Source organism: Pelotalea chapellei, from assembly GCF_018531195.1.
Lineage (GTDB): Bacteria > Desulfobacterota > Desulfuromonadia > Geobacterales > Pseudopelobacteraceae > Pelotalea > Pelotalea chapellei.
Genome location: NZ_JAHDYS010000001.1, coordinates 115344 through 172468, shown reverse-complemented (window position 1 = coordinate 172468; position 57125 = coordinate 115344). Strand labels below are relative to the sequence as shown.

Annotated in this window: 56 protein-coding genes, 3 tRNA genes, 1 pseudogene and 1 riboswitch (2 of these 61 cut by a window edge); of the genes and pseudogenes, 28 read left to right on the top strand and 32 right to left on the bottom strand. The window is 49.1% G+C overall.

Annotated features, from left to right (window positions below; translation table 11 throughout):
- The 3 genes from otsB to KJB30_RS00815 form a co-directional block, all read left to right on the top strand.
- Window positions 1-210 carry the 3' portion of a trehalose-phosphatase gene (gene otsB, locus KJB30_RS00825; RefSeq protein WP_214296027.1) on the top strand. Its footprint begins 567 nt before the window's first position, so 210 of the gene's 777 nt are visible here — the last part of the coding sequence; its start codon lies beyond the left edge, outside the window; it ends in the stop codon at window positions 208-210.
- Between the two features lie 75 nt (window positions 211-285).
- Window positions 286-1881, top strand: coding sequence for a TIGR00341 family protein (locus KJB30_RS00820; protein ID WP_214296026.1), 1596 nt, complete (start codon window positions 286-288; stop codon window positions 1879-1881).
- Between the two features lie 32 nt (window positions 1882-1913).
- On the top strand, window positions 1914-3062 hold the full coding sequence (locus KJB30_RS00815) for a Na+/H+ antiporter NhaA (RefSeq protein WP_214296025.1): 1149 nt from the start codon (window positions 1914-1916) through the stop codon (window positions 3060-3062).
- A 39-nt stretch (window positions 3063-3101) separates the two neighbouring features.
- Here the strand turns inward: KJB30_RS00815 and KJB30_RS00810 are convergent, their stop codons facing one another.
- From KJB30_RS00810 to KJB30_RS00795, 4 genes are all read right to left on the bottom strand, one after another.
- Entirely contained in the window at window positions 3102-3332 is a 231-nt protein-coding gene (locus KJB30_RS00810; RefSeq protein ID WP_214296024.1) for a hypothetical protein, read from the bottom strand.
- A gap of 153 nt (window positions 3333-3485) precedes the next feature.
- On the bottom strand, window positions 3486-4109 hold the full coding sequence (locus tag KJB30_RS00805) for a nucleotidyltransferase family protein (RefSeq protein WP_214296023.1): 624 nt from the start codon (window positions 4107-4109) through the stop codon (window positions 3486-3488).
- 15 nt (window positions 4110-4124) lie between these two features.
- A complete protein-coding gene (locus tag KJB30_RS00800) occupies window positions 4125-4349 on the bottom strand; it encodes a hypothetical protein (protein WP_214296022.1) in 225 nt (74 codons plus the stop codon).
- Window positions 4346-4714, bottom strand: coding sequence for a hypothetical protein (locus tag KJB30_RS00795; protein WP_214296021.1), 369 nt, complete (start codon window positions 4712-4714; stop codon window positions 4346-4348). The genes KJB30_RS00800 and KJB30_RS00795 overlap by 4 nt, the downstream gene beginning before the upstream one ends.
- Before the next feature lie 154 nt (window positions 4715-4868).
- On the opposite strand from KJB30_RS00795, the gene KJB30_RS00790 reads away from it, so the two are divergent.
- The gene (locus KJB30_RS00790) at window positions 4869-5204 is read left to right on the top strand and encodes a helix-turn-helix domain-containing protein (RefSeq protein ID WP_214296020.1); all 336 of its coding nucleotides are present in this window, start codon (window positions 4869-4871) and stop codon (window positions 5202-5204) included.
- A gap of 323 nt (window positions 5205-5527) precedes the next feature.
- On the opposite strand, the gene KJB30_RS00785 is transcribed toward KJB30_RS00790, so the two are convergent.
- From KJB30_RS00785 to KJB30_RS00765, 5 genes are all read right to left on the bottom strand, one after another.
- Entirely contained in the window at window positions 5528-6403 is an 876-nt protein-coding gene (locus tag KJB30_RS00785) for a hypothetical protein (RefSeq protein WP_214296019.1), read from the bottom strand.
- The gene (locus tag KJB30_RS00780) at window positions 6400-6918 is read right to left on the bottom strand and encodes a hypothetical protein (RefSeq protein WP_214296018.1); all 519 of its coding nucleotides are present in this window, start codon (window positions 6916-6918) and stop codon (window positions 6400-6402) included. The genes KJB30_RS00785 and KJB30_RS00780 overlap by 4 nt, the downstream gene beginning before the upstream one ends.
- Window positions 6915-7994 carry a ParB/RepB/Spo0J family partition protein gene (locus tag KJB30_RS00775; RefSeq protein ID WP_214296017.1) on the bottom strand — a complete coding sequence of 360 codons (1080 nt, stop codon included), beginning with the start codon at window positions 7992-7994 and terminating at the stop codon, window positions 6915-6917. Before KJB30_RS00775 ends, KJB30_RS00780 begins: the two co-directional genes overlap by 4 nt.
- Before the next feature lie 41 nt (window positions 7995-8035).
- Window positions 8036-8215: a helix-turn-helix transcriptional regulator gene (locus tag KJB30_RS00770; protein WP_214296016.1), complete on the bottom strand. Its 180-nt coding sequence runs from the start codon at window positions 8213-8215 to the stop codon at window positions 8036-8038.
- A 999-nt stretch (window positions 8216-9214) separates the two neighbouring features.
- Window positions 9215-9664 (bottom strand): fibronectin type III domain-containing protein, encoded by a 450-nt coding sequence (locus KJB30_RS00765; protein ID WP_214296015.1) that lies wholly within the window; start codon window positions 9662-9664, stop codon window positions 9215-9217.
- 212 nt (window positions 9665-9876) lie between these two features.
- Here KJB30_RS00765 and KJB30_RS00760 point away from each other — a divergent pair, with 212 nt between their 5' ends.
- From KJB30_RS00760 to KJB30_RS00740, 5 genes are all read left to right on the top strand, one after another.
- Complete coding sequence (locus KJB30_RS00760) at window positions 9877-10725, top strand: GGDEF domain-containing protein (protein ID WP_246545426.1); 849 nt, start codon at window positions 9877-9879, stop codon at window positions 10723-10725.
- 192 nt (window positions 10726-10917) lie between these two features.
- Window positions 10918-11724 carry a substrate-binding domain-containing protein gene (locus tag KJB30_RS00755; RefSeq protein WP_214296013.1) on the top strand — a complete coding sequence of 269 codons (807 nt, stop codon included), beginning with the start codon at window positions 10918-10920 and terminating at the stop codon, window positions 11722-11724.
- Window positions 11711-13810 carry a GGDEF domain-containing protein gene (locus KJB30_RS00750; protein WP_214296012.1) on the top strand — a complete coding sequence of 700 codons (2100 nt, stop codon included), beginning with the start codon at window positions 11711-11713 and terminating at the stop codon, window positions 13808-13810. The genes KJB30_RS00755 and KJB30_RS00750 overlap by 14 nt, the downstream gene beginning before the upstream one ends.
- 309 nt (window positions 13811-14119) lie before the next feature.
- Complete coding sequence (gene lexA, locus KJB30_RS00745) at window positions 14120-14749, top strand: transcriptional repressor LexA (protein WP_214296011.1); 630 nt, start codon at window positions 14120-14122, stop codon at window positions 14747-14749.
- A gap of 4 nt (window positions 14750-14753) precedes the next feature.
- A complete protein-coding gene (locus tag KJB30_RS00740) occupies window positions 14754-14990 on the top strand; it encodes a hypothetical protein (RefSeq protein WP_214296010.1) in 237 nt (78 codons plus the stop codon).
- A 183-nt stretch (window positions 14991-15173) separates the two neighbouring features.
- Here the strand turns inward: KJB30_RS00740 and KJB30_RS00735 are convergent, their stop codons facing one another.
- On the bottom strand, window positions 15174-17099 hold the full coding sequence (locus KJB30_RS00735; protein WP_214296009.1) for a hypothetical protein: 1926 nt from the start codon (window positions 17097-17099) through the stop codon (window positions 15174-15176).
- A 221-nt stretch (window positions 17100-17320) separates the two neighbouring features.
- Window positions 17321-17397: riboswitch (cyclic di-GMP riboswitch) on the bottom strand.
- A gap of 221 nt (window positions 17398-17618) precedes the next feature.
- Between KJB30_RS00735 and dinB the strand changes: the two genes are divergently transcribed.
- The 3 genes from dinB (at window position 17619) to KJB30_RS00720 (ending at window position 22607) form a co-directional block, all read left to right on the top strand.
- Complete coding sequence (dinB, locus tag KJB30_RS00730) at window positions 17619-18851, top strand: DNA polymerase IV (protein ID WP_214296008.1); 1233 nt, start codon at window positions 17619-17621, stop codon at window positions 18849-18851.
- Window positions 18852-18968: 117 nt separating this feature from the next.
- Window positions 18969-20243 (top strand): M16 family metallopeptidase, encoded by a 1275-nt coding sequence (locus tag KJB30_RS00725; RefSeq protein WP_214296007.1) that lies wholly within the window; start codon window positions 18969-18971, stop codon window positions 20241-20243.
- A gap of 201 nt (window positions 20244-20444) precedes the next feature.
- Entirely contained in the window at window positions 20445-22607 is a 2163-nt protein-coding gene (locus KJB30_RS00720; protein WP_214296006.1) for a Tex family protein, read from the top strand.
- A gap of 80 nt (window positions 22608-22687) precedes the next feature.
- Here KJB30_RS00720 and KJB30_RS00715 read toward each other — a convergent pair whose 3' ends face one another.
- On the bottom strand, window positions 22688-23371 hold the full coding sequence (locus KJB30_RS00715; RefSeq protein ID WP_214296005.1) for a spermidine synthase: 684 nt from the start codon (window positions 23369-23371) through the stop codon (window positions 22688-22690).
- A gap of 48 nt (window positions 23372-23419) precedes the next feature.
- Entirely contained in the window at window positions 23420-23902 is a 483-nt protein-coding gene (locus KJB30_RS00710) for a GreA/GreB family elongation factor (protein WP_214296004.1), read from the bottom strand.
- A gap of 119 nt (window positions 23903-24021) precedes the next feature.
- Between KJB30_RS00710 and KJB30_RS00705 the strand changes: the two genes are divergently transcribed.
- Window positions 24022-24303 carry a hydrogenase maturation nickel metallochaperone HypA gene (locus KJB30_RS00705; protein WP_214296003.1) on the top strand — a complete coding sequence of 94 codons (282 nt, stop codon included), beginning with the start codon at window positions 24022-24024 and terminating at the stop codon, window positions 24301-24303.
- A gap of 207 nt (window positions 24304-24510) precedes the next feature.
- Here the strand turns inward: KJB30_RS00705 and rsgA are convergent, their stop codons facing one another.
- The gene (rsgA, locus tag KJB30_RS00700; protein WP_246545404.1) at window positions 24511-25467 is read right to left on the bottom strand and encodes a ribosome small subunit-dependent GTPase A; all 957 of its coding nucleotides are present in this window, start codon (window positions 25465-25467) and stop codon (window positions 24511-24513) included.
- Window positions 25468-25552: 85 nt separating this feature from the next.
- Complete coding sequence (locus KJB30_RS00695; protein WP_214296002.1) at window positions 25553-26011, bottom strand: hypothetical protein; 459 nt, start codon at window positions 26009-26011, stop codon at window positions 25553-25555.
- 306 nt (window positions 26012-26317) lie between these two features.
- On the opposite strand from KJB30_RS00695, the gene KJB30_RS00690 reads away from it, so the two are divergent.
- Genes KJB30_RS00690 through KJB30_RS00680 form a run of 3 tightly spaced genes read left to right on the top strand, consistent with a single transcriptional unit; the run spans window position 26318 to window position 28631 of the window.
- Window positions 26318-27244, top strand: a complete 927-nt coding sequence (locus KJB30_RS00690) for an ABC transporter ATP-binding protein (RefSeq protein ID WP_214296001.1) — start codon at window positions 26318-26320, stop codon at window positions 27242-27244.
- On the top strand, window positions 27241-27999 hold the full coding sequence (locus KJB30_RS00685) for an ABC transporter permease (RefSeq protein ID WP_214296000.1): 759 nt from the start codon (window positions 27241-27243) through the stop codon (window positions 27997-27999). The genes KJB30_RS00690 and KJB30_RS00685 overlap by 4 nt, the downstream gene beginning before the upstream one ends.
- An 11-nt stretch (window positions 28000-28010) precedes the next feature.
- Complete coding sequence (locus tag KJB30_RS00680) at window positions 28011-28631, top strand: YdcF family protein (RefSeq protein WP_214295999.1); 621 nt, start codon at window positions 28011-28013, stop codon at window positions 28629-28631.
- Window positions 28632-28780: 149 nt separating this feature from the next.
- On the opposite strand, the gene KJB30_RS00675 is transcribed toward KJB30_RS00680, so the two are convergent.
- The gene (locus tag KJB30_RS00675; RefSeq protein ID WP_214295998.1) at window positions 28781-29479 is read right to left on the bottom strand and encodes a Crp/Fnr family transcriptional regulator; all 699 of its coding nucleotides are present in this window, start codon (window positions 29477-29479) and stop codon (window positions 28781-28783) included.
- Window positions 29480-29682: 203 nt separating this feature from the next.
- Between KJB30_RS00675 and xrtA the strand changes: the two genes are divergently transcribed.
- The 4 genes from xrtA to prsR all read left to right on the top strand — a co-directional run bounded on the left by xrtA (window position 29683) and on the right by prsR (window position 36173).
- Window positions 29683-31227, top strand: coding sequence for an exosortase A (xrtA, locus tag KJB30_RS17915; protein ID WP_246545403.1), 1545 nt, complete (start codon window positions 29683-29685; stop codon window positions 31225-31227).
- 87 nt (window positions 31228-31314) lie between these two features.
- The gene (locus KJB30_RS00660) at window positions 31315-32601 is read left to right on the top strand and encodes a nucleotide sugar dehydrogenase (protein WP_246545402.1); all 1287 of its coding nucleotides are present in this window, start codon (window positions 31315-31317) and stop codon (window positions 32599-32601) included.
- Between the two features lie 62 nt (window positions 32602-32663).
- Window positions 32664-34718: an XrtA/PEP-CTERM system histidine kinase PrsK gene (gene prsK / locus KJB30_RS00655; RefSeq protein ID WP_214295996.1), complete on the top strand. Its 2055-nt coding sequence runs from the start codon at window positions 32664-32666 to the stop codon at window positions 34716-34718.
- A gap of 60 nt (window positions 34719-34778) precedes the next feature.
- Window positions 34779-36173, top strand: a complete 1395-nt coding sequence (gene prsR / locus KJB30_RS00650) for a PEP-CTERM-box response regulator transcription factor (protein WP_214295995.1) — start codon at window positions 34779-34781, stop codon at window positions 36171-36173.
- A 488-nt stretch (window positions 36174-36661) separates the two neighbouring features.
- On the opposite strand, the gene KJB30_RS00645 is transcribed toward prsR, so the two are convergent.
- From KJB30_RS00645 to yhbY, 14 genes are all read right to left on the bottom strand, one after another.
- Window positions 36662-36737: transfer RNA gene (locus KJB30_RS00645), tRNA-Val, on the bottom strand.
- Between the two features lie 8 nt (window positions 36738-36745).
- Window positions 36746-36822, bottom strand: a tRNA-Asp gene (locus KJB30_RS00640).
- Between the two features lie 25 nt (window positions 36823-36847).
- Window positions 36848-37156, bottom strand: a complete 309-nt coding sequence (locus KJB30_RS00635) for an HU family DNA-binding protein (protein ID WP_367618906.1) — start codon at window positions 37154-37156, stop codon at window positions 36848-36850.
- Between the two features lie 152 nt (window positions 37157-37308).
- On the bottom strand, window positions 37309-38565 hold the full coding sequence (gene clpX / locus KJB30_RS00630; RefSeq protein ID WP_214295993.1) for an ATP-dependent Clp protease ATP-binding subunit ClpX: 1257 nt from the start codon (window positions 38563-38565) through the stop codon (window positions 37309-37311).
- Window positions 38562-39161 (bottom strand): ATP-dependent Clp endopeptidase proteolytic subunit ClpP, encoded by a 600-nt coding sequence (clpP, locus tag KJB30_RS00625; protein WP_214295992.1) that lies wholly within the window; start codon window positions 39159-39161, stop codon window positions 38562-38564. Before clpP ends, clpX begins: the two co-directional genes overlap by 4 nt.
- Before the next feature lie 19 nt (window positions 39162-39180).
- The gene (gene tig / locus KJB30_RS00620; protein ID WP_214295991.1) at window positions 39181-40497 is read right to left on the bottom strand and encodes a trigger factor; all 1317 of its coding nucleotides are present in this window, start codon (window positions 40495-40497) and stop codon (window positions 39181-39183) included.
- Between the two features lie 66 nt (window positions 40498-40563).
- Window positions 40564-40648: transfer RNA gene (locus KJB30_RS00615), tRNA-Leu, on the bottom strand.
- 160 nt (window positions 40649-40808) lie between these two features.
- A complete protein-coding gene (locus KJB30_RS00610) occupies window positions 40809-41156 on the bottom strand; it encodes a translation initiation factor (RefSeq protein ID WP_214295990.1) in 348 nt (115 codons plus the stop codon).
- A 1-nt stretch (window position 41157) separates the two neighbouring features.
- Entirely contained in the window at window positions 41158-41979 is an 822-nt protein-coding gene (locus tag KJB30_RS00605) for an NAD+ synthase (RefSeq protein ID WP_214295989.1), read from the bottom strand.
- A complete protein-coding gene (locus KJB30_RS00600) occupies window positions 41979-42830 on the bottom strand; it encodes a nitrilase-related carbon-nitrogen hydrolase (RefSeq protein WP_214295988.1) in 852 nt (283 codons plus the stop codon). The genes KJB30_RS00605 and KJB30_RS00600 overlap by 1 nt, the downstream gene beginning before the upstream one ends.
- A gap of 44 nt (window positions 42831-42874) precedes the next feature.
- A complete protein-coding gene (locus KJB30_RS00595; protein ID WP_214295987.1) occupies window positions 42875-43297 on the bottom strand; it encodes a YraN family protein in 423 nt (140 codons plus the stop codon).
- A complete protein-coding gene (locus KJB30_RS00590) occupies window positions 43294-45033 on the bottom strand; it encodes an aldehyde ferredoxin oxidoreductase family protein (protein ID WP_214295986.1) in 1740 nt (579 codons plus the stop codon). The genes KJB30_RS00595 and KJB30_RS00590 overlap by 4 nt, the downstream gene beginning before the upstream one ends.
- Before the next feature lie 27 nt (window positions 45034-45060).
- Window positions 45061-45711, bottom strand: coding sequence for an HAD family hydrolase (locus KJB30_RS00585; RefSeq protein ID WP_214295985.1), 651 nt, complete (start codon window positions 45709-45711; stop codon window positions 45061-45063).
- Window positions 45708-46028 carry a ribosome assembly RNA-binding protein YhbY gene (yhbY, locus tag KJB30_RS00580; RefSeq protein ID WP_214295984.1) on the bottom strand — a complete coding sequence of 107 codons (321 nt, stop codon included), beginning with the start codon at window positions 46026-46028 and terminating at the stop codon, window positions 45708-45710. The genes KJB30_RS00585 and yhbY overlap by 4 nt, the downstream gene beginning before the upstream one ends.
- Before the next feature lie 238 nt (window positions 46029-46266).
- On the opposite strand from yhbY, the gene shc reads away from it, so the two are divergent.
- The 5 genes and pseudogenes from shc (at window position 46267) to KJB30_RS00555 (ending at window position 53450) form a co-directional block, all read left to right on the top strand.
- Complete coding sequence (gene shc / locus KJB30_RS00575; RefSeq protein WP_214295983.1) at window positions 46267-48318, top strand: squalene--hopene cyclase; 2052 nt, start codon at window positions 46267-46269, stop codon at window positions 48316-48318.
- 112 nt (window positions 48319-48430) lie between these two features.
- Window positions 48431-49423, top strand: a complete 993-nt coding sequence (gene hpnA / locus KJB30_RS00570; protein ID WP_214295982.1) for a hopanoid-associated sugar epimerase — start codon at window positions 48431-48433, stop codon at window positions 49421-49423.
- A 315-nt stretch (window positions 49424-49738) separates the two neighbouring features.
- Window positions 49739-51613, top strand: a pseudogene (gene dxs, locus KJB30_RS00565) (1-deoxy-D-xylulose-5-phosphate synthase); the annotation flags it as partial.
- Window positions 51614-51720: 107 nt separating this feature from the next.
- Window positions 51721-52719 carry an adenosyl-hopene transferase HpnH gene (hpnH, locus tag KJB30_RS00560; protein WP_214295980.1) on the top strand — a complete coding sequence of 333 codons (999 nt, stop codon included), beginning with the start codon at window positions 51721-51723 and terminating at the stop codon, window positions 52717-52719.
- 155 nt (window positions 52720-52874) lie between these two features.
- Window positions 52875-53450 carry an HDIG domain-containing metalloprotein gene (locus tag KJB30_RS00555; protein ID WP_214295979.1) on the top strand — a complete coding sequence of 192 codons (576 nt, stop codon included), beginning with the start codon at window positions 52875-52877 and terminating at the stop codon, window positions 53448-53450.
- Window positions 53451-53844: 394 nt separating this feature from the next.
- Here the strand turns inward: KJB30_RS00555 and KJB30_RS00550 are convergent, their stop codons facing one another.
- Complete coding sequence (locus tag KJB30_RS00550) at window positions 53845-54405, bottom strand: PEP-CTERM sorting domain-containing protein (protein ID WP_214295978.1); 561 nt, start codon at window positions 54403-54405, stop codon at window positions 53845-53847.
- Between the two features lie 110 nt (window positions 54406-54515).
- Here KJB30_RS00550 and KJB30_RS18325 point away from each other — a divergent pair, with 110 nt between their 5' ends.
- From KJB30_RS18325 to KJB30_RS00535, 3 genes are all read left to right on the top strand, one after another.
- Complete coding sequence (locus KJB30_RS18325; RefSeq protein WP_214295977.1) at window positions 54516-54755, top strand: PhzF family phenazine biosynthesis protein; 240 nt, start codon at window positions 54516-54518, stop codon at window positions 54753-54755.
- 37 nt (window positions 54756-54792) lie between these two features.
- Window positions 54793-55080 (top strand): DUF2277 domain-containing protein, encoded by a 288-nt coding sequence (locus KJB30_RS00540; protein ID WP_214295976.1) that lies wholly within the window; start codon window positions 54793-54795, stop codon window positions 55078-55080.
- A gap of 278 nt (window positions 55081-55358) precedes the next feature.
- Entirely contained in the window at window positions 55359-55844 is a 486-nt protein-coding gene (locus KJB30_RS00535) for a VOC family protein (protein ID WP_214295975.1), read from the top strand.
- Window positions 55845-56018: 174 nt separating this feature from the next.
- On the opposite strand, the gene hypE is transcribed toward KJB30_RS00535, so the two are convergent.
- Window positions 56019-57029 (bottom strand): hydrogenase expression/formation protein HypE, encoded by a 1011-nt coding sequence (hypE, locus tag KJB30_RS00530; RefSeq protein WP_214295974.1) that lies wholly within the window; start codon window positions 57027-57029, stop codon window positions 56019-56021.
- 79 nt (window positions 57030-57108) lie between these two features.
- Window positions 57109-57125: the end of a hydrogenase formation protein HypD gene (hypD, locus tag KJB30_RS00525; RefSeq protein WP_214295973.1), read on the bottom strand. The gene runs 1075 nt beyond the window's last position; the window shows 17 of its 1092 coding nt (coding positions 1076-1092); its start codon lies beyond the right edge, outside the window; its stop codon occupies window positions 57109-57111.

Sequence of the window (57125 nt, the reverse complement as noted above, 5' to 3'; positions counted from 1 at the left end):
CTGTCGACCATGAAGCAGGGAAATTTCGAGAAGGCGCTCTTTGTCGGAGACGATGAAACTGATGAGGATGTATTCCGCCTGAGAAACCAATGCATTTTCGGTATCAGGGTAGGAGAGAAAGAATCGAGTTTCGCCCGGTATTTTCTCTCCTCCCAGCTAGGAGTGGTGGATCTTCTGGATGAAGTGATTCGTACGCTCGAGCCGATGTGATTTAAGGTCCCTGGAAATCTGCTGAAGCCGCCAAAGCAGCAATGAATGTGTTGTATGCATGCAGCAGGAGGGAAAATGAACATTGCACTCATAAAGTATCAGCTTAAGAAACTTGCCAGCTATCTGGCGGTTAAAAACGAGGAAATCAACCACAGGGCAGTCATCAGAACGGTGGCTGCAAATGCCGAACGCTCCTGGGTGTATTTCTGCATGCTCACCCTGGCAAGTATAATCGCGCTGCTGGGTCTGCTGACCAATAGCGTTGCTGTGGTGATCGGGGCGATGCTGATTTCACCGTTGATGGGACCGATCATCTCATCGAGCCTGGCGTTCACGATTGGTGACCTGAATCTAGCGCGTCGAGCCTTCAAGATGATCGGAATCAGCGTAACCTTGACGATTCTGGTCTGCACCCTTATCACGTTCTTTTCGCCTTTAAAGGAGCCTACTGCGGAGATATTGGCACGGGTGAGGCCCAATGTATTCGATCTCTTCGTGGCTATGCTCTCCGGTATTGTCGGTGCGATTGCACTCTGTACAAAAAGAAGTTACCTGATAACCTCTTCCGGCGTCGCAATCGCCACCGCGGTCATTCCTCCGCTCAGTGTCGTTGGCTATGGCCTCGGCACGGGCCAAGTCATGCTTGCCCTGGGAGGATTTCTCCTTTTTTTCACCAACTTCGTCGCTATCGTCCTGACATCGGACCTTGTTTTTTTTGTGCTGGGATTCAGAACCAGTCATACGGAAACATCTCAACACTCACCCCGCAAGCGGCTTCTGATTATTACCTGTCTGCTGATGTTGATATCGATACCACTCGTGTACACGCTGATCGTGGATCTGAGGAAGGTGAAGGAGAAAAAGCGTATCGAGCGGGTGCTGAAAGAATATCTGAACAAGGATCTCGTCTCGCGCATGACCGGCTATGATTATGTTCAGCAAGGGAATAAACTTTTGGTAACCGCTTCGGTCAATACGGTGAAATTCATTGAACTAACATCCGAATCCAGTATCGAGAAAGAGCTGTCAGAGGCTTTCTCCCGTCCGGTCGATGTTCGTCTCGAGCAACTGATCGTCGCATCGGAAAAGGCGCTGAATCAGCAGCAAGTGCCCGAGTCCAAAGCGGTGGGGTCATCGGCAGGCAAGCAGCCTGACACGGCTGTACAGGTGAAAGGAAAAGTCGATCAGATGGTGATGAACGCCGAACGTGAACTTGGCGACGCTGTTGCCCCGTTCCCTCTGGTTGGCACAACCCTCACCTTCGCCGGCGCCGCACAGACAGTGCATATTTCTGTCATCATCAAAAGGGACTATCTGGTGAGTCAGGATGAGAATCTGCTGCTGACGCGGTTGCTGGAACGCTCCCTGGGCATGCCCGTAATTCTTTCTGTGGAGACGACAGCACTATTCCCACCGCTGTCATTTGACGGGGCAGGCGGACTGACCCCCTCCAGCAGAGAAGTTCTCGAAATCATCAGCAAAGTTCCGGAAGAAAACCGTAGGTTCCGTTTCGTCATAATCGGTCCACCAAAGGAGATTCCCGGGAAACTGCAACATCTAAAACAATACCTTGTTCAGAAGCTGGGAGTTCCTGCCGACGCCATCCTCATTCGTTCCGAAAAGGGTTCGGAAAGCATTCGGTTGCGCATGGAACGACCCTCCTCCGGATAAATTACTCTTACCATCAATTTTTTAGGTGATGTATGGCAAAGCCAATTAATCTTTTAAGAGAATTTTCAATCCCTTTAATTAGCGGCATTGTGGTGGCGCTCATCTGGTCCAATTTTGTCCCGGAGAGCTATTATCATTTTGATCACGATCCATTGATCGGCCCTCTCAGTTTCCACTTTCTAACCAATGACATTTTCATGGTGCTTTTCTTCGGGATTGCGGCTGCTGAGATCACCCAGAGCTGCCTCCCGGGAGGAGAGCTGCATCCTTTACGAAAAGCGGTCAATCCACTGTTTGCAACCATTGGCGGCGTTGTTGGGCCGGTAATGGTTTACTTTGGGTTGAACGCCCTGATCGGCAATCCCGCACTGAACCGGGGATGGGGAATTCCCACTGCAACTGACATTGCCCTGGCCTGGCTTGTAGCCCGCATTGTTTTCGGTGATCGTCACCCTGCTATCTCTTTCTTGCTGTTGCTGGCTATTGCCGACGATGCCATTGGTCTGGCCATCATTGCAATTTTCTATCCGGACCCAAGCCAACCAGCGCAGCCTGTATGGCTTTTAGCTACGTTGCTGGGCATGGCCGTTACCTACGGTTTCAGACGCTTCAACGTGAAAAGCTATTGGCCATATCTGCTCGTGGGTGGCACTCTGAGCTGGGTCGGCTTATTCAACGCGCACTTGCATCCTGCACTGGCGCTGGTTTTTATAGTCCCCTTTTTTCCCCATGCCAATAAAGAGAATTTGCACATTTTTGAAGAGGATTCCAGGGACAGGTCCACTATGCACCAATTCGAGGAGGATTGGAAAGTGGTGGTCGACTTTGGCCTTTTCATGTTCGGACTAGCCAACGCAGGGGTAAGGTTCAGTTCAATCGGTCAGGCTACCTGGCTGGTGTTGTGGGCACTGGTGATTGGCAAAACCTGCGGCATTTTTCTGATGGGACGGCTCAGTGTGAGACTGGGATATCCTTTGCCGAAAAGGGTCGGCAACAAGGAGTTGGCTTTGGTTGGGCTGATCGCCGGAATCGGCCTGACAGTTGCTTTATTTGTTGCGGGTGAGGCTTTCACTGAACAGGTTACTCAAGGCGCTGCCAAAATGGGGGCATTGCTAAGTGCAGGTTGTGCTTTTATAGCCATAATTGCAGGCAGGTTATTAAAAGTGAAACGGATCAAGTAGCCGTTGCTTCCACCGCACCTGGATTACACCATCATGAGATCAGTCCAGAACGATTTTTCCAGGCGCTTTGCTCAAAATGTCATTGATGGTAGCCGCTCTTACCTCATTGGCTTCCACATCACGAAGCAGTTTTCCCAGGTGCTCTTCCTCAGGCTGTTTTTCCAGTTCTGCCTTGATACGTTCGACCATCCGGATGCACCAATTTCTTTCAGATTTCAGCATCATAAAAACGCTCATATGCCAACGCCGTTCGCTCATTTCAATCATCATTTCTTCTCCTCAACATGCAGCCGACATAGCATTTATACCATCCATCAATCTCATGGAAATGCATTCCCTGCTAGTTCCGCAGACCTCGCATGCCGATAAAGGACAAGAAAACGATTTTCTCTCACGGGTCTTTGGTTTCCTATATATTCGACGCTATGCTCCTCTGATTAAGCCAAGGCGTTGTACGATATTGTCGTGTAACAACTGCTCATCGATCGAGAGCGGAGCTGTGTTCATCCTTGCAAAATATCCGGACTTGGCCACTACGATACTCGAAAACCTTTCCACACCCGTAAGGTTTACCACTCTTACCTCCACTGAAAATCCTCTACTGTTGACAATTACGTCTTGCAGTTCAACGAATGTTTTGTCTGCCTTTTTCACCGTTTCCAACACTGGCGCCACCAATTCCATCGATGTATTCAGGACCAGTCGATGGCGGGACGGGGAGTGAGACTTCTCCCCACAGAATCTTACGCCGGCAGCGGCTTCATAAGCATAAAGGCTGCACGGCCCTGAGACGATAACGTTGTCTGAAAGTGACAATTTATAAAGCCTCATGAGGATGTCGGTCAATAAATGTGGTGCATGGCCAACACGTAATGCCCAGTTCATTCGCTGATGCCGGACCAGTGCCTTTGCAAGCGACGTTGCCCGCTGCTTGTTCCCCATAAAACGTGCTTGTTCCCACGCAATAAATGCGGCCAGCATGTCGATGTACTGCCTGCATGCATCTTCGTCTAGTTCAATGCGACGATCTATATCTGTATTAGACATTTCAATCTCAAAGGTTTATTTCTTTGTGAAGCTTAGTCCGTGAAGTTTTAAAACCATAATGAGAGTAGTACGAAACGTTTCACCAACGCCTAGCGCATCAGCATTCGTCAGCATAAGTTTCATCTGCTTTTTCGCATCCTTAACGCAGATACGTTTCATCGCATCATATTGGCTCAAGGGAGATCTTAATCGACCAAATAAAAATATTCCCAAATTATCAAGCAAAATTTTATCATTCATTGCAGATCATCCTGCTTTATTTTCTGTATCTTCACTGTTCTGTTGGTCAATATTGTTTTAAGAGTTGCAGGTCCATATTTTATCCCCGTCCGACGGTGAACAATCTCTAAACCTATCTCCATTCTGAAATCAATCAATTTATCGAATAAGCAATCTAAAGTTGCTGAGTATTTATCTTGTGAGCCTTTTTTCGACATAAGTAGTGTAACAACAGCAGCTAAAGAACAACTTATGTCCGGCTCATCTTCAGTGTCAAGGGCCATTAGCTCTTGGTCAAGGTAGTCAAGCCACTCATCCGAAAGTATTGATGGTAGGCATGCCTCAGCCCCAAGATTTAAAACTTCCTTTTTAAATTTGGTAATCATTTGGTTCCCTCGATCATACAAGCTAGCTCCCTTGTATTAAACTCAATAGGCTGAATAGAGATTGTATAACTTAGCTTATTGACTGTTTGCTGGTCAATAAAATTTAGCCTATAGACTATGTTTGTACTCTGTTTTTTTGCTTAAAGTGCAAGACATGGATCAGAGAGATTTTCAACTTAATGTGGGCAGGCAAGTTCGACTTCACCGGAAGGCGCAGGGGCTATCGCAGGAGAGACTTGCAGAGCTGGCTGAGGTGCACCCGACGTTTATAAGCAACATAGAGCGAGGCAAAGTTAGTGCATCAGCATTCAGTCTCTATAAAATCGCGCAAGCTCTGCAGGTGAGCTTTGTTGATGTAATTCCTTCTGCACCTGGGTTCGAAGTTGCCCCAGATTATGACACTGTCGACATCATTAGCAGAATCAAGAAACTCGAAAATCCGCAACGTAGCCTTTATTTGGCTGCAATCAAGGGCATGCTTCCAAAATGAATGATAACCAATTGGTCGATTTACAGCGGAATGTTTCGAACATGTTTATGAGAGCTACCCGGAGAGGAATTTGGGCGTTTATACGGTGGCACTATAAAACGCAGGTATCGTCAATTCATCTCTGATGTGTGCCTATGACTTACCTTCCGCAACCATCTTTTGCGTACTTGCACAGGCCAATCACTATGGGATAAATGAATGAGAGCTCGAAAAAATTGAGTAGCTCCGAAGAGAATATGGGTTTCGATCCTCCTGGAGTAAATAAACATTATAGAATCGCCAGAGGATATATTGACAATGTTTATTTAATGCAGCTTTCTGATTTAATATTTGCCTTTTTTCAACCGAACTCCTTGCACCGCATTTTTAATTCTTTCTTCGGTCCATTCATACTGCTGTATTAGTATTGAGTATAATAATTTTTCTTTTGCAACATGTTCCGCAGATGGATACCATTTCGGAATAGTTGAAAGGTCTTCAATCATATCATCGATATTAGCCTGATGCCGTAGTCGTGCCATTGCAAATTTCTCCTCCTCTGTCAATTGATCAGGTTCCAGTTTCACCTTTTTGGGCACCCATGCCAGTGCTTCTGCTTGACCCTTCTGCAGCAGCACCCGTAGGCGTTCCGCCTGATAAATCAATCCCTGTACCTTGCATGCCATACTCAAAGCTTTTCCTTTGCTTTGGCTGATCATTTTGGTGCCATTGGAGAGTTTGTATATATGAAGTTTCTTCTTTTTTAACTTAATGTGTTGAAAACCCTGAACCTCTTCGTAATCATGTACATAGGGAGGCAGTTTTAGGCCGTATGCTTCCGGAAAATCTTCTTGTAGAAATCCCATAACTACTGGATCTGCAAGTTCTGGAGGGTCAAACAAGCTATGCAGTTCGATTCCATAGGCTGAACACCACCGTCGGGGGGTAATGCCTCGAGCCTTCATCGGTCCAAGAAGGTGTTGAGCATTTTTTTCAAGCCAGTATTTATGGTCGTGGGTCGTTGGACCACGCTTTCCACCGCGACCTCTCTCAGCTGAGATCATAGCCTGATAAACAACTCCATATGACTTTGTATCAATCAAGGCAGCGAGTAATCGCAGGGAGTATCCGACTTGCCGGCATTGATACGCTAGATTACCAACTTCTATGGAATGCTGCCTTATGGGATGTGTTGCAGATTTTACGGTGTCATCGATCATAGTTTCCTCCAAACTGGTTCGATTTTTCCCACCATATTCCGTAATGCATTAGGTTTGAAACGTTCCAAGGTGCCGGGGAGAATGTTCAGCCAAGTCGTGCGAATGGGTGTCAGATAGGTGATTGCTGTCGTCTTTCCCTTGCTATTAATGATTCTGCACTTAGTGGCCATGAAGCCTTTGCCCAGCATTCCCCATACAACGCATCTATCATTAAACGACTTTAAGATAGTAAAAATAAGATGGCTAAAATTTTCGGCGTCAACCTGAAGACCCAATACATCAGGGTCTCTATTGCAGCACTCCCGAAGAACCTCAACCAAGGCACTGTACCTGAACCAGATAATTCCATCGCGCATCGAGATAGCCCCCCAGCGGCCTTTTGTCAGTTTGTTGACTTGCCCAAGCATGGCTACCCTGAACGAATTCCTGTCGACCCAAGGGGGAACAGGTCCGGGTTTCCTGGAGGACAGATCTATTTGCCCTTTGGTGGTAGCTGAATTAGGTATATTTTTCATTTCGAAATCCTTTCACAGGCCAGAGAAGTCGACCTTATTAAGGCCAACAAACGATCCTCCTGATCGGCGGATTCATCGGCATTATCGGAGATGGTAAGAGGAATAGGTTTTGCGGGATCTGCTATACTGAATGTTTCAAGGCCAGGATCGGCTGTGCTTCGGAATTCCGAAGTAACATATGTTATTGGAATATCTATTTTTTGGGTGTCTTCGTCGATCTGATCACAATCCTTTAGTAGGGTTGTAGTTTCTTCAGGAGGGTAATATTCGCTAGGAAGGATTGCTTTGTTGAATGACGCAGTATGATTACTGATGCTTGAATCTTCAAAATTGCAAAGCTTGTTCACCACATTTTCAAACTTTTCTATTGTTTCTCTTAATGTATTTAATTCTGCATGATTCATGATCTTTAGTTCAATTTTTTCAATATCTTTAATTATGCAATCCAAACGTTTGGTTATAGAAATAATTCCCGACTTTGGTCTTGGATTTCTTTTCTTGGACTTACCGTCAAGCTCTCTCACATATTTTTTAAATTGGCTGCGCATTGCTCTATGGTTTGGTGCATTTGCAATCTGCAAAAGACGGTAATGCATAAACCGTTTGCTCTTTTTGCATTCCGACTTAATGTCTTCGGGAAGAGTATTTAGTTTGATTATTTCAGAAATTGTCGAAATTGATTTTCCTAAAATATTTGCAAGATACTCATGGCTGTGTCCAAATTTTTCCTTCAGCGATGAAAGTGCCTCTGCTTTTTCGACTGGCAGAAGATCTTCTCTTTGCAAATTTGCTATAAGCGGCAATTCAGGTTTCGGATCTGCTATATACCTGCCCCTAATTAGTTCTTCCCCTAGATCTTTCATAGCCCGACAACGTCTCTCACCTGACACGATCACCAAGTTATCGTTATTGATTGTAAAAAGTATTGCATCGAACATTTGATTGTTTTTGATTGAATCCTTCAACTGCTTATGAGCTTCTAAACAAAAAAACTTCCTCGGCTGTTCTTCGCTGGGAATCAATTCAGAAAGCTTCAGGTCGTAAAATTCTCCATCCTTAAAATCTGTTTTTTCCATGTCTTTCTCCTTTTCCAGAAAATTTGTTGCGATGCAGAAAATTATTTTGTTTTTGTTCGCATGGAGAGCCAGTTTTCAACCGCTTCATGTGTCCAACGTGGTGATTTGCCGATATAATAGGTGGGTTTTAAGTCTGCTTTTTTGATCAGGTCATAGAGATTTGACCTCCCGATTTGAAGAAATTCTCGCAAGCTTTTTACGGTGTAGAGATGATGGTTCATTGTTTGGCTCCTTCTGGTTCTGGTATTTTATTACGTCCTATTAGAGGTATCAGGGCACTGTCCGTGTTTATGGTCATGCATAGGATAAGGAAGGGGTTTGGGTCTTTAGGGCGGAGGATAGTGTTAGCAGCAAAGCAGAAGATGAGGTAATAAGCGGGACCGATTATTTGTGCCGGAGATTCTCAAGGTCATGGAAAACTGTACCGATCAGCAGGAAACTGACTGACAAGAGCTGCTCAGCAAAAAGCCGCGGCAAGGATATTGTGGTTAGTGTGGTTCTTTACGATCAGGGGATACGTACAACGGCGGGGGCGATAAATGGTGGGCCAGAAAAATATAATCAACCTGAAAAAACAGATTTAGGTTTTTTTGTAATTGCTTTTTTAATTCGATAAGGGTGATGAGTAGATACGCATCATTTGCGTGATAATTAAACATTATAGAATCACAGAGGATATACGGAACAATGTTTAATTATACGCACCTGTTTCCACAATAGAGGACACTAAGATTTTTCTAGGTCAGGCCATTTTTAAGCGCCGCTGCTCGAACTGTTCAGGAGACAGGAGAATAACTGCAGGAGGCGATTCTTTATCGTGTAGAAATAACACCAAGTATTTTGATACGATGAAATGGCGCATATGAAGGTATGTCTATGCGACATGGGCATAGAATATAAGCTATACTCTGGCACATACTCGAGTAATGGACGGTGCTATTTCAGTCGACATCTCAGTGGTATAAATTTTAGGGGCACTTAATGGGGCAGTGTCACTTTGTCTGGATGTAAAATAAAAATAATTACAGCTAGTTATGGCTTTAGTTTGGTTGAAGTCGCAGACCATAAAAAACAGCCACCTTTCTGGTGGCTGTTTTTATTTGAGTCACCTAGTTCTACTTCGTTAATTCTGCTTTTGAAATCCTTCCGTTTGAAATCCTTCCTGTTTTCTCAGCTATTATTGAACAGCAGCTGGCCCTTTTATTTAGCGTCTCAACTCATTAATGCTTTCTTGACTTCCCGGAAATTTCTATCGATTCCGGACTTTCGGTGGTGGAATTGGCTGCGGTAACCACAAAGAAATAGGTGGTGTTGATTGAGAGCCCGGTAACAGTATGGAACGTAGTGGTAATTCTTTTAATCTTTTTTGGACTTTTTTTAGTCACTCCCGGCTTTGTACCGTAATATAGGTTGTACCATTTTGCTCCGGGAACTGAATTCCATTCAAGTGTAATTTGTCCTTTGGCTGCATGTTTTTCAGCTTGTTTATTCTCTTTTTCAATGGATGTGGCAGGTGATACAGAACTTATCAACGCGGCTGAGGCTGCTGTTGGCATAGTTGATGATCCAGTCGATGCATATAAATGTTCGTCGAACGGTATTTTGTTGATTCCGCTGCATCCTGCAATCAATATTGAAAATGTTGCTGAGACAAAGGGTAATTTTTTCATGACCACTCCTGATATTTCTCAAGGTTATGGTATCTAGGCCGAAAGTCAATTTTGAAGGATATGGGTGCAGATGTTGGTCATGGTTTGTCCTGCAGCTCAACGGCATTTGTCTTCTTGTTAAGCTTTATTTTTGTTGAAAAAATACTTATTGAAATACTATTATATTAAGTTTTCAATTACACGATGTAAATCTGGAAGGTTCGCCTGTGTTGATGCTCGAATCACTTATAATTCGATATTTCCGCTATCTTGATCAACAAGGGAAGATAGTTAATACCCTTTTGGGTCTAGTGTGTTCCTTGCTGCTTGGTGTCTTGGATTTTCTAACCCCAATGGAATACTCTTTTTCATTTTTATACTTGCTGCCTATTTCGTTTACGACATGGTTCGCAGGCAAAAGACCAGGATTGGTTATATCAATAATCTGTACCGCGTTCTGGTCAGAATATCGTTATCAAGGAGCTTCAGGTGCCGCGGCATGGAATATTTTGTCCACGCTGGGCATTTTTTGTGTTGTAGCCATAATGCTTTTTAGGATTCGCCAATTATGGGAAGCCGAAAGTACTCTTTCCCGTACTGATCCGCTTACAGGAGTCATGAATCTGCGAGCGTTCATGGAGATTGTTGAGTATGAACTAATGAGGCTTAAGCGAGAGAAGAGCCCTTTCTCTATTGCCTACATAGATCTGGATAACTTTAAGCAGATAAACGATAGTTACGGCCATAGAAAGGGGGATGAGCTTTTAAACGAAGTGGTAAGATGTCTGGCATCGAACCTTCGAAAGACTGATGCTGTTGCCAGAATTGGGGGAGATGAATTTACTATCTTTTTCCCTGCCACGGATCAAAAAGCGGTTAAGGTGGTTACGCAGAAAGTTCGAGAGGAGCTTAAAATGCTATCAAGTAACACATTAGCCACAACTATCAGCATGGGGGTTGTAACTTGCATTGATGGCGCATGCAACCTAGATGAAGTTATTTCTATTGCGGACAGTCTCATGTATGAAGTGAAGAAGGCTGGGAAGAATAATGTGCAGTATGCCGAACATACAGGAGCATGAACAAAAACGAGTTGGATCTCTTTTACGCTTTTTAAATTTAATCTTCAGTCTTTTATCTAAATACTCCCTCCATATAACCCTCCTTTTTGTGGTACTTTATTAAAAAAATTATATATTTTACTTTAAAAATCTTTTATTGGATTGATTTTTATAATATATTCCTACCTCAAGTATAAACGTAACGAGGTTAGGATGAAAAAGTTGATAGCAGTTTTTTTCCTGATGTGTTCCGTGGTAGCTGAAGCGAAAGCAGCGGATAAATTCATATTGGCAGGATCAGGTTCCAATATAGCAGCCACGCAACTGCTTGTTAATGCATTCAAAAAACTGCACCCCGAGACTACCTTTGCTCCCCTGACTAACATTGGCAGTACCGGAGCAGCGCAGGCGGTGGCTGATGGAGCAATTACCGTCGGGCTGCTGTCCCGTCCGTTAAGAGAGAGTGAGAAAAACCTAAATCTGGTTGTTGTTCCCTATGCCCGCACGCCACTTGTAATTGGGACCCATTCGAATGTTGTTGATGATGATATTACCTTTGCCGAACTCGTTAACATTTACCGTGGTATCAAAACTACCTGGAAAAATGGCCGAACTATTGTGGTTCTTAACCGGGAGCCAGGCGAAAGTTCCATCGATCTGTTGGAAGAGAAAGTTCCCGGTTTCAGAGAAGTCTACTCTGATAGCATTAAGACACATCGCTGGACAGTGATAATGAAGGATGACCAAATGAACAGGAGAATAACGGAAACTCTTGATGCAATTGGAATCTCCGATATGGGAACCATTGTTACTGAAAAATTGAACATCAAGCCGCTCAAACTGAATGGAATCACTCCCACCCCAGCCCATGTAAAAAACGGAAAATATCCATTGTATAAAACTCTTGCTTTTACCTATCGCCAAGATCAATTCACGCCGCAAGTCAAGGCTTTTATAGAATTTGCATGTTCTTCTGCTGGTCATGAAGTGCTGGAAAAAAATGGTTATGCCTCCTTCTAAAAATCTAACCGTACATCAAACGTCAGAAACTCATTTTCAATTGGGTCAATCTCTGGCAAAACGACTCCTTCCGCTCGTGGTGATCATCGCCTGCCTGATGGGATTCATATTCCCCGTTACTGTATATGTTCTTGACTACCGCAGTCTTACGAAGGAGGCACATTCCTATTCCAAAAGGATCGCCCATGAGCTGGAGGAAATCGCTATTGATTCTCCTACACTCTGGAAGTATCAGATTTATCGTTTTGCCCACCTCACTCAGCAGGTTGTGGTTGATAAGGATATTTCTTTAATTAAAATTTGTGACGAAACTAATAGCGAGGTGGTCAGCTACCGCTACGAAAGTTCTGAAGCAGCAGCCGCATGGAACCGATGGGCACCCCATGGAGCTGCTTCCGTTATCTATAACAATAAGGTTATAGGAACAGTCAGAGTGGGGCTATCCCAAAAGCATCTGCTCATCAAAACTGCTCTGACAGCAGTTGTCTCAGGTTTTCTTGGTCTCCTGCTCGCTTTCTTAGCCTACACGTTCCCAACCAGAATAGTGCGCAGAATGGACCAAGAGGTTCAAACGTTGATTGATGATCTTGAAAATTCCTTTAACGAAAGTGGGCAGTTACGTATTGCAGCTCAAGAATCTGAAAAACGATTTCTGGAATTGGTACAGGGGTTGGACGCGATCATTTGGGAGGGAGATCCTGTTAGCGGTCGCTACTGTTTTGTCAGTCATCAGGCTGAAAGATTGCTTGGTCTTCCGGTTGAAAGCTGGTGTTTGGCAGATAATTTTTTTATAGATCAGGTACATCCGGTGGATCGGGAGAGGGTCGCAGGGGCCTATCATACGGCAATTTCACAGGAGGTTCCGGGGCAGATAGAATATCGCCGGTTTGGAAAGGACGGCACTGTTGTCTGGCTGCGCGATACATTCCGCATTGTACCCAATGGAAGAGAAGAAAAAAAACGTTGGTGGGGCGTGATTGTTGACATTACTCCTCGAGTAAAAGCTGAGGAAGCACTGATGGCAGCTAATGAAAAGCTATCCAGTACGGTAAGGGAATTAAGACGCAGCAATCGGGAGATCTCAGTCCTGCGTGAAATGGGGAATCTATTTCAGCTCTGCAACAGCCTGGATGAAGCTTGTGAAGTTATTGCTGCCACCTCGGAAAAACTCTTTCCCGCCGCATCCGGCGCTCTGTTCCTGTTTAATGAATCTGATAATCTTCTAAAGAAGATTATCAGCTGGGGCAATCTTTTCAATGAACATCATTCTCCAGTTTTTTTAGCGGATAACTGTCTCGCCTTGCGCAGCGGAAAGGTACGGGTAACGTCACCGGTTACCGGTTCCAGGTGCTGTGAAGACATGAGTGAGATTCGCTCTGGTGCATGTGTCTGCATTCCGCTGGTAGCGCAGGGGAATATCCTGGGAGTGTACAGGCATTACTATGAAAAGCAGATAGATCATGCAGATGCTAAACCTAATCAACAGCTTTTATTGGCGATGACTGAACATATGGCCCTGGCTGTTGCCAACATGCAGTTGTTGGAGACACTTCACGTGCAGGCTCTTCATGACCCGCTGACCTCGCTTTTCAACCGGCGTTACGCTGATGAGGCGATGGTGCGCGAGATTGCCCATGCAGAACGGAAAAAATATTCACTGGGTATCATGATGATCGATATCGACAATTTTAAAAAGTTCAATGATACCTATGGGCACGATGCCGGTGACCTGTTATTGGTGAAGGCTGGCAATGTCATGACCGCATTTTTTCGTGAATATGACAGGGTCTGCCGTTATGGCGGAGAAGAGTTTGTCTGCATCATACCCGACATGAATTTCGAGACCATCTTTCACCGCGCAGAGCAGTTGCGGCAACTGATCAAGGATATTCGCATTAGCCATTTCGGAACTCCTCTGGGAGAAGTTACCATATCAGTTGGAATAGCAATGTATCCGCAACATGGCAGGACTAAGTCAAAGCTCCTCAAATCTGCTGATGCGGCCCTCTATCTTGCCAAGGATGCAGGGCGCGACCGGGTAATGGCTGAGGGATATGAAGAGGGCCAGGTCACTATCTGGAATTAAACAACTTGAAAGATAGGTGAGTATCTAAAAGGGTGCGTTCATCATAGGCGCACCCATTTTAATTGAATTTCTTGTCTTATTCTGCATATTTTCACTTTTAAAAGTCATAGGCTCACGAACTAGTGATAAAGGAAACGTCCGGTGGGGCAGTTTAAGCTTGTCTGAACAAGCATCAATCCCGGTGCGGTTTCCTCAGCCAGAGCCTTTGGGTGACCGAAACATCCTTGGGTCGTGAGGAAGAGAAGCAGATGACTTTGTCGGACCCACAAACAGTTTGACACACAGTTACAGGTTGGATATGGTAGTCATATGACTACCATAAAAGTTGGCCTCCAGCATGATCTGACCCCACGCCAGCAGCAGGTGCTGCAATTCGTAACCTCCCATCTGGATAATCAAGGTTACCCTCCCACATTGCGTGAGATCGCAGCCCATCTCGGTGTCAGTGGACCTTTGCCGGTTTCCAAACATCTTGATGCCCTGGAAAAGAAGGGCTATATCAAGCGGGACAAAGTCAGTCGCGGCATAGGACTCACAACCTCGCTCAGTCGTTCTGTTTCCCTCCCCATTGCCGGTACCGTGCGTGCCGGACATCTTTCCCCCGCTATTGAAGATATTCAGGGATACTTCTCGGTTGATCATCTGGCTGTGAAAGGAAATGACTGTTTCTTCTTGCGGGTGAGTGGCGATTCCATGATCGGGGCAGGCATATTCGACGGCGATCTTGCCCTGGTCCGTCCCCAGCAAACTGCTGACAACAAGGACACTGTTGTCGCCATGGTGGAGGGAGAAGCAACCTTGAAGTGGTTTTATCACGAGCAGGATCACATCCGCCTGCAACCTGCCAATCCCAATATGTCTGCCATCATCATCAGACCGGGTGATGGTGAGGTAAGCATCGTGGGCAAGGTGATCGGCGTCTATCGCCGGTTGGGTTAAGTCCATGCGGGTAAGGGAATCGATACGGGTGGCAGTGGTATTCGGTCCGGGGCGCAGCATCAGACCGGTCTGGTTCGACTGGGGCAACCGCAAGCACGCCGTGCTGGAAACCACCTACTTCTGGACAGACACCAAGGGGAGCGTCAGAAGGTTACACTTCGCGGTGCGCGATGAAAGTGGCCTGTATGAATTGGCGTATGATACGGCTGAGCAGACCTGGGAGTTAACTGGAGTGGAATGATTTGATACAGGTTGAGGTTATTTGATGTTTTTTGCTGCAAGATAAGCGATTCGAAGAATTGAGTGCCGAAGACGTTTATTTTCCATCATCAGAAGAGGTGATCACCGAGGTCATACCAGGCAGTAAACTAAAAAAGCCACCCTCAAAGGGGTGGCTTTTTTATAGTTTTACATCGGCTTCCTGTTAATCATCGTCATGATCATCACTCTTTTCAGGACGGTAGATGACATTGCGATAGACAGTGCTGACGTTGCCTGACTCATCTCTGGCGGTGACGGCAATGGTGTACCGTTTGGCTCTGTAGAAAGTGAGACGCTGCTTGAATACGCCATTGACGACTGTGGGACTGTAGCTCCTGCCGTCCATGGTGATTCGGACCCTCACGTTGCTCGAGGCATCAATGATCGTACCCTTGAGGGTCAGGGATGAATTTCTGGTGGTGATATCCTGAGCCGGACTGGTGACCGCAAGGGTGAATTTGCTGCTGCTGTTTTCGTAGGTAACGGTACGTTTGGCGCTGGAAGTGTTGCCGGCCTGGTCGGTAGCGGTGATGTCGATGGTGTTGACGCCGGCTATCAGGTTGACGGTTGCGCTGTATGTGTTGCCGGTGATGGCGGCTGATTGGGGGCTGCCGTTATTGGTGCTTACTGTCACTGTTGAGGTTTCGCTGACCGTGCCGGTTACGGTAATGAACGACTGGATAGTGTTACTGTTATCAGCCGGTGCGGAAACCGCGAGTATCGGCGCATTTAGATCGTAGGTTATTGTTCGGGTATCAACCTGCTGGTTGGCGGCGTTGTCGGTAGCGATGGTTGTAATAGTGTTGGCTCCGGCCACCAGAGTCAGAGCATGACTGAATGAACCATCAGGATTCAGGATTACGGGTTGGCCGTTGACTGTGACGGATTTGATGCCGCCTGCGTCGCTGGCGTTCCCGCTGATGTTGAGGGTCACTTTATTGGTGTAGGAATTATTTGCCAGTGAGGAGATCGTCAACGTTGGCAAAGTAGTGTCAGCAACCGGAGGGATTGTTACAACTACGCTAGCGCTCTTGACTGCCGAGACGTTGCCCGCCGCATCTTTGGCCCAGGCATAGAAGGTGTTGTTGCCTGCGATAGCGGTTACGCTGGCCGGTGCGGCTGCTGCCCAGCTAGCTGCGGAAGCTGCCGGAGGAGTTGCGCTGGGGGTAATCAGGTATCCGGTGACAGCGACATTGTCAGTTGCGGAGAAGGAGCTGACCGGCACGGACAGGGCGGTGGCGGTTGCCGGGAGTGCAAAGGTTACCACGGGTGCAATAGTATCGGCAGGCGGAGCTATGGTGACAACTACGCTAGCGCTCTTCACTGCCGAGACGTTGCCCGCCGCATCTTTGGCCCAGGCATAGAAGGTGTTGTTGCCTGCGATAGCAGTTACGCTGGCCGGTGCGGTGGCTGTCCAGCCGGCGGCGGAAGCTGCAGGAATGGTCGCGACCTTGTTGATCAGGTAGCCGGTGACTGCGACGTTATCAGTGGCGGAAAATGTGCTGACCGGTACTGTCAGGGCTGTCGCTGTGGCCGGGAGTGCGAAGGTCACAACAGGTGCAGCTGTGTCAGCTGCAGAGGCAACGGTTATGGAAACACTGACAGATTTTTCCCCGTGAACATCACCTGTCCCGGTTCCATTCTGGTTGCCAAAGTAGGCAATTTTCCATGCATATGTTCCGGGAGTTGTCGGTGCCGGCGCAGTAAGAACTGCCGGATATACGGCCGAGCCCCCCATGCCGCTCTGACTGCCATTGGAGCGGGCGATTTCAGCTCCGTCCTGGTTATAAAGACGTACGCCGATCCATCCGGACCGGGCGCCTGAAGAGGTCAGTGTTATTGTCACCGCTTCTCCGGGGGAATAAGAGGTGGTTTTGTCTTTGGTAGCTGTCAAAGTCCCGCTGTGCTGGTGGCAACCGGCGCAGGTAGCGGCGACAGGGGCTGAGTGGCAATTTGTGCACCCCCTGGCTGAAAAATAAGTTGACTGAGCGATAGCATTTGATCCCAGTAATTGAAATGCTACCAAGGGAGTTGCTATCAGTGTCAATGCCAGGAAGAACTGCATAGACGCTTTACCTACATTCTTCATAATCTCTCCTTTTTGTGTGTTTAACGACCGTTTCTCAATTGCTTGCCATCGAGTGCATGAAAGTGAATTGTTTCAGTTTCTCAATGTGTCCTCCACGTGCTGGTTTGGGGAGCGAATTAAAATCGGGATGTCTGACAGCACAACCCGTTTTGATTGAATGGTTTTCATGGTCGTTTTTTAGACACAAAAAAGCCGGGGCCTGAGTATCGTCTGTGCGATATTTCGGCGACCCGGCTGTCTCAGAGAGACCCAATAGGCTTTCCGTCCTACCCTCGCGGATAGTTTAGTATTGTCGTGTATCTTTATGATGAGTTTTGTTGATCGATTTAGTTAACAATATATATTCCAATAAAAAAAAACAATAAAAAAAGTTGGTAATAATCCATCACTCATTAATTATTAAAAGCGAATGTCATTGCCGCAACTGCTAATTCATTTGCAGTAGATTTCTCTTAAGTCAGACCGACTCCTGGGTAATATTTCTCTCCACGAGCTTCGTCTATAGGCTATAATCCCCCCATGCAACGAGTCATTTTCCACATCGACATGAACGCCTTTTTTGCTTCAGTGGAGCAGTCGGCAAACCCTGCTCTGCGTGGAAAACCGATTGCAGTGGTCGGCTCTGGCGGACGTACTATTGTTACGACCAGTTCCTATGAAGCTCGGGCATTTGGCGTTAAGACCGGCATGGCTGTATGGGAGGCCAAGCGGTGTTGCCCCGAGCTGATCGTGGTGGTGGGAGACAACCGCAAGTACACCCATACCTCGAGTGAGATCATGAGCATTATCCGCGATTATTCCCCGGTGGTTGAAGTCTTCAGCATCGATGAAGCCTGGGTGGATGTGACCGGTTCCATCAATCTCTTCGAATCTGCCGAAAACATCGCCTATCTGATCAAGGCGCGCATAAAACACCGCTTCGACATCACCTGTTCCATCGGAATTGCTCCCAACAAGCTGCTGGCCAAGCTCGCCTCGGATTTGCAGAAGCCAGACGGCCTGACCATCATCAAACCTGAGGATGTCTCGCGGATCATGGAGCGCATGCCGGTCGGCAGTTTGTGCGGGATCGGGAAGAAGACAGTCAGGGAGTTGAAGGTGATGGGAATCAATACCTGTGGTGAGCTGGCGCGTTGCGATCAGGGGCGCTTGACAAGGAAATTCGGCATCGTTGGGGCGCGGTTGAAGCAGATGGGGGAGGGGAAAGATGATGTTCCGGTCATTCCCTTTGGCGAGGAAGATGAGGTCAAATCAGTGGGGCACAGCAGCACGCTGGAACGTGACATTGATGATCCTCAGGAGATCAGACGTTTCCTGCTGCAGCTTAGTGAAAAGGTAGGCAGTCGGGCGCGGCGCTACAATGTCTCAGGCAAAACGGTCGCGGTATATGTTCGCTATGCCGATTTTTTCACAAGTTTCAGTAAGCAGACCACGCTGAGGAGCTACATCAACTTAAGCGACGAAATCTACAAAGCGGCATTGGCTCTTCTGGAAGGCGTAGAACTGGAACAGCCGGTCCGGCTTTTGGGGGTAAAGTTAACCAACCTGAAGAGCCAGGCGGAGCAGTTGCCGCTGTTCGAGGATGACCGCAAGAAACTGTTTGCCACCCAGGCGATGGACAAGCTGAATGCAAAATTCGGGAACAGGGCAGTTACCTTTGGGAGTCTGTTGCCGGGCAAGGAGAAAGCAGGAAATCACGTGATCCCACCCAGCTGGCGTCCCGATGGGATCAAAAATGTGGATGTGGAATAAGATGAACAGCGGAACGATAGAGCCGAATAGTGCATGTAAGGACCTGTGGGTATATACTTTTATTCAAAGACTTTGTAAAAAGAAGAGCCTTACATACCAGCTTAAGAGGATTCCATTATGACAAAAGATGCAAGCCTGCCAACAGCCCTGATGACAACTCTTCCCAATGGTTTGCGGGTGGTAACCCAGAAGATTTCTGCGATGCAGAGTGCCGCGATAGGAATACGCATCGACAGCAGTACCAGAAATGAGGCTGACGATTGCGGCGGAGCGTCCCATTTCATTGAACACCTGCTCTTCAAGGGTACAGAAAAACGCACAGCGGATCGGATCATGGAAGATTTCAATGCACTGGGGGCCAGGGCAAATGCCTATACCAGTCAGGAGGAAGTTTTTTACTATGCTACCTCGCTTGCCTCCACGATTCCGGCGACATTTGAAATTCTTGCGGACATGTTTGTTAATTCGACCCTTCCTGAGGAGGAAGTTGAAAAAGAACGCGGAGTTGTTCTGCAGGAAATTTCCATGAACCACGATAATCCGACCCGTTTTGTGTACCATCAGTTTCACAAGGGGTTCTGGAAAGACCACCCGATTGGAAAACCAATTCTCGGTACAGCCGTATCCATAACCTCGATCCCACGCGATCGCCTGATGCAGCACAAAAAGGAAAATTATCTCGCTAAAGCAACCATTGTCTCAGCGGCCGGCAATGTGGAACATGATGAAATAGTTGCTTTGGCCGACCGGCTGTTAAGCGGGCTGGGGACAGGTGAGCTTCCCCGCATTGCCCCCGGTTCCACCTGGAGTAATGCCTTGGCAGAAAATATCCATTACCAGCGACCCATGGAACAGACCCAGTTTTACATGGGTTATACGATTCCTCCCGCAGGCAGTGAACAACGTCATCTGCTAACCATATTAAATCAGATACTGGGCGGCGGTATGAGTTCCCGATTGTTTCGGGAAGTCCGGGAGCGGCGCAGTCTGGCATATTCGGTGTATTCTCAGGCAGCCTCCTACAGCGATACTGCCGGTCTGCTGATCTATGCAGGCACCAGTGCTGATCGTGCCCAGGAGGCCATCGACGTGTGCCATGGCGAAGTGAGACGCTTTTGCAACGAGATGATCGACGCCGACACGATCAATGCTGCCAAGGAGCAGATCCGCTGCAAGCGACTAATGGCCCTTGATGATTGCGAAACACAAGTGCGCAGATTGTCCAACACTACTTCTCTATTCGGTGCCCCGGAGCAGGTAGCAGATTCTTTGGAGGCTGTTGCTGCGGTAACTGCCGATGAAATCATTGCCATGGCTAAAAGCCTCTTTTCCGATGCGGTGCCGCGTGTTGAATCCATTGGTCCTGGAGATGGCCCGGGCCTGCCCAATTAAAATTTCCTGCCGTTTAAAAATAAGACGGAGCGGACACCTGAAAAGGTATCCGCTCTTTTTATTTGGGAATGGCTTTTACATCAGCTTTCGTTTTCCATGTTTCACTCTCAATACGAAATCTTTTCTAATTCGCCAGCTATTTGCCATTAAGAGAGCCCTGTAGTACCATGCTGGCCTCAAATTACCCAGACAGGAGATACAATGAAGCTCAGCGACATCAATGCAAAAACAATAATCCAGTACATCATAGAGGCGAGCGGGCTAAAAGCTTTTCAGGTTGAGAATACGGTCGAACTTCTCCAGGAAGGAAGCACCGTGCCTTTCATTGCCCGCTACCGCAAGGAGAGCACTGGCGAGCTGGATGAAGTGCAGATCCGAGATATTGAGGAGCAGTTGGCCTATTTTTCAGAATTGGAGGAGCGCAAAGCCACCATTCTCAAATCCATAGACGAGCAGGGCAAGTTGACTCCGGAACTGAAACAGCGCATAGAGGCTTCACGCCAGAAGACCGAGGTCGAGGATCTTTATCTTCCCTTCAAGCCAAAACGCCGTACTAAGGCCACGATTGCCCGGGAGCGGGGACTTGAGCCGTTGGCAGATATCCTGATTGCACAGGAACTGAAACATGGCTTTGTTGAGGAGGCGGCACTGTCCTTTGTTGATCCGGCCAAAGAGGTGCCTGATGCTACGACAGCTCTGGAAGGGGCAGGGCATATTCTTGCCGAACGGCTTTCCGATGACGCCGATGCCCGAGCAATGGTGCGGCGACTGACAGCCGAGCAGGGGATCATGATGTCGAGGGTGGCGGGTGACCAGAAGGATCAAGTCACCAAGTTTGAGATGTATTACGATTTTCAGGAACCACTCAAGGCCATTCCCTCACACCGCATGCTTGCAATGCGCAGAGGAGAAAAGGAGGAAGTGCTGTATCTTTCCATTGGCGCCCCAGTGGATCAGATTCTGGCAGGGTTAAAAACACGCCTGGTCACACAGGAGAGTATTTTCAAGCCATTACTGGAGAAGGTTGTAGAGGATGCCTACAAGCGTCTGATCGCTCCCTCGATTGAGGTAGAGCTGCGTCTTGATAGCAAGGAAAAGGCGGATGAAGCTGCGATAATTGTTTTTGCCCGTAATCTGCGTGACCTGCTGCTGGCACCACCAGCGGGAGGCAAGCGGGTACTCGGTATTGATCCGGGCTTTCGCACCGGCTCCAAGCTCGCGGCGGTAGATGCAACAGGTCGGTTTCAGGAACATGTCACTATTTATCCCCATATTGGTGAAACCCGTGTACCGCAGGCGCGACAGGACCTGCTGCGCATGGTGGAAACTCACAAACCTGAGATGATTGCAATCGGCAACGGCACTGCCGGGCGTGAGATGGAAATTTTCGTCAAAGAAACATTGTCTGGGGCAGGGCTCAATCTGCCGGTGATATCGGTCAGCGAGGCAGGGGCCAGTGTCTATTCAGCCTCAGAGATTGCGCGGGAGGAGTTCCCCGATCTGGATCTCACCGTACGCGGAGCCGTCTCCATTGCCCGCCGCTTGCAGGACCCACTGGGAGAGTTGGTCAAGATCGATCCCAAAAGCATCGGCGTGGGCCAGTACCAGCATGATGTTAATCAAGGCATGCTCAAAAAAGCTCTGGACGGCGTTGTGGAGTCCTGCGTGAACTATGTGGGAGTTGATCTCAATACCGCATCCTGGGCGCTGCTTTCCTACGTTTCGGGCGTTGGGCCGGCTCTGGCCAAAGCCATCACCAAATATCGCGATGAAAATGGCCGGTTCGAATCACGCAAGGCGCTGCTCAAGGTGCCTCGCTTCGGGGCCAAGGCTTTCGAGCAGGCGGCTGGATTTTTGCGAATCAGGGATGGTAAATACCCGCTGGACAACACCGCGGTACATCCCGAACGTTACCCGCTGGTTGAGGCCATGGCCGCTGATCTCAAGGTGAGTCTGGCCCAGCTGACCATGGATGCGACCTTGGTTTCAAGTATCAATCCCAGGAACTACGTGAATGAGAAAGTAGGTCTGCCGACATTGAACGACATACTGGAAGAATTAAAAAAACCGGGCCGTGATCCGCGCAGCCAGTTCGAAGCTGTTGCCTTCAGGGATGATGTTCGTGAAATTACGGATCTGCGAGAGGGGATGATTCTGCAGGGGATCGTTACCAATGTTACTGCGTTTGGGGCTTTTGTGGATGTCGGAGTCCACCAGGATGGCCTGGTGCACATCAGCCACCTGGCCAACCGCTATGTGAAGGATCCCAATGATGCCGTCAAAACCGGACAGGTGGTCAAGGTCAAGGTGCTCTCGGCAGATGCCCAGCGCAAGAGGATTGCGCTCTCGATCAAGGAGGCGTGAAGGGGGGATTGGGGACCGGGGACCGGAGAAGCTGAGACGGGGGAAGAAGGAGAGTCCAAGCTTTGGACCTCTCGGTCTCTTTATCGTTTAATGCTCTCTGCAAGAAAAACCACATGACGCAAGCCGCCTTTACCAGGGCGGCTTGTGGTCACCTTGAAACCGGCTTCCTGCAGGCGTTTATCAAAACTTTCATCGTATTGTTCACCCCATACAGCCAGTACTCCTCCAGGTTTGAGGGCTGTTCGCATGGCTTGGATGGCTCTGCTGCCGTAGAGCGGGTCGTTGCGCTTATCGGTCTTGGCGTGGGGACCGCGATAGAGGTCGAGTACGATGGCGTCGAACAGGTCTTCTCCGTTGCTTGCTGCGCTTCTGCGGATGCGTTCAGCCACATCGATGATTTCCACATGTACTCGCGGGTCTGCAGCGGCGCCACCGGTTAATGACAGTAGTGGCCCCAAGCACCAGGCGTGAACCACGGGGTTCAGTTCGGCTACAACGACACTGGCTGAAGAGGGCAGGGCATCAAGCACCGCTCGTAGTGTAAATCCCATGCCCAATCCGCCCACCATGACTCGGGGGGCTTCACGATTTATCAGACCTTTGCAGCCGAGCTGACCGAGCATGATCTCGGAGCGGTTGGCCAGGCTGTTCATCAGGACCTGTGTACCGATCATGATCAAAAAATCCCGCTCGCCCCGTTGACGCAGTTCAAGTGCGCCTTCGTCGGTGGGGATGCTTTCGATAATTTTCCAGGGAAGCGCCATGTTGCCTGCCTTTCATGCTTGTGAAGTTGATCCTTAATTTAAAGCCAGTCAGCAGACTTCAATGATTTCAAACTCTTTACGACTGGCACCGCTGCCTATTTCCACTGTTTCGCCGATTGTCCTGCCAATCAAGGCACTGCCTATGGGGGAACCGGGTGTGATTACAATAATTTCCCGGTTGCCATCGCTGACTTTCATGCCACCTTCAAGGGGGCCGATAAATACCAGTCTGGTAGCACCATCCTCTGCTTCCATGCTTACAAGTGCCGTCAGGCGAATGGGGGTGTCATCCTGGAATGTCTGCAGCTCGAGAAGTTTGTAGGTATCCAGCGCCTCTTTGATTTCCTGGGCACGATTGGCTTGTCCCTGGGCTACATAAGAGGCTTCAAGGCTGAGGGTGTCGTACTTGTTGTCAGGGATGTTCTCTTCATGGATTGAAGCTTCGTGGGCTGTTTTGGCGGCATTATGCAGAAGTGCCAGATCAGTTTCGAGTTGTTCAATAATCAGTTTGAATATGAATGGTTTGTTCATGGATCTCTTTGTGCTTTTTAAAAATGACAGGAACTTGACCAAGGTCAAAACAGGCACGGTCAGAAAGGAGTATGGTGCACCCTTAACAACAACTTGTTTTGGCTATCAAGGAGATATCAATGTGTGATTGTGGATCATCCCGGACATCCGGGGTAGGACCGTTTGCGACCGGCAGGGAACTGGTCGAATTTGTCTTGGGCGCTCATGGTGGTTCAGTGGCGACGGCAGATCTTCCCAATGGAGGCTTGAAGCATGCTTGCCAAGGATGCGGTACTTCTTTTGTGTTGAAGACTTTTGTCCAGCAGTGTCCATCCTGTGGTGGCGTTCATGCAGTTTCGCCGCCCCGGGCTAACGACCCGACAGCAATTCAATATGCCGGTGGCGATTTCAAGCTGGATTAGAGAAAAGGTCTTTTAACTGCTCTCTCGCTCGCTTCGCTTAAGACGCCAAGGCGCGGAGAAAACCGACTTCTCAATATCCCTTTTTTTAAAGAAGTGCTTCTCTTAGCGTCTTTGCGGCTTCGCGTGATAAAAAGTTTTTGACTGCCTTTCGCTCGCTTTGCTTAAGACCAAGGCGCGAAGCAAGCCGACTTCTCTAGGCTGGATAATTTACTGGTTTTTCCAGCCTTTGCTGCGGAACTCGGCCTGTTCTTTTTCTACTTCAGTTAGAATTTCCAGGTAGGTTGCGTATCTTTCAGCGTGGATAATTCCTTGGTTAACTTGTTCAGCAACGGCGCAGCCTGGTTCGGAGCGGTGACGGCAATTGCGGAACCGGCAGGAAATTCCGTCATGCTCTTCAAAACCGGGAAAAAAGATTGCCAGATCCTCCTCCGAGATCTCCACCAGACCAAAATCACGGAAGCCAGGGGTGTCAACAAGTTCACCACCGCCTGAGAGAGCATGCAGAGTGGAAACGGTGGTGGTATGACGTCCCAGCCCCTTGTAATCACTGAGTGCTCCTACTTTTAAACCTATTTCGGGACAGAGCACGTTCAGTAAAGAACTTTTGCCGACACCTGTGGTGCCCACGAAGGCGCCGCGATGCCCCACACCCAGGAAATGCTGCACCTCCTCAAGACCGCTTTTGTGGGCAGCACTGACTGGAAAGATCGGTACAGATCCTGTATAGGTGTTTTTAACTTTGCCCAAAAGATCAGCGGTTTCAGCAAGATCACACTTGTTGACCACCAAAAATGGTTGCAAAGCGGCAACTCGGGCGGCGACAATTGCCCTGTCTATGAAACCGGAAGGGGGGTCGGGAGCCACTACTATTCCCAGCACATCCAGATTGGCCGCCACCAAATGAATACCACCCCTGGCGTCCCTGCGGCGCAATTCGGTCTTGCGCGGCATCTGTTTCAAAACCTCGCCCGCGACCACAACATCATCTCCAACAACATGGCCGGAATTTCTTTTGACCCGCACCATGCGCCGCTCACCATTTTCGAACAGCACCTCGACCGCAACTCCATGGTGGGCTACTATAAGGCCGAGCCGGGCATGACCGGTCTCACTGGTATCGAGTGGCGCGCAGGTGCGGCCGGTCTTGTTGCGTTGGAACTTCAATGGATTCCCCAATGGTGCGCACGAAAATGCCTGCCACAGATACACGGATCGTGATGGCAGGCATTTTGCCGTTCTGAAAAAACTTTTATTGGCAGCGCAGAAGTTTCATTCCATCCTGAAAAAGGACCTGCATTTTGTTGGGCGGGATAAGCTGCTTTACCACACCCAGGCCGAATGAAGAATGATTGACAAGGCTGTTCATCCGGAATTTTCCATCCATGGTATAGGCAACAGCCCGCTCTGATTCCATATTTGGCCGCAATGCTGCCCACTCGTCGCGGTCAGCTTCGCCCGGATCTTTGCGGGAGGTGCGGGTAGAAGTACCGGACGATTTGGAGGACGAACCGGTGGAAGCTTTTTTGGGAGCTTTGGCTGCTTTGGGCGCTGGGGGAGGGTAATAACCATGTGCACCACCGCAGGTATTGCACTCCACACGTACAACCTTTTCTTCAACCATGGCTACGATTCTGTGATTGAGAACTTCCTTGCAACGAGTGCAACGGGCATCAATGATGTCTCCTGCCGATAACTTCTTGGTATTCATGTGTATCCTGTCTTGTGTGTTGAATTTCGTTCCTGTTTAATAAAGAACGATGGGATCTGGTTGACAGCAGGTTAAACTGAAACCTGCCACTGATAAGTTTTCAAAATGAACCAAAGGATGGTCGATGCTGATGGAGGACTCCTCAGAGACAATGTAATACACTATACCCGAACTGGTTCAGGAATTAAAGTATTCAATCTCCTCCATTGATTTCTATGCTCAGCCGTTGAGTCTTACAGACAGAATTAGGTTCCCGTGGAGTAGTGGTGCGTTCATTTTTTTGAGGATCTATGTTATAAGTCCACTATGACAGCTGCCATTCTTACAAATAATCTCACAAAACAGTACGGCACATTGACGGCACTGGGGAATCTCGACCTTCAGGTACGACAGGGTTCAATCTTTGGCTTGCTGGGTCCCAACGGCGCTGGAAAGACTACCTTGATTCGTATCCTGACCACGCTGATGCGTCAAAGCAGTGGTGAGGCCTTTATCGAAGGTAACGATACTCGTAGCCGTGGACGAGATATCCGTTGCCTGATTGGTGTTGTTCCCCAGGAGAATAGCCTGGACAGATATCTAACGGCACGGGAAAATCTGGAACTCCATGCACGCCTTCATAAAATGGATGCGGCACGTTACCGGCAACGGATTGATGAATTGATGGAGCTGATGGGATTGGCTGGCCGGCAACATGATTTTCCGGATACTTTTTCCGGAGGAATGCAGCGCAGGCTGGTGGTGGCCCGTGCGCTTGTGCACCAGCCGAGAGTCCTTTTTCTTGACGAGCCCACAACAGGTCTTGATCCGCAATCGCGCCGCTCGGTCTGGGAATACATTCGTTCCATTGCAGGCAGTATGACTATTTTTCTTACAACTCATTACCTGGAGGAAGCTGAACTGCTGTGCGATCGAATCGCAATCATGGACCATGGACGGCTTATTGCACAGGGAACGACCCAGGAATTGAAGGCTAGACTTTCAGGTGATACGCTTTATGAAATAGAATTTGATGGAGAGACAGAGCGCTATGCAGCCTTGCTTAAAAATATGGCCTGCATACGAAGCATCACTGTTAAGGGTGCTGTCGTGAATGTGGGGCTTGAGCATTGGGAGTGTCTTTCCGAGGTTGTGTCTGCCCTGAACGGTGCACCTGTGCGGCGCATTTCCCTGCGAGAACGAACGCTGGAAGAGGTATTCATCAGCCTGACAGGAGCGGGGGTGCGCCAATGAAGCTGCAAGGAGCTTTGGCCATATGGCGACGGGACATGCTGGTACTGCGGCGCAGTGTGCTATCGGAAATGGTTGCGGTGGTAGCGTATCCACTGACTATCTACCTCGCATTTGGCATTGGTATGAAAAGCTATATCGGACTGGTGGAGGGGGTACCATATAGTCTTTTTATTGCGCCGGGACTGATCACCATGACCGCCGTCAATGCTGCCTACAGCGAAAGCGTCTGGAGTCTCTGGTTTCATCGCCGCGTGCAATTTACCATTGAATCCTACCGCGTGACGCCGGTGAGTGTGTCCGAAATAGTAGTGGCAAAAATCTTTTCAGGCTTTACCCATGGCCTCGTAAAAGCACTGACTGTAGCGCTGGTCATTTTCGCGATCACACCTTTTCGTTTCGCTCCCGAGCATTTGCTAGGCTACCTGGCCTTTTTGATTCCGGGTTCAGCCTTTTTCTCCTGCGCCGGAGTCATTTGCGGCACCATTATGGACAAGCCAGAAACCATTGGTAAGGTGGAAGCTGTCTTCATCATGCCGCTTATCTTTATGTCCGGTCTGTTTTTTCCGCTCTCTTCTTATCCCGAGAAAGTGATTCCATGGATCCGCGCCCTGCCTACCACGGCACTTTTCGAAGGTGCGCGTCAGGCTCTGGTGAAGGGAAGCTTTAGTGCAATGTTTGTTCTGCAAATAGCTGGTATGGCCTTGATCACTTTTGTCGCTGCAGTCTGGATCTTCCGACTGAAAATGTCGGACTGACTCTTGCCTAGATGATACGTAAAATTCCCCTCGTGCTGTTGGTTCTGTTCCTTCTGGCAGTCCTTGCCCTCGGTCTTTATCCGGATACTCTTCGCCGAATGCTCACTCGTCACGATACTCCTGTCCTTTCCGACGCCATTATTCTTCTGGCGGGGTCAATGAAAGAGCGGGTTCCAACTGCGGCAAGATTGTATCTTAGTGGTTATGCCCCAAAAGTGTTTGTATCAGATGACGGGGTCTTCAGCAGTTGGTCAGCGGAGTATAATCGTAATCTATATCAGGTGGAGTGGGCCGAAGAGGAACTGGTAAAACTCGGTGTCCCCCGGCAGGCAATTATCAAGCTTTCTTACCTTGGGAGCGGTACCATTTATGAATCCATGGCGACCAAGGAGGAAATATCTCGGCAAGGGTTGCGGAAGATCATTGTTGTGACCTCGGACTATCACACCTGTCGAGCTGCATGGACTTTCCGTCATACACTTCAAGGTTGTCTCTCGGAAGTGCGTACTTTTCCGGCTCGATCATACACTGTGGGGAGGGCAGGGCTGTTTGTGGAGGTTATGAAAGTTGGCTATTACCAATTGCGGTTTGGGCTGTTGGGGCTTGATCCTAAAGCTCATACACATTTTTGACCTTTCTGCCCGCTTCGCTTTTGCCCTAAGTTTTGACGCTTTTGTTTTTGTAATTAGCTCCTTATTTTAAAATCTTTGGTTGGAAACTATCAAGTAAAGCAAGAAGTTCAAATGGTCTTTGTACTATTTTTGATTGGGAACACTGTCCACTAACGCATCTGTTTCAGTTTTAAGTAGAATTGCTTTGTAAGCAGTATCGATCTATTCGACGTTATTTCAATAACACCTTCTTTCTCGAACCGCTTCAGCATTCTGGTAATTGTTTCTCGCGTAACAGAAGTGTAGTTTGCCAGTTGCTGGTGGGTCAATTTTACGTTAATTATCACTCCCCCGTCGTCCATTATACCGTTGAGTTCCTGAAGTCGATCCAGTACCGCCATCAGGCGTTGCTCGGCACTGTCAAATCCGAGTATCTTGATCATTGCCCACGCTTCACGCAATCGGCCGCAGAGCAGGGTGATGATCTTGCGGTTGATGAGCTCGTTGCTCAAAAGATGGCGCTCAAAGTCCTCCTTGGAAAGCAGTCCGATGACCGCATCTTCATGTGCAATGATCGTTGCAGGAGCGGTTTTTCCGTCCAACAAGGCCATTTCACCGAAGAAGTCATTCTTGCGGTGGATGGTAATAATCTGTTCACGTCCCTCCTCGGTCATCTTTACAACCCGGACTTTGCCGGAATAGACCAGATACATATAATGGGAGGTTTCTTCTTCCTGGAGAACGATCTGATCTTTTGTAAAAGATTTTTTCCTGATTAACTGCTCGACCTGCACTGTCTCATCATTGCTCAGGGATGAGAAAAAGGGAACGTGTCTGATAATGCTTTCATCATGTATATGTTGCCGCATGATTGCCTGCCCTCCCTGCCATTTGGCTGAAAAAATCCGTGAAATATTAGCATGGTTTTTATGAGAAAATGTATGCGAACATTGCATTACAAGGGAAAAACTGTATAATATGCAACTCTTAATTTAAATGTGTTTACACCAATTGATTATGGAAGCAAGGGCTATGCCCCCGTTCCGTCACCATGTCAGCAGCAAGGGTCCCCATGACTATCGTTGAATCTCTGAAAAAACACCGATTGCAACTTCTGGTAATCATTCCACTGCTAGTCAGCCTGTACTGGAAGATAGTGCCGGCCATGGTTCGAGACTGGGCCAGGGATGAAAATTATTCCCATGGTTTTCTAGTGCCGCTGATAGCTGGTTATTTTGTGTATCAGCGTTGGCCTGACGTGAAGGAACGACTGGCACGGCCCGATTGGGCGGGGCTGGTTGTGGTCGTTCTAGGACTGCTTCAACTGCTGCTGGGATGGCTTTCCGCTGAATATTTCACCATGCGTTCATCCCTGATCGTGCTGTTGGCCGGCATGGTGCTATACTTCTTCGGCAGACAGATTCTGAAATTGATGGCCCTTCCCCTGGGCTATCTGTTCTTCATGGTGCCCATTCCCTACATCATTTACGACCTGGCTGCGTTCCCCTTGAAAATGTTCGTTACCAGAGTTTCGGTGGGTGCGCTTCATCTGCTAGGTGTTATTGTGCAGCGCGAAGGTAATATCATTATCTTTCCTTCCATTACCCTGGAAGTGGCTGATGCCTGTTCCGGCATACGTTCCTTGCTTTCACTGCTTGCTTTGGCTGTTGCTTATGCTTATTTCATTCCAATTAATACGAAACGCCGCTGGATTCTAATTGCTTCGGCAGTGCCGATTGCCGTTGCCACTAATGCCTTGCGGGTAATAGCAACTGGCATACTGGCCCAATGGTGGGGAGCGAAGGCAGCGGAAGGTTTCTTTCACGAGTTTGCAGGCATGGCTGTATTTGCTCTGGCAATGGTTTTGATGGTTGGGGTGGGAGCTTTGGTGAAAAGTGGATATCGTGGATCTTGCACCGGAGACCGGGACGCCTGGAAGGAGGAAAGACAGGAGCTTGCTGCTGGAGAACAGGGCAGCAAATCTTTTCTTTCTTTCAAACGTGTCACCCTCCTTTATACCTTGCTCTTTGCAGCAGCGTTGTTCATAAACCTGCGCACGAATATTTCCGTGCCTACTAACAGACCGTTCAGTCAGTTTCCGGAGCAGATTGGTTCCTGGCAGATGTCTGCTCAACAGCAATTTGATTCCGGAACCCTCAAGGTACTAAAGGCGACTGATTATTTTTCACGCCAATACAAGGGGGCAACTGGTTCGGATGTCAGTTTGTACGTCGGGTTTCATGACGGCGGTCCCGAGAGCGGCGGAATACATTCACCGCGTCACTGCCTGCCCGGAAGCGGTTGGCATGAGGTGTACACCCGGTCCGGTACCCTGGACACGCCCAGCGGGGTGGTGGATATCGTCAGGGCTGTCTATCAAAAAGGTGAAACCAAAGAGATGTTCCTATACTGGTTTCAGATGATGGACGACACAATCACTGATGAGTATTCACTTAAATTGACAGAGATTAAAAACTCCATCCTGTATCGCCGTAAAGACCAGGCATTCATTCGTTTCTCAGTTTCAGTCGAGCAGGATGAACCGCGGGCGACAGCAAATCTTGAAGCATTCGTACGTGATGTTATGCCGGTATTGAGAGAGTTTTTGCCAAAATAAACAATCCCGATGTTCGGGAAAGCCCACATTTGCGGGACATTTTCGTATGACTACCATTCTTATTCCCCAAACCAAAAGGAGTACACATTGAGCACGGAACGCACTATATCAGTAGTCGGTCTTGGCTATGTCGGATTGCCGGTAGCAGTAGCTTTTGGCAAAGTACGCAAGACCATTGGTTTCGATATCAATAAAGAGCGTATTCGAGAGTTGACCGAGGGACACGACCGGACTGGTGAAGTAGAACCGGCTGACCTTAAAGCTGCTGATATTTTTTTTACGGATCAGATCGAGGGGCTGAAGCAGGCTGATTTTCACATTGTGGCTGTGCCGACACCGGTGGATGATGCCAACCAACCTGACCTGACCCTGATGTACCGCGCTTCGGAGACTGTGGGAAAAGCGCTCAAAAAGGGCGACATTGTTGTATATGAATCCACCGTGTATCCCGGTGTGACTGAAGAGGAGTGCGTGCCCATACTGGAGAGGGTTTCAGGTTTGGCATGCGGCCAGGATTTCACTGTTGGGTATAGCCCTGAACGGATTAATCCAGGGGATAAGGAACATACGTTCACAAAGATCAAAAAAGTGGTTTCCGGACAAGATGCTGCTACTCTTGAGGCCGTTGCAAAAGTGTATGAGTCGGTGGTTACAGCTGGGGTGCATCGAGCTGCTTCCATCAAAGTGGCAGAAGCTGCCAAAGTTATTGAGAACACTCAGCGCGATCTGAACATTGCGCTGATGAACGAACTGGCCCTGATTTTTGATCGCATGGGCATTGATACCAATGATGTGCTGGATGCTGCCGGAACAAAGTGGAATTTCCTCAAGTTCAGGCCCGGCCTTGTTGGTGGACATTGTATTGGAGTTGATCCGTATTACCTGACACATAAGGCGGAGAAAATCGGCTACATACCTCAGGTGATCCTTGCGGGGCGACGCATTAACGATGGCATGGGCAAGTTTATCGCATTGCGCGCAGTTAAAGAGATGATCCACGCAGGCCATAGCGTGCTGGGCAGCAGGGTTACTGTGCTGGGACTGACCTTCAAGGAAGATTGTCCGGATCTGCGCAACTCTAGAGTTATCGACATAATACGTGAACTTGAAGATTATGGTGTTACTGTGCAGGTCTGCGACCCTCTCGCCGATCCTGTTGAGGCACTGCATGAATACGGCGTTAAGCTGGTACCCGTGGAAAATCTGCTGCCGGCATCGGCAGTGGTGGCCGCGGTGGCCCACCAGCAGTACCGCACTATGTCAGCTGGTGACCTGACCGGTCTGATGGTTGAAAATCCTGTGCTGGTAGATGTGAAGGGGATGTATGATCTTCCGGCATTGCTTGCGGCCGGCATACGGGTGTGGAGACTCTAGCAACTCGAAGGGCTTGCCACTTTCCTCGATCAGGGTTGTCACTCACCCCAACGGTATCATAAATGCTTTTAAATGTAGTTCCCCTTATAGCCGTTCTGGCACTTTTCACCATAGCCGTTCTTGTGTTTTTGCGGGATCGCTCACTTGCATGTGCCTATCTTGGCACCGCTTTGCTGGTGACAGCTCTGATTGAACTTTTTGACCTGTTTGCACTCGGTCTTGTGCCAGGTGGAATGGTCTGGAAGAACTGGTCATTGCTGGGCGAAGCCCTGTTGCCGCCAGCATGGCTTCTTGCAAGTCTGACATATGCACGCCAGCAGGGGCCATGGCGGATCGGCAAGCTGTTGTGGTGCGGAATCTCGCTGACCTGCCTGTTCCTCGTAGCTATATTTTCTCTTCCTCTTAATGAATTCATCTATGCGCCTGATTTCCCTCAGGAACAGTTGCTGTTTCTCAACACTCCAGGATTTTACTTTTATATCGGGATCACTATCTGTCTGGTTATAGCCTTGGTCAACCTGGAGACTACCCTGGCCAATGCTTCGCCCGAAGCGCTTTGGAAGGTGAAGTTTGATGTGATCGGGCTCGGAACGATGCTTGCGGTGCAGGTTTTCTATTACAGTCAGGCCCTGCTCTACCGGACACTGAACATGAACTTTACGCTGCTCCGCTCGTGTTTGTTCATTCTTGCAGCTGCAATGATTTGGTATTCGCACATCTTCAGGCGGGGAAAGGTACGTATCCAGGTCTCTCGCCAAACAGCCTATAAATCTGTTGTACTGCTGGCGGTAGGCGGCTACCTGGTGATGATTGGAGCACTGGGTGAGGGGATGAAGTATTTTGGCGTTCATTTCCCAAGCACCGTTGCTATCACCTTTGCCTTTCTGGGAGGAATTGTAATACTGGTTTTGCTCCTTTCTGAACGGGTGCGGCGTGAGGTGAAGGTTGTATTGCACAAGAATTTCTACCAGAACAAGTATGACTACCGTACTGAATGGCTTCGCTTTACTGAGCAGTTGTCCTCTTCCAGTTCAGGTGAACAGTTGTTGCAGCGCATTCTATCAGCCTATTGCGAGATCTTCGGGATTTCGGGGGCAGCCATGTTCCTCAAAGATGAAAATCAAGGGGGCTACTGTATGGCAGCAGCCTGTGAGATGGAGCCAATTCATGATGTCATCCTCCCAGAGAACAGTCTGATAAAATTTATGGAAGAGCGTGCCTGGGTCGTAAGTGTTAAGGAAAAAAATCCGGAAATTATGGCCGAGAATAGTGCTTTTTTTGATGCCAACACCATTTCCATGGTGATTCCTCTTTTTGATGGTGAACTTGTTGAAGGATTTATTGTGCTCGGCAAGGTGATCAAGCCGGATGAAACCTTTATCTATGAGGATTACGACCTGATGAAGACAATCGCGCGGCAAGCTTCGCTGGCCATCCTTCATCAGCGACTTTCCGAGCAGATAACTCAGGCACGTGAAGTAGAGGCTATCGGAAAGGTGGCGACTTTTGTTGTCCATGATCTGAAAAATCTGGCCTCCAATATTTCACTGATTGTTGAAAATGCCTCCCGACACCTTCATAATCCCGATTTTCAGCAAGACATGTTGGCTTCTCTGGGCAACACAGCAAGTAAGATGCAGAGTCTGATCGCGCACCTAAAAAATTTGGGGGAGCGGGAACTATTAAATCTGCAGACAGTTGATCTCCTGGAAATGGTAAAGCGTACCGCTACCATGCTGGGCAAAGCAGAAATCGATATTGTCGGCGTATCAGTGCAATGCCGTGTTGATGAGGCTGAAATACAGAAGGTGGTCATGAATCTGCTGATTAATGGATTTGAGGCATCAGGAACTGAAGAGCGGTTGCAGGTAGAGATCGGTAGGAAGGGCATGCCCTTTCTCAAAATCACCGATCACGGCTGTGGAATGTCGCCCCAATTTATACGCACTGAGCTTTTTAAACCTTTCAGTACCACCAAGCAGCAAGGGTTGGGAATCGGGCTCTACCAGTGCCGGCAGATAATTGAAGCTCATAATGGCAAGATTGAAGTAAGTAGCTTGGAAGGGCAGGGAAGCGTTTTTACGGTATGGCTGCCAGGAGTGAATGAAATAGAGTAGTCGTGAATCACAGTTATTACCGTTGACGAAAAACAGGCTTTGAAATATTGGGAGCAACTTATGGACAAGATTCTAATCATTGATGATAGTCAGGACATTCGCCAGCAGCTGAAATGGGGGTTGGCTGATGTTTATTCGGTTGTTTTGGCAGAGAGTGTCAACGAAGGGATAAGCCTTTTTAAAAAGCACCAGCCAGTTGTCGTGATTCTTGATTTGGGACTGCCGCCTCATGAACACAGCTCGGTAGAAGGTTTTCGTTGTCTTTCTGAGCTGACGGATCTTAATCCTCATGTCAAAGTGATCATGCTGACCGGCAACAGTGAACGTGAAAATGCACTGAAAGCTATAGATATGGGGGCGTATGATTTTTATGCAAAACCCCCGGTCATCAGCGAACTCAAAGTAATCATTGCTCGTGCTGTTCATCTTGCGAATATCGAGGAACAGAACCGCATCCTGCAGAAATCCCTTCAGGCAAACCCGGGAGGAATGGGAGGGATAATAGGGCAGTGTCAGGAGATGCTGACTGTTTTCAGCACTATCAGGAAGGTGGCTGTTTCCGATGTGCCTGTGTTTATAACTGGTGAAAGTGGTACCGGCAAAGAATTAGTTGCTCGAGCGATTCACGATACCAGTCTTCGTAAGAAACAGCCTTTCATTCCGATCAATTGTGGTGCCATACCGGAGAACCTTCTGGAGTCAGAGTTTTTCGGCCATGAGAAGGGAGCCTTTACTGGCGCACATTCCACAGTGCAGGGCAAACTACAATTTGCTCACAAAGGCACGCTGTTCCTGGACGAGATCGGTGAACTGCCGGTCAATCTGCAAGTAAAACTGCTCCGTTTCCTTCAGGAAGGCATCATTCAGCGAGTGGGGGGACGTGAAGATATTGCTGTAGATACCCGTACGGTATGTGCCACTAATATCGATGTTTCTAAAGCAATCAGTGAGGGAAAATTTCGCGAGGATCTTTTTTACCGGGTAAGTGTGATCTCTCTGCATCTGCCCCCATTGCGGGAACGAGGCGATGATATCCTGCTCTTGGCACATTACTTTCTCAGGCTGTTCAGCGAGGAGTACAAGAAACGTGTGCGCCGCTTCAGCGCATCCGCGGTAGCCTATCTCAAATCATATTCCTGGCCTGGAAATGTACGGGAGTTGCGTAATCGTATGCAGCGCGCAATTATCATGTGCGAAGGATCTACTATTACCCCTGCTGACCTGGGCTCCGACCAGGAATCGGAAGAGCTGCCACAGCAAATACCATCTGGAATCTATTCTCTGCGTGAAGCACGCAGTCGTGTTGAGATTGAGATGATTGAGGCTGCTATTGAGCGAAATGCAGACAACATACAAAAAGCAGCAGAAGAATTAGGAGTCAGCCGGCCGACATTTTATGATCTGATGAAAAAGCATGGACTCAGGAAAGATTGGCCTGGGGTTATAGTTGAATAATCTATTTATTAATTAATTTTAAATATATCTTGACACACTACATTATGTCACCTATAAGGGCACCATTAAAAAATATAGACCTAAAGGGATCCGAAATAATTGTTTTAATATCATTTCGGAATCCCATGCTGACCAATAATAATGCTAATAATCCATAGAGGAGGTCCTCATGAATTTCCGCTGTGATATAGAGAAAGAGGAATTCGAGTACTGTCTCACCGGAACCAGCATCCTGGATCTGCTGCTTAGGCTATCCAAAGATCACCCAGAGAGGTATGAGGATCTACCTCAGCACTTTATACAGCTTTTATGCAATAATTGTTCAATAGATCTTCCTTGACAGAAGAAAACTGTTAGACAGAAAAAGGAGAGAGCCTAAGGCTTCCTCCTTTTTTGTTTAACCGGTCTAAACAGGCGAAAGTGAGCAGTGCGATGCAGAGTACAAAACAAAAAAGACCTGACCCCTCAGAGGTCAAGTCTTTGTTGTTTGGTGGGCGAAGACGGGATCGAACCGCCGACATCCAGCTTGTAAGGCTGGCGCTCTCGCAGCTGAGCTATTCGCCCGTATTTAATGGCGGGGTTGACGGGGCTCGAACCCGCGACTTCCAGCGTGACAGGCTGGCACTCTAACCGACTGAGCTACAACCCCGCAATACATGCATACGGTTAGATTACTATTTTTTTGTTGCGTTGACGGTGTCTTTCAGTGTTTTACCGGGTTTGAATTTAGGCACGGTCGCTGCGGGAATGTTGATCTTTTTGCCTGTCTGAGGGTTCTGCCCTTTGCGTGCAGCACGTGTTGCTGTACAGAAGGTGCCGAAGCCGACCAAGCTCAGTTTATCGCCCTTTTGGAGAGCTGAAGTTACAGAAGCAATAAAGGCCGACACAGCTTTTTCTGCTTCTACCTTTTTCAGCCCGGACTGCTCTGCTACTGCGCTAATCAGTTCCGCTTTTGTCACAGTACACCTCCTGAAATTTTGTATGTTTACAAGGCGACAAAGTGTTTACCAGATTTATCAGAAGGCTGTCAAGAAAAAATTCTCGCAAACGTACAATTCATGGGCTGTTAGAGGCTTTTTACTGTTTAATTTGTTGTTCTTAAGCCAAAATTTAGAAAATAACGATTCGCGCCATATTATGCGGCATCGCTTATTTGTTGTTCATAAACAACAATCGGTTTTTCTTTGTGATAAATGACATCTTCACTAATTACAACTTCCTTTACACTTGGTTGTGAAGGGACTTCGTACATGATGTCAAGCATTGAATTTTCAAGTATAGAGCGAAGTCCACGAGCACCAGTATTGCGTTTAAGTGCCTCTTTCGCAATTGCGACTAGTGAGCCGTCTGTGAAGCGCAGGCGAACATTTTCCAGGTCGAACAACTTCTGATACTGTTTGACCAGGGAGTTTTTCGGTTCCTTGAGGATCTGTACCATGGCATCTTCATCAAGTTCAGTGAGAGTAGCCAACATGGGCAACCTGCCAATGAATTCCGGGATGTAGCCATATTTTAATAGGTCGTCCGGAGTAACATTATTCAGCAATTCTCCCAGTTTCTTTTCAGAACGTTTTTTAACGTCCGCACCAAAGCCAAGGCTTTTCATGCCAACGCGCTGCTGGATTACACTGTCCAGCCCTGCGAAAGCTCCCCCGCAGATAAAAAGAATGTTGGTGGTATCCACCTTCATGAATTCTTGCTGAGGATGTTTTCTACCTCCTTTGGGAGGAATGCTAGCCACGGTTCCTTCAATTATCTTTAGAAGGGCCTGTTGGACACCTTCACCTGAGACGTCTCGAGTTAATGAAGGTGATTCACTCTTGCGGGCAATCTTGTCGATTTCATCGATGTAGATGATGCCTTTTTGAGCCCGTTCCACATCGTAATCTGCTGCTTGCAGCAGGCTCAGAATAATGTTCTCTACATCCTCGCCTACATAGCCGGCCTCAGTCAGATTAGTAGCATCCACCATGGCAAAAGGAACTTTGAGGATGCGAGCCAGAGTCTGGGCCAACAGTGTTTTTCCCGAACCGGTTGGCCCCAAAAGGAGGATGTTGCTTTTTTGCATCTCTACATCGCCTGGTTTCAGGACTGATTCAATGCGTTTGTAATGATTGTAGACTGCCACCGAGAGCACTTTTTTGGCCCTGTCCTGGCCGATAACATATTCGTCCAGAACATCCTTGATTTCTCGCGGCTTCGGCAGTTTTTTTAGATCGGGTCCAAGTGTTTCTTCCATCTTCATTTCTTCTGCAATGATATCATTACAGAGTTCGATGCACTCATCACAAATGTAGACTGCTGGCCCTGCGATCAGTTTTTTTACCTCATCCTGGCTCTTGCCGCAGAATGAGCAAGTCAAGTTTTCCTGAGTGGTATCCCGTCGGCTCATGGTGTCCCTCCGGTACCTGTTTTCCTGGTAACAATAGCGTCTATTAAACCATATTCCTTAGCATCTTCGGCGGAAAGAAAATAATCACGTTCTGTGTCAGCCGCGATCTTTTCCACATTCTGTCCTGTCATTTCAGACAAGATGGCATTTAATTCATCTTTCATGCGCAGAATCTCTTTTGCATGTATATGAATATCTGTAGCCTGGCCCTGGAAACCGCCCAATGGCTGATGAATCATAATACGGGAGTGGGTGAGGCTGAAACGTTTTCCCTTTTCGCCGGCAGCCAGCAGAAAAGCTCCCATAGACGCAGCCTGTCCGACGCAGATGGTAGAGACTGGTGCTTTGATGTAGCGCATTGTATCAAAAATTGCCATGCCGGAAGTAACAACTCCTCCAGGCGAATTTATATAAAGATGAATATCCTTGTCTGGATCCTCCGCCTCAAGAAACAACAGCTGGGCAATGATAAGATTGGCTACTTGATCATCAATACCACCGCCCAGGAAAATAATCCTTTCCTTGAGCAAACGTGAATATATGTCAAAGGCGCGTTCTCCGCGGCCGGTTTGCTCTACTACAATGGGTATGTACATGATGCCCTTTCCTTGCGTGCTACTCCTGCTCAGACTTCCGTTCGATAGAATCAACCTCAGTGACGACAGCTTTTTCAAGCAGGAGGCTGATGGCTTTGTCTTCCTTGATTTCAGAAATCAGGTTGTTTTTATTACTGCGGTTGGTACCGTAGTATTCCTTAATGCGACCGAGCATATCTGCGTTTCCACCGGAGATCTGCTCGTAGCGCTGCTCCAGGTCTTCATCAGTCACGCTGATATTTTCCTTTTCAACCAAAGCCATCAACAGGAGCCCGCCTTTAACTTTGTTCTCTGCAGATTCACGGAAACGCTGACGGAAACCCTCATCGTCTAAGCCCATCATTTCAATGGACATATGCTGACTCTTGAGTCGATTTTTTAAGTTCTCCAGCATGTGGTCGAGCTGGCGCTTGACCATTGATTGAGGGACTTCCAAGGGATTCTTTTCGATCAGGGCTTGGATAACGCGCTCTTTCTGCTCGTTTTCAATACGCTCCATTTCCTGTTTCTGGTGGTACTCGGACATTTTCTCACGAAGTTCCTTCATTGTACCGTATTCGCCAAACTGTTGGGCGAATTCGTCATTGAGCTCAGGCAATTCTTTGCGTTTAATATCTTTAATAGTTACTTTAAAAACCCCATCTTTGCCTGCTGCTTCGGAAGTACGGTAACCTTCGGGTAAGGTTACGGTAATATCCTTTGTTTCGCCGTATTTCATGCCGACCAGCTGCTCTTCAAAACCGGGCATCAACTTATTGGCCCCTACTTCGATTTCAGCATTCTCTTCGTTGGAGGTTTCCTCGGGGAAGCCTTCAACAGAGAACATGTAATCGATGGTTACTTTGTGTCCGTTTTCCACGGCAGCGCTTTCATCAACCGGCACGAGCTGTGCCATGTTTTCCTGCATGCGCTTAAGTTCGCCCTCAATGTTTTCCGGGTTGAACTTGTACTTTTCTCTGGTTACTTCCAGGCCGGTGTAGTCAGTGATCTGTACTTCCGGCATAACTTCTACAAGGGCACTGTATTTGAAAGGTGAGCCTGGCTCAAGTATATCGCTCTCAATAGTAGGGGAATCGATCGGTTCAATTTTATGTTCATCAAGTGCTTTAAAGAGAGTCTGCTCGTAAAAACGCCGCATGACCTGGTCACGCATTGCGTCGCTATAGGTGCGTTTGACAAGTTGCATGGGAGCTTTGCCGGGACGGAATCCCTGGAGCTTGGCTTTTTTCTGGATATTGGCGTAGGTTTTTTCGATTTCAGCATCCACCTGCTCGGAGGGGATTTCTATGAAAACTTTCTTAGTAACCGGATTGATTGCTTCAACAGTAACCTGCATGGAAGTGGCCTTTCGATTTAAAGTATAATGCTGATTCGGGTATATGTAAAAAAAGGAAGGATAATGTGGTGCGAGAGAGGAGACTTGAACTCCTATACCTTACGGTGCCAGATCCTAAGTCTGGTGCGTCTGCCAATTCCGCCACTCTCGCAAATGTAAAAACTTTCTGTGAAACACCTACTGAAGCTTTTTCTTAAAGCAGGGACAATCAAAGTTCAAATCAATATCACGCCGCAGGTCGTTTCGTCAACAATTATACTGCAATATTTTTAACCTGGTGCGTATACGTGGGGCAACAGATGCTGACGGTGTCACCCGCCACTCAATTTTACACGGAAACCGCGTTGCTGAAGTTCCTGCAGCAGGGTTTCACGATGGTCTCCCTGGATCTCGATAATACCATCTTTAATTGTACCGCCGCATCCGCAGCGCTTTTTTAGCGCTCCGGCCAAATCTTTCAGTTCATCCACTCCGAGAGGAAGTCCGGTAATCACAATAACAATACCGCCTCCACGCCCTTTGGTTTGTCGTTGCAGCCTGACTGTTCCGTCGGTTGGGTTATTCCTATTGATTGTGGTCTGCTTCTGGCTGGTTTTTTGGTCAGTCGATATGCGGCCTGTCTCTGATGAGTAGACAAGCGTTGCGTTGCTGTTTTTCATGTTATTTTCCCCAATCGCGGGAATAGCGGAAATCTCGATCAATGGTACGGTTGGAAACTTTGGCAATCACCGGCAGCCGCCGTTTGAAGTGTGAATTTTGTATCTTCCCATAAACAGTATCGACAAATTCCGGATTGAATCCAGCCTTGATCAGTTCATCCCTGCTCAGACGCTGGTCTACCATGCGGCCTAACAGTTCATCCACCTGATTATAGGTGAAGCCCAGTTCTTCTTCATCGGTCTGACCGGCCCACAGGTCTGCAGAGGGCTTTTTTTCTATGACGGCAGAGGGGACGCCCATTTCTGCGGAAAGTTGCCAGACCTGGGTTTTGTACAGGTCACCGATTGGATTCAAGGCGCTAGCCATGTCGCCGTATAAGGTCCCATACCCCAAGAGGAGTTCGGTCTTGTTGCTGGTTCCGAGCACCAGAGCCGAAAGCAAGGCAGAGTGATCGAAAAGTATGGTCATCCGTTCCCTGGCCATTTTGTTGCCCCGTCTCATGTTATCGGCACTGGGGAAATTATCGAAGTAGGCGTCCACCATCGGTGTGATCGGGATAACCGTGAAATCGATGCCACAGGCTTCTGCAACCAGGCGGGCATGTACCTCGCTTTCCGGATTACTGCTCTTGTAGGGCATACAGATCGCATGCACGTTCTTCGGGCCCAAGGCCTCGGCAGCAATAAACGCCACCAGTGCCGAGTCAATTCCGCCTGACAGGCCCAAGACCGCTTTCCTGATTCCAACCTTGTGCACCTCATCGCGCACAAATCCAACCAGTATCTGCCGAAGTAATGTCGTGTTTGCAGTTAATCCAGCCATCACTGGCTCCTTTCGCGTTCGATGCGCTTAAGTTCCTGTACTGTCACAAACAAATTCTCATCACGCAGCATGGGAGAAAATATCCTCTCTCTACGCAAGGCACCTTCATCCACCGTTATGGTCACATTGTCTTCAACCATCAGGCCGGCGCGCACCACTGATTCTCCCGCTGGAGAGATGTACTCGGAACCGCCCCAGAAGTTGATGCCATCTTCGTAGCCGACCCGATTGCAGTAAAAGACCCGACAGTTGAGGAACATGGCGGTGGTGGTGGTAAGTTTTTGCCAGGCTGTGGCTGAACCGAGAGATTCTCCCTCAATGCCCCGACTGGGACTGCTGGAAAGACAAAGCAGGGTTGCGGCGCCGTCCATGGCCAGAATGTAGGAAGAAGAGAGGTGCCACATGTCCTCGCAGATCAACATACCCATGCGGCCGAATTTCGTATCGAACGCCCGGAACCGTTCACCGCGAGCCAGATAGCGCTGCTCGTCAAACAGGCCATAGGTGGGGAGATATACCTTGCGGTGCAGGTGTTTGATATTGCCATCTTCCAGGTAGAGAGCGGAGTTGAAGAAGCGGTAGTCATCGGTCACCTCGACAAAACCGAAGGCGATGGAAATCTGGCTGGACAGCTCCGTCAGCCGCAGAATTTCAGGTGAATCGAGCCGCAGCGCCACTTCGGGCACCAGGTCTTTCAGGAAATAACCGGTCAATGCAAGCTCGGGGAAAATGACCAGCTCAGCCTTTTGGATAATCGCCTGTTGTATGCGCTCTTCGATCAGTGCAAGGTTGTCGGCGACGCAACCGAGTTTGGGTTTTATCTGGGCAAGAACAGCCGTAAAATCGGGCATGGTTGCTCCTTTTGTTTGGAATAAAAGAGCTGCAAGGACAGTAATTAAAAAGCCAGCTCAAAAGCGTTGGTGATATGTTCAACTTTATGCAGACCATCAGCCGACAAAAGAATGGCGATCACGTCAAAGCGGGCATTGCAGTCATGCAGCCGTTTTTTTGTAAGCCAGGTCAGTGCGGCTTTGGATATCTGGCGCTGCTTGAAAGCATTGACTGCAAGTTGCGGAACTCCATAGGAAAGGTCTCGACGAGTTTTGACCTCCACGAACAGCAGACAGCCGGTCCCAGCTTCCCTGGCGATTATGTCCACCTCTCCCCCCTTGCAGCGAAAATTTCGCTCAAGGATCCCATGCCCGCGGGCGATCAGGAAGTTGGCGGCTATTTCTTCCCCCAGAATGCCGACACTCTTGTTAGTTGTCGGTGCTGGATCAACATCAGTTTTATTCTTCTGCCACGGAAGCCATTTCATGGCAGATGATTCAGAAAATCGTTATCTTCGAAGCAGCCATCGCTGTTCAGGCCGCGGATCCGGTAATACTTATCCAGCTCCTCATTGAAGCGTTCCCTGTTGATCGGGTGGACGTCAATGCCGTCACCACTGCTGCCTTCTTCGCTGAAGAACCGTTCAGGCAGGATGTCGGCCGTGCGGGAAAACCCGTTGGCGCAGTTATAGAATCGTTCGGTCAGACAAATGTTTCTGCCGATCTCCTTCAGCCGCTGAGGCGAGTAATGAATGCCGGTGGTGGCGGTCAGCAGTTCTGCATATTCTTCAAGGCTTGCGCCGAGGAAAGAGAACTTGCAGGCCACGAGCGAATCCACTGCAGCGTTGCTGTCTTCGGCTATGGTGATGATGCGTGCTTTTCCGGAAAAGGAGAAACGGTCGGTGGGTACCGGTTTGCGCAGGATTTCGTGGGAAATGGGGTAGGCACGCAGATGGCAGCCGCCGCGGTTACTGGTGCAGTAGGCCAAGGCCATGCCGTAGGCACCCCGTGGATCATATGCCGGCAGTTCCAGGGATTTGACGGTCATAGAGAGCTCACCATGCCCCAATTGCTCCGCCATACGTCGAGAACCGAGCGCCAGCAGTTCTCCATGGCCTCTAGCCAGGGCCATTTCTTCCAGCAGGCCCGGTATCTCATCAGCAGTTGGAAAACTGCCCCGAATTTCACCCCAGGCCGAGAGAGTGGCTGCTGCTGAAATGGTATCCATTCCCAGGATGTTGCAGAGTTGATTAGACCGGATGATGGCGGTTAAATCATGTACCCGGTTCAAGCCGCCGAAGTGTGAGACGGTTTCATACTCAGGGAGATGGGTCCCGTCGGGCGCAGATTTTTTGCACTGGATCGGGCAGCCGTAGCAGCCTTCCTTTTTTGCCTGGCAGGCCTCTTTTATGGCTGGACCTGAGTAATTGGCGGAATGCTCGAAGAAGGTTGTACGAAAATTGTCCGTGGGTGCCATGCGGCGCTGGGCCAGCAGGTCCACCAGCACAGGTGTACCGAATTCGGCAATGCCCAGGGGACCAAAGATAATCGGGGAGGCCTTGAAGAGACGCATCACATCCTGGCGGGCTTTATTCAAGAGCTGCGGATCTGCAATCGCTGTCTGACGATCACCGTTTACTACAACGGCCTTCAGATTTTTTGCCCCCATCACTGCGCCAAGTCCGCCGCGGCCCACGGAATTACCTTCACCCATCATGATGTTTGCAAACAGGACGCCGTTTTCGCCGGCTGGACCGATGGCAGCCACACTGCCGCGCTCTTTGAGAGAGGCTACAGTAGTGGGGATATCGCTGCCCCATAAATGGGAGGCAGGCAGGAACTCAATCAGATCCGGCGTGATTGACAGGGCCACTGGTTCCGGGCTTCTGCCGGTGATGAATAGCACATCCACGCCGGTTGCCTTTAATCGCCAGGCAAAACGACCTCCTGCAGAACAATCATAGATGGTGCCGGTGAGCGGTGAACGGGAGACAACCGCCAGTCGTGCTGAAGTGGGGGCTGGTGTTCCACACAGCGGGCCAACGGCAAAAATCAGCGGCATGGCGGGATCTAGTGGGTCGATCCGGAAGTAGTCGCGCATCAGGCGCACTCCCAGACCTCGGCCGCCCAAATACTCTTCCAACAGTTGTGGGGGGATTTCCTCGCGTTCTGCGGTGTGCTCCGTGAGGTTAATACGGAGTATGTTTCCGGTCCAGCCTGTCATTGTTTTGTATTCCATGCCAATGGGAGATTAAAAGCTGGCTAAAACGATGTCAGCCACATCACGGGAGGATGCTGCCATATGGTCTGCCTGCAGCAGTTCATCAGGTCCACCGTAACCCCACGTGCAGCCGATAGTGGCAATTCCTGCCTGTCTGCCGGCCAGAATATCGTTGATGCTGTCTCCCACCATGAGCGTTTCGTCTGGGGTGACACCCATGTCCTGAATGACCCGCATCAGCGGAAGTGGCGAAGGTTTTCGCTCAGGATATGTATCGCCTCCGCTAATGGAGCGAAAATATCTCTTAATATCAAGGGCCTCAAGAATCAGGCGGCTGAGCGATTCATTCTTGTTGGAGACAATGGCCAGTGGAATGGCCAGCTCATCCAGTTGATCGAGTACCTCGCGGATACCGGGGTAAAGCTTGCTCTTGTCTGCGATGTGAGCGGTGTTGAACGCTTCGAAAAACTGCAGCCCTTGCTTGATCTCTGCTTCACAATCGGTTTGTAAAGCTTGCTGTACCAGGTTACGTGAACCTTTACCGATCATTCGGCGCACCTCAGTCGTGGCCAGTGCCGCCATGCCAAACTGGCTCCGAGTATAGTTGACCGCATCAGTGAGGTCATCAAGGGAGTCGACCAGAGTGCCATCCAGGTCAAAGAGTACGGCACCCACGGTCATGACTGTTTGCCTTTGGTGGAAGTATCGTTTTTAGGCAACGTAATTACCGGAGTCGTAGCAGGACGATACAGCAGGAATGTTTTGCCCACAACCTGGGCTACCTCAGCATTGCAGGCCTCGGCCAGCATGGTTGATGCTTCGTGTTTGTCCAGCATGCAGCTTTCCAGAAGCTTCACCTTGACCAATTCATGAAAATCAAGGGCAGCAACGGTTTCTGCAACCAGTGCCTCCTCGATTTCCTTTTTGCCTATCAGGATCAGCGGCTTGAGACTGTGGCCGAGAGCCCGCAGGTGACGCTTCTGTTTTCCTGTTAACATTGTTATACCTCTCTCCTTGAAACAGATTTCATAAGCGACTATGTATAACATAGCAGTTCTTGCAGGCAAAGCTCAATTGTGGATGTGAAAAGCCATGAAGGCCGGCTTCTGGTGCAGTGTTCTGGCATTTTGGTATGGGAAAGTAATATACATTTTATATTTTTCATGCTATCAACGATCATTTGTAAGTCATGCAATCACAGTGCCGTCGCGATGCGACTCTTCAGGAGCTTTGTGAATGAATCCAGGTAAATACCAAATTTCCACATCTTTAACGTCCTTTAATATAGAGACGGCAGCACCGGTCCTCGATATATCCCCGAAAGCATCATCCAAAGTGCATCACCTGCCGCCTTCCATTTGGAAAAGGATGGTTGGTGAGGCCAATAATCCTTTGGACCAAGCTATTGAACGTAGCCGGGATTTCTTTTTTCGCGAACAGTTGCCTGGTGGCTACTGGTGGGCGGAGCTCGAATCCAACGTCACCATCACCGCCGAATACATCATGCTCTTTCACTTTTTGGGCATGGTTGACAAGGTGCGCGAACGCAAGCTGGCCAACTATATTCTGAGTAAGCAGACTGCCGAGGGTTTCTGGACGCTCTGGTACAATGGTCCCGGGGATCTCTCAACCACCATCGAGGCGTATTTTGCCCTGAAGCTGGCCGGGTATCCTGCTGAACATGAGGCAATGGTCAAAGCCAGGGAATTCATCCTTGCCAATGGTGGCATCCTCAAAAGCAGGGTATTTACCAAGATCTTCCTGGCTATGTTCGGTGAGTTTTCCTGGCTTGGCGTGCCGTCAATGCCGGTTGAACTCATGCTTCTGCCCGATTGGGCTTATCTGAATGTCTATGAGTTTTCGAGCTGGGCGCGCGCTACCATTATTCCACTCTCACTGGTGATGGCTGAACGCCCGGTCTGCAAAGTGCCTCCCTGGGCACGAGTTCAGGAACTCTACCTTCGTCCGCCACGTCCAATCGATTACACCTTTACAAAGGAAGATGGCATTTTCACCCTGAAAAACTTTTTCATCGGTGTCGATCATCTTCTCAAGGTATATGAATCTAGCCCGATTCGACCATTCAAGAAAAAAGCAATCGCGACCACCGAGCAGTGGATTCTGGAACATCAGGAATCGACCGGCGACTGGGGCGGGATTCAACCGGCCATGCTCAACTCGATCCTGGCGCTGCACTGTCTGGGCTATGCCAATGATCATCCTGCCATTGCCAAGGGGTTGGAAGCGCTGGCCAACTTCTGCATCGAGGATGAAGAGAGCATCGTGCTGCAATCGTGTGTATCTCCCGTATGGGATACTGCACTTGCACTGGTGGCCATGCAGGAAGCAGGTGTGCCGACGGATCATCCGGCCCTGGTCAAAGCTGCCAAATGGCTCCTCGATCTTGAGGTGCGGCGCAAAGGTGACTGGCAGGTTAAATCTCCGGAGCTGGAACCAGGTGGATGGGCCTTTGAATTCCTCAATGATTGGTATCCGGATGTTGATGATTCCGGCTTCGTAATCATGGCCATAAAAAACATCAAGGCGACCGACAGCAAGCACAAGGAGCAGGCCATCAAGCGCGGCATCGCCTGGTGTCTGGGCATGCAGAGTCAAAACGGCGGGTGGGGAGCTTTCGACAAAGACAACACAAAACATATGCTTAACAAGATCCCTTTCGCGGATCTGGAGGCGTTGATCGATCCTCCCACGGCTGACCTGACCGGCCGCATGCTTGAACTGATGGGCAATTTCAATTATTCCAAAAATAATCCCATCGCAGTGCGGGCGCTCGAATTCATAAAAAAAGAGCAGGAGCCAGAAGGACCCTGGTGGGGGCGCTGGGGTGTCAACTACATTTACGGCAGCTGGTCTGTTTTGTGCGGACTTGAAGCTATCGGTGAAGACATGACCCTGCCGTACATCAAAAAAGCGGTTAACTGGTTCAAGTCCAAACAGAATATTGATGGCGGCTGGGGCGAAGTGTGCGAATCCTACTTCGACCGCTCGCTGATGGGAAGCGGCCCGAGCACAGCCTCGCAGACTGCCTGGGCACTTCTGGCGCTCATTGCCGCCGGTGAAGTTAACTCTCAAGCCGCTGCCCGTGGAATTGATTATCTGCTGTCACACCAGAAGCAGGATGGCACCTGGGACGAAGATGCTTTCACCGGAACCGGCTTCCCCAAATTTTTCATGATCAAGTATCACATTTACCGCAACTGTTTCCCATTGACCGCTTTGGGTAAATACCGGCGTTTGACCGGAGGCGAGGCTAAGCAGAAACAGTAGATAAATCTGGCACTGATTGGTTGGAAGCCCCGTGTTTGCCACAATCCGGGGCTTCTCCTATTTTCTGCAGCAGATAAGGTTTAAAAGGTTTCATAAGAGGAGTTACACACTTTTGAAAACGTTTGTCACCGGTGCCACAGGTTTTTTGGGTGCCAGCATTGTGAGAGAACTTTTGAAGGATGGCCGCGAGGTGCGCGTCCTGGTGCGCCCCGGCGCCGACACTTCCAATCTGGCCGGTCTGGATGTTGAAACCTGGAAAGGTGACTTGTGTGAGCCGGACACCTTGATGAAGGGGTTGGCCGGCTGTGATGTGCTCTATCACGCAGCGGCCGATTACCGCCTCTGGACGCGTAACCCTGCAGAAATGTACCGTATCAATGTTGAGGGCACTTCTGCCATTTTAAATGCTGCTTTAGAAAACAGCCTTGCAAAAGTGGTGTACACCAGCAGTGTCGGGACCCTAGGTAACCGCGGTGATGGCACACCAGGCAGGGAAGATACCCCGGTTTCCCTGGCGGACATGGTCGGGCACTATAAAAAGAGCAAGTTCCTGGCGGAACGCGAGGCGGAAAAGTTTTTCCAGAAGGGTCTACCCCTGGTGATCGTTAATCCCTCCACGCCGATTGGTCCGCTGGATATCAAACCAACTCCTACCGGTAAGATCATTGTTGATTTCCTTAACCGCAAGATGCCAGCCTATCTCAACACCGGCCTCAACATCATAGCGGTTGAAGACTGTGCCCGCGGTCATATCCTGGCCGAGCAGAAAGGGCGTGCTGGCGAAAAGTATATTCTTGGTAACAGTAATTTAACGCTGCAGGATATTTTCGGCCTGCTCGAGCAGATTACCGGTTTGGCTGCCCCGAAAGTCCGGCTGCCATATACTCCGATTCTGCTGGCTGCCTATGTCAACGAAGCAATTTCGAAAATTACCCGCAAAGAGCCGCTGATCCCGCTGGCAGGGGTTCAGATGGCTGCAAAGTTCATGTTCTTCGACTCGTCTAAAGGGGTGAGAGAGCTCGGCCTGCCGCAAACAGCCGTGAAAGATGCGCTGAGCAGAGCTGTGGCCTGGTTTCAGGCACATGGTTATGCTCGAAAGCACTAGTTTTCCTTTTTTTAAGAATTGCTTCTCTTAGCGTCTTTGCGGCTTCGCGTGAGGCAAGTTTTTTAATTACTCTCTCGCTCGCTGCGCTTAAGAGCCAAGGCGCGAAGGAAATCTAAGCTTTTTGGTTTTCTATAAAGGCCATCTGTCTCTTAGCGTCTTTGAGGAAGATATTTCAATCGTTCTCTCGATTAAGACGCCAAGGCGCGGAGAAAACCTGGCTTTTAGCAGCCTATTTGGGGATTTATAAGGATTTAGTGGTGCGTAGTCGACTGCTTCTATGCTACAGTATCCCACTTATTCCTTGGAGACACGATCATGTACACCTATCTTTCACACATAGATTCGCCGGCTGACCTGAAAAAGCTGAAGCCGGAGCAGCTGCCGGCCCTGGCCGAAGAAATCCGCCACTTTCTCCTGCAGACTGTCTCGGAGACCGGCGGGCATCTTGGTTCCAATCTGGGGACGGTAGAACTGAGCATCGCCCTGCATTACTGTTTCGACTCCCCGAACGACAAGATTATCTGGGATGTTGGGCATCAGGCCTACACTCATAAGATTTTGACCGGCAGGCGCGATCGCTTCAACACCCAGCGTCAGTACAAAGGTCTTTCCGGGTTCCCCAAACGGTCTGAATCGGAACATGATGCTTTTGGCGTAGGGCACTCCTCCACCTCAATTTCGGCAGGTCTTGGTATGGCCGCAGCGGCCAGCCTTGCCGGAACAAGGAATCATGCCATTGCAGTGATCGGTGACGGCTCCCTGACGGGCGGAATGGCCTTTGAGGCACTCAATCAGGCCGGTCATCTCAAGAAGAATCTGATCGTCATCCTTAATGACAACGAGATGTCCATCTCCAAAAACGTGGGTGCTTTTTCCTCGTTCATTTCACGAAAGCTGACCGGACGTTATTTCAGGGACCTGAAGAAGGAGATGCAGGGGCTGTTGCTCAACATTCCTGCAATCGGCACCGATATCCTTCACTTTGCCCGGCGTGCCGAAAACTCTTTGAAAGGTTTTCTTACCCCGGGATCGCTGTTCGAAGCGCTTGGGTTTGATTACCTGGGGCCTTTGGAAGGGCATAACCTGGAGCAGCTGGTAGAGGTCTTCAACAACATCAACGAGCTGGATGGGCCATTGCTCGTGCATGTCATGACCACCAAGGGCAAGGGATACAAACCTGCCGAGGAGACTCCGCACAAGTATCATGGTGTGGGTGCTTTTGACATAGCCACTGGCAAGGGTGCTCCCAAACCTGCGGTCAAATCATATACCGATGTGTTCGGCGAAACCATCGTGCAGCTGGCGGAGCAGGATCCACAAGTTGTCGGAATCACGGCAGCCATGCCGGACGGTACCGGCCTCAACATATTTGCCGAACGTTTTCCTGACCGTTTTTTCGATGTGGGCATTGCAGAACAGCATGCCATGACCTTTGCCGCAGGACTTGCTGCTGATGGTTTCAGGCCGGTCACAGCCATTTATTCAACTTTTCTACAGCGTGCATACGATCAGGTTTTTCATGACATCTGCCTTCAGAAGCTGCCGGTAACCATCGCAATGGACCGGGCAGGGGTGGTGGGAGACGATGGACCGACGCACCATGGCGTATTCGACTACTCATTCCTTCGTCATCTGCCCGGTCTTACGATCATGGCGCCCAAGGATGAAAACGAGCTGCGCCACATGCTGTCAACCGCTGTTAACTCAGGTGCCCCGATGGCCTTGCGGTACCCCCGCGGAGCCGGTTATGGCGTGACAATGGATGCGGAATTGAAGACACTTGAGATCGGTAAGGGCGAGCTGCTGCTTGAGGGGGATGATCTCTGCATCGTGGCTATAGGCTCCACCGTCTATCCGGCGCTGCAGGCAGCGGAACTCCTGAAACAACAGGGAATCAAGGCAGGGGTCGTCAACGCCCGTTTCGTGAAACCTCTGGATACGGAATTGATCCTGTCTGTTGCCCGAACGACCGGCTGTATCGTTACCGTTGAAGAAAACGCGCTTCAGGGCGGGTTTGGCAGTGCGGTGCTGGAATTGCTTTCCGACAACGGTCTGCAGGATGTGCGGGTAAAGCGTCTCGGCATTCCGGATTACTATGTAGAGCATGGTTCCCAGGCACAGCTGCGCAAGGATCTGGGCATTGATGCGGAAGGCATTGCAGCTTCCGTGCAAAAACTTGTTGCAGAAAAAACAAAAATTTCACTACAAAGCACAACGGTCACGACAAGCATCCTGCAAACGGACGCCTCTGATTCGTCTGCTTTTCATCAAGAAATGCAATTGAAAGGATACAAGTAATGCGTTTTCCGCTTCGCCTCAACTATGATTTGACCAAGTACATTGTCAGCAACAAGCTTAACAAAGTAGAAAAATACCCTTTGGTTCTGATGCTTGAACCGACCCATCTATGCAATCTTGCCTGTTCCGGTTGCGGCCGTATCCGTGAATATGCAGACACGATTCAGGAGATGATGTCACTGGAAGATTGTCTCAAATCTGTCGATGAATGTCCGGCACCGGTTGTCACCATCACCGGCGGAGAGCCCTTCCTGTATCCGCACATCTTTGACCTCATCAGGGGGATCCTGGATCGTGGCAAGCATATCTATCTCTGCACCAACGGCATTCTTCTCGAGAAAGCACTTGAGCACATGAAGCCGCATCCAAATTTCACCCTCAATGTGCATATGGACGGCCTGGAAGAAACTCACGACCGCATTCTTGAACGCAAAGGCGCCTTCAAGATCGGCATGGAAGCAATCAAGAAGGCCAAGCAGGCTGGTTTCCGTGTCTGCACCAACACCACCATCTTCAACGAGACTGACCTTGTTGAAATCGAGATGCTCTTTACTCATCTGGAAGAGTTGGGTGTCGATGGTCTGCTTGTAGCTCCCGGATTCGGTTACGAAGCGGTCGGCGAAAAGCTGTTTCTTGAGCGGCGCGATATCGAGCGCAAATTCGCTGACGTCTACGAGATGAGCAAAAAGCACCGCTTCTTTTCAACTCCCATGTACCTCCGTTTCCTCAAAGGTGAGAAAAAGCTTGAGTGCACCCCCTGGGGTAACCCGACCCGCAATCCACGCGGCTGGAAGGCACCCTGTTACCTGATAACCGATGATCATTATTCCAGTTTCAAGGAAATGATGGAAAAGACTGACTGGGATAAATACGGGGTAGGGAAGGATCCGCGTTGCGCCCAATGCATGATGCACTGCGGTTTCGAGCCGACAGTTGTGGGTGAGATAGGCAAGAGTTTCAAAGATATCTGGGAAATGTTCATTTGGAACCTGACCTGATGATTTGAAGTCTATTGTAATTTCGTTGATTTTGGCCCACTAATTTTATTAAAAATCAGTGGGCCTTTTTCATTTGTGCGCCAGGCATGACGGGGTGCGTTAGAACTGCTCGATTGATTTGACAATTACAAACCGGGGTCTGCAAAGGAGAATCAATGGCCACTACACCGACTCGAGAAGAAGCCTGGAAATTGCTGACCGACTATGTGCCGAGCGATAACTTGCAACGTCACGCCCTTGCCGTAGAGGCGGTCATGCGCTATATGGCCCGTAAGCGAGGAGAGGATGAGGAACAGTGGGGACTGATCGGCTTGGTCCATGATATCGATTATGAGCGCCACCCGGAGGAGCACTGCAAGAAGGCGCCTGAGATCTTGCGGCAACACGGCTGGCCCGAAGAGGCGATTCGCGCCGTAGTCTCACACGGCTGGGACATTTGCAGCGACGTGGAGCCACTGAGCCCTTTGGAGAAGACCCTTTATACCATTGATGAGTTGACCGGTCTGGTGGCCGCAGCTGCGCTGGTACGGCCGTCCAGAAGTATCCTGGACCTGCCGGTAAAGAGCGTACTCAAAAAATGGAAAGACAAGGCCTTCGCCGCCGGGGCTGATCGCACGGTCATCGAAAGGGGCGCTGCAATGCTGGGGGTGGAACTGGCTGATCTGATTGCCGATTGTATCGAGGGGATGAAGGAACAGGCCGAGGCGATCGGTCTAAAGGAGAATCTATAGCGGCAAATTTGACAAACATGCGGCTCCGAGTTTTGCTAAGTCTTGAACGGCAGACGCAAAAATGAAGATTTCAGATTCGAGAACTGAAAATACCAGTTTTAAAGAAGAGCTACATTCTCTCTTCATTACATTGGGTGAGAGATGCCCTAAATGTGGCATCAGTTTCAAAGCCACACCCAACTTTTGGGATTTAGGTTTAAAGGAAAGGGAATATATATGTTCCACATGCGGCTTCACTGAGTCCAAGCTTATCAAGCCGTAACAAAGTTCCTGTAGACTTTAAGATCTCTCAGCACGTTTATTTGATAACCAGGAGAAAATATGCTGAGTTATTTAATAAAAAAGGGCGGCTTTTTGCCGCCCCTCATCTATTGTGTAAAATTTTTCAACAGATTCAACGGTTCTTCTTTTTTCCCCAGAACGATAACACGCCTAAGCCGGCACCAAGAAGGAGCAGAGTGGACGGTTCTGGTACAGGTTGGGTATCTGTCGTATTATAATTGCTTTTTACACTTAGGTTAGCGCTTCTAAAATAAAAATCTCCATCGGTGGCTGTTAGCGTCGCTGAAATCAACCCATCAGCAAAAGCGCTTGCATCCACTGTGAAGAATCCACTCCAAGCTTGGTCATTAATATTCTGATTGGTTAATCCGGTTCCAGTGTCAAATGTAAAAGTGGCTTTTTCGGCACCATCCCCTGGACCGCGGTCATCCTCAACTACCAGTGCAATAGTACCATTCCCAAATATCTGGCCAGGAATATTCCAACCTGTATTATCGGTGATATCGAAGGTCCAAGTATGAGTTTTATGCTGCCCTGTGGTGGTTGCATTCATTAAATAATTTATTCCTGGATTGTAAGATTCCGTGTAGGAAAGTGGGATTGCTAAGGAATTATTCGCCAGACCCGATATTAGCAATCCTGTCGCCAAGGCTGTCAGAGCTATTTTTTTCATATGACTCTCCTTTTAATTAAATTAATGTTGCGTTAAGCATATGTTATGCCAATTTTGTAAGTATTTTAAAATACTGGTCATTGTGTATGGTTTTCAAAAAAAAAATCTAAGTGAAAAGTTTTTCGACACTCGGATTCTTTGGACCACAAAGTGGAATTGATGAAGACCCTGTGACCGGCTCTACTTACACAACCCTGGTGCCGATATGGGAACAGAAAATGGGTCGATCAGAACTAAAAGCTGCACAGCTGTCAAAGAGGGGCGGGGAGTTGTATTGTGAGTTGGCGGGTGAACGGGTTTACATAACAGGCAACGCGAAAACATTCTTTAAAGCAGAAGTGGAAATATGATGCAAGCCTACGAGCATAAACAACGGAGGTAATTGTCGTGTGCAGGAACATCAAAACGCTGTACAACTTCGATCCACCAGCAACTGACGATGAGATTCACTCGGCGGCTCTTCAATTTGTTCGGAAAATAACCGGTTTTGCCGAGCCTTCCGCAGTAAACGAAGCAGTATTCAATCGTGCAGTCGTAGAGATTGAAGCGGCCTCCTCCCGATTACTCAGGTCGCTCGTCACTACCGCTCACCCAAAAGATCGTGAAGTCGAAGCTGCTAAGGCACATGCCAGAGCGGAAAAGAGGTTCGGGTCAAACAGGCCGGTCAAGCATTGACCCCTCGCACTCGTCCATTAATCGGCACGGATTCAGTTCTTTCCTCCCTCAACCCCCAACAAATCCCAACCACACGGCGGCACATTTGACTCCGCACCACTGCGCCTCGGCCACTCTGACATGAACTTCAAAATGGGGGGTGCATTACGGGGCATTCGTACTTGGCAGCTCCAAACAAAGGTTAGTGCGTGACATAAAGCGACAATCTCCCCGTTGCCGTCACCCGTTATGCGAGTTAATATGAAGCAGCAACACGTCCATAAACCAGGAGGTGTGACATGACTAAGCAAGCAAAGAATACGATTTGCCTTTGGTACGATGGCGACGCAGAGGAGGCGGCGCGCTTTTACGCCGAGACTTTTCCCGATTCATCCGTCGACGCGGTGCACCTCGCACCGGGAGACTATCCGTCCGGAAAGAAAGGTGATGTGTTGACGGTCGAGTTTACGGTGATGGGAATTCCCTGCATCGGGCTCAATGGCGGCCCCGAGGTCAAGCACAACTGGTCATTCTCGTTTCAGGTCGCAACCGCTGATCAGGCCGAAACCGATCGTTACTGGAACGCCATCGTCGGCAACGGTGGTGAAGAGAATGTCTGCGGATGGTGCCAGGACAAGTGGGGCCTGTCCTGGCAGATTACTCCGATCGTTCTGACCAAGGCGATAACCGATCCCGATCCCGCGGCTGCCAAGCGGGCGTTTGATGCGATGATGGAGATGAAGAAGATCGACATCGCTGCAATCGAGGCGGCGTACCGCGGTTGAAGCCGCATCGCGAAGACTCGCCGACGCTCAGCCGTAATATCTTCACAGGAAATCGAATTTGATTGGAAGATTTTGGAGTTTACGAGCTATGATCTGACCCGCTGTAGAAAACTGGCGGGTCTTTTTAATGCGGGTGAATTGGTCTGGAATTTAGAAAAACCGGTCCCACAGTTTTCAGCAAATACGCGGCAACTGCTCGCCCGACAGCATATCAATGGCCCGCAGGCCGCCGATGGTGGTTTCCATCTGCACCGCTCCGGCGGAGACCTGTGTGACTTCACCGATAATGGCTGCATCCACGCCGCAAGGATGATTTCGCATCCGCTCCAGCACGCGTTCTGCAGCTTCCGGTGCAACTATGGCCAGAAGCTTCCCTTCATTGGCAACGTGGAGCGGGTCCAGCCCCAGGATTGCACAGACTCCCTTGACCGCGTCCTTTAACGGCAAGTCTGCCTCTTGCAACTTGATCGTAACTCCTGACTGGACAGCAATCTCCTTCAAGGTAGTCGCCACGCCGCCGCGGGTCGGATCACGCAGCACATGCAGCGCCTCTCCCTCCTTCAAGAGTTCCGTAACCAGGCCATTCAGTGCGGCAGTGTCGCTTTCTATCACCGTCTGCAGATCCAACCCCTCCCGTGTTGCAAGGACGCAGATGCCATGGTCGCCGATTGTGCCATTGATAATGATTTTATCGCCCGGTCGCGCGGCACAGCCGTTGATGCGCAAGTCATGGTCAAACAGGCCGATGCCGGATGTATTGATGAAAATTCGGTCCGCTTTGCCTTTGGGAACAACTTTGGTGTCGCCGGTGACTATCTGTACTCCAGCCAGGTCTGCTGCTTCACGCATGGCAGAGAGTATCACCGCAAGCTCTTTTTTGCTGAAACCCTCTTCAATAATAAGTCCAACGCTTATGTAGCGAGGTGTGGCCCCCATCATGGCCAGATCGTTTACTGTGCCGTTCACTGCCAGATCGCCGATATTCCCTCCAGGAAAAAAGATCGGATCAACTACATATGAATCGGTTGTAAAGGCCAGCCGCCCGCTATCATGCGCAATTACAGCCGCATCGTTTTGACCTGCAACCGAAATGCCCGAGAGCGAGGGGATGATCAGCTCATCCAGCAACTGGTGGGACAATCTGCCGCCGCTTCCGTGGCCGAGTAGTATGAGGTCATGGTCCATTTTTACTCCTGCAGAATGCTGAATAAATATTTAATGCCGGATTACATGATTGTGCGGAGGAGACCTAAAGCGGTGCGTACTAATTCATGTATTTGT

Bases quoted from the DNA above. Each gene is read 5' to 3' on its own strand.
- KJB30_RS00820 (WP_214296026.1), top strand. From the start codon at position 286: ATGAACATTGCACTCATAAAGTATCAGCTTAAGAAACTTGCCAGCTAT.
- KJB30_RS00815 (WP_214296025.1), top strand. From the start codon at position 1,914: ATGGCAAAGCCAATTAATCTTTTAAGAGAATTTTCAATCCCTTTAATT.
- KJB30_RS00810 (WP_214296024.1), bottom strand. From the start codon at position 3,332: ATGATGATTGAAATGAGCGAACGGCGTTGGCATATGAGCGTTTTTATG.
- KJB30_RS00805 (WP_214296023.1), bottom strand. From the start codon at position 4,109: ATGTCTAATACAGATATAGATCGTCGCATTGAACTAGACGAAGATGCA.
- KJB30_RS00800 (WP_214296022.1), bottom strand. From the start codon at position 4,349: ATGAATGATAAAATTTTGCTTGATAATTTGGGAATATTTTTATTTGGT.
- KJB30_RS00795 (WP_214296021.1), bottom strand. From the start codon at position 4,714: ATGATTACCAAATTTAAAAAGGAAGTTTTAAATCTTGGGGCTGAGGCA.
- KJB30_RS00790 (WP_214296020.1), top strand. From the start codon at position 4,869: ATGGATCAGAGAGATTTTCAACTTAATGTGGGCAGGCAAGTTCGACTT.
- KJB30_RS00785 (WP_214296019.1), bottom strand. From the start codon at position 6,403: ATGATCGATGACACCGTAAAATCTGCAACACATCCCATAAGGCAGCAT.
- KJB30_RS00780 (WP_214296018.1), bottom strand. From the start codon at position 6,918: ATGAAAAATATACCTAATTCAGCTACCACCAAAGGGCAAATAGATCTG.
- KJB30_RS00775 (WP_214296017.1), bottom strand. From the start codon at position 7,994: ATGGAAAAAACAGATTTTAAGGATGGAGAATTTTACGACCTGAAGCTT.
- KJB30_RS00770 (WP_214296016.1), bottom strand. From the start codon at position 8,215: ATGAACCATCATCTCTACACCGTAAAAAGCTTGCGAGAATTTCTTCAA.
- KJB30_RS00765 (WP_214296015.1), bottom strand. From the start codon at position 9,664: ATGAAAAAATTACCCTTTGTCTCAGCAACATTTTCAATATTGATTGCA.
- KJB30_RS00760 (WP_246545426.1), top strand. From the start codon at position 9,877: ATGCTCGAATCACTTATAATTCGATATTTCCGCTATCTTGATCAACAA.
- KJB30_RS00755 (WP_214296013.1), top strand. From the start codon at position 10,918: ATGAAAAAGTTGATAGCAGTTTTTTTCCTGATGTGTTCCGTGGTAGCT.
- KJB30_RS00750 (WP_214296012.1), top strand. From the start codon at position 11,711: ATGCCTCCTTCTAAAAATCTAACCGTACATCAAACGTCAGAAACTCAT.
- lexA (WP_214296011.1), top strand. From the start codon at position 14,120: ATGACTACCATAAAAGTTGGCCTCCAGCATGATCTGACCCCACGCCAG.
- KJB30_RS00740 (WP_214296010.1), top strand. From the start codon at position 14,754: ATGCGGGTAAGGGAATCGATACGGGTGGCAGTGGTATTCGGTCCGGGG.
- KJB30_RS00735 (WP_214296009.1), bottom strand. From the start codon at position 17,099: ATGAAGAATGTAGGTAAAGCGTCTATGCAGTTCTTCCTGGCATTGACA.
- dinB (WP_214296008.1), top strand. From the start codon at position 17,619: ATGCAACGAGTCATTTTCCACATCGACATGAACGCCTTTTTTGCTTCA.
- KJB30_RS00725 (WP_214296007.1), top strand. From the start codon at position 18,969: ATGACAAAAGATGCAAGCCTGCCAACAGCCCTGATGACAACTCTTCCC.
- KJB30_RS00720 (WP_214296006.1), top strand. From the start codon at position 20,445: ATGAAGCTCAGCGACATCAATGCAAAAACAATAATCCAGTACATCATA.
- KJB30_RS00715 (WP_214296005.1), bottom strand. From the start codon at position 23,371: ATGGCGCTTCCCTGGAAAATTATCGAAAGCATCCCCACCGACGAAGGC.
- KJB30_RS00710 (WP_214296004.1), bottom strand. From the start codon at position 23,902: ATGAACAAACCATTCATATTCAAACTGATTATTGAACAACTCGAAACT.
- KJB30_RS00705 (WP_214296003.1), top strand. From the start codon at position 24,022: ATGTGTGATTGTGGATCATCCCGGACATCCGGGGTAGGACCGTTTGCG.
- KJB30_RS00695 (WP_214296002.1), bottom strand. From the start codon at position 26,011: ATGAATACCAAGAAGTTATCGGCAGGAGACATCATTGATGCCCGTTGC.
- KJB30_RS00690 (WP_214296001.1), top strand. From the start codon at position 26,318: ATGACAGCTGCCATTCTTACAAATAATCTCACAAAACAGTACGGCACA.
- KJB30_RS00685 (WP_214296000.1), top strand. From the start codon at position 27,241: ATGAAGCTGCAAGGAGCTTTGGCCATATGGCGACGGGACATGCTGGTA.
- KJB30_RS00680 (WP_214295999.1), top strand. From the start codon at position 28,011: ATGATACGTAAAATTCCCCTCGTGCTGTTGGTTCTGTTCCTTCTGGCA.
- KJB30_RS00675 (WP_214295998.1), bottom strand. From the start codon at position 29,479: ATGCGGCAACATATACATGATGAAAGCATTATCAGACACGTTCCCTTT.
- xrtA (WP_246545403.1), top strand. From the start codon at position 29,683: ATGACTATCGTTGAATCTCTGAAAAAACACCGATTGCAACTTCTGGTA.
- prsK (WP_214295996.1), top strand. From the start codon at position 32,664: ATGCTTTTAAATGTAGTTCCCCTTATAGCCGTTCTGGCACTTTTCACC.
- prsR (WP_214295995.1), top strand. From the start codon at position 34,779: ATGGACAAGATTCTAATCATTGATGATAGTCAGGACATTCGCCAGCAG.
- clpX (WP_214295993.1), bottom strand. From the start codon at position 38,565: ATGAGCCGACGGGATACCACTCAGGAAAACTTGACTTGCTCATTCTGC.
- clpP (WP_214295992.1), bottom strand. From the start codon at position 39,161: ATGTACATACCCATTGTAGTAGAGCAAACCGGCCGCGGAGAACGCGCC.
- tig (WP_214295991.1), bottom strand. From the start codon at position 40,497: ATGCAGGTTACTGTTGAAGCAATCAATCCGGTTACTAAGAAAGTTTTC.
- KJB30_RS00610 (WP_214295990.1), bottom strand. From the start codon at position 41,156: ATGAAAAACAGCAACGCAACGCTTGTCTACTCATCAGAGACAGGCCGC.
- KJB30_RS00605 (WP_214295989.1), bottom strand. From the start codon at position 41,979: ATGGCTGGATTAACTGCAAACACGACATTACTTCGGCAGATACTGGTT.
- KJB30_RS00600 (WP_214295988.1), bottom strand. From the start codon at position 42,830: ATGCCCGATTTTACGGCTGTTCTTGCCCAGATAAAACCCAAACTCGGT.
- KJB30_RS00595 (WP_214295987.1), bottom strand. From the start codon at position 43,297: ATGAAATGGCTTCCGTGGCAGAAGAATAAAACTGATGTTGATCCAGCA.
- KJB30_RS00590 (WP_214295986.1), bottom strand. From the start codon at position 45,033: ATGACAGGCTGGACCGGAAACATACTCCGTATTAACCTCACGGAGCAC.
- KJB30_RS00585 (WP_214295985.1), bottom strand. From the start codon at position 45,711: ATGACCGTGGGTGCCGTACTCTTTGACCTGGATGGCACTCTGGTCGAC.
- yhbY (WP_214295984.1), bottom strand. From the start codon at position 46,028: ATGTTAACAGGAAAACAGAAGCGTCACCTGCGGGCTCTCGGCCACAGT.
- shc (WP_214295983.1), top strand. From the start codon at position 46,267: ATGAATCCAGGTAAATACCAAATTTCCACATCTTTAACGTCCTTTAAT.
- hpnH (WP_214295980.1), top strand. From the start codon at position 51,721: ATGCGTTTTCCGCTTCGCCTCAACTATGATTTGACCAAGTACATTGTC.
- KJB30_RS00555 (WP_214295979.1), top strand. From the start codon at position 52,875: ATGGCCACTACACCGACTCGAGAAGAAGCCTGGAAATTGCTGACCGAC.
- KJB30_RS00550 (WP_214295978.1), bottom strand. From the start codon at position 54,405: ATGAAAAAAATAGCTCTGACAGCCTTGGCGACAGGATTGCTAATATCG.
- KJB30_RS00535 (WP_214295975.1), top strand. From the start codon at position 55,359: ATGACTAAGCAAGCAAAGAATACGATTTGCCTTTGGTACGATGGCGAC.
- hypE (WP_214295974.1), bottom strand. From the start codon at position 57,029: ATGGACCATGACCTCATACTACTCGGCCACGGAAGCGGCGGCAGATTG.